Annotated in this window: 43 protein-coding genes (2 of these 43 running past the window's edge); 24 read left to right on the top strand and 19 right to left on the bottom strand. The window is 68.2% G+C overall.

Annotated elements, in window-relative coordinates:
• Nucleotides 1–2,855 carry the beginning of an HNH/endonuclease VII fold putative polymorphic toxin gene (locus IRY44_RS31190; RefSeq protein WP_305070336.1) on the bottom strand. The gene continues 3,595 nt to the left of window position 1, outside the view, so the window shows 2,855 of its 6,450 coding nt (coding positions 1–2,855); it begins with the start codon at nt 2,853–2,855; its stop codon lies off the left edge, out of view.
• Nucleotides 2,856–3,194: 339 nt separating this feature from the next.
• Between IRY44_RS31190 and IRY44_RS25225 the strand changes: the two genes are divergently transcribed.
• Nucleotides 3,195–7,625 carry an FG-GAP-like repeat-containing protein gene (locus IRY44_RS25225; protein ID WP_194802692.1) on the top strand — a complete coding sequence of 1,477 codons (4,431 nt, stop codon included), beginning with the start codon at nt 3,195–3,197 and terminating at the stop codon, nt 7,623–7,625.
• Nucleotides 7,626–8,068: 443 nt separating this feature from the next.
• Complete coding sequence (locus IRY44_RS25220) at nt 8,069–8,647, top strand: hypothetical protein (protein WP_194802691.1); 579 nt, start codon at nt 8,069–8,071, stop codon at nt 8,645–8,647.
• A gap of 172 nt (nt 8,648–8,819) precedes the next feature.
• On the opposite strand, the gene IRY44_RS25215 is transcribed toward IRY44_RS25220, so the two are convergent.
• The 3 genes from IRY44_RS25215 to IRY44_RS25205 form a co-directional block, all read right to left on the bottom strand.
• A complete protein-coding gene (locus tag IRY44_RS25215; protein ID WP_194802690.1) occupies nt 8,820–9,275 on the bottom strand; it encodes a hypothetical protein in 456 nt (151 codons plus the stop codon).
• A gap of 1,133 nt (nt 9,276–10,408) precedes the next feature.
• On the bottom strand, nt 10,409–10,966 hold the full coding sequence (locus tag IRY44_RS25210) for a hypothetical protein (protein ID WP_194802689.1): 558 nt from the start codon (nt 10,964–10,966) through the stop codon (nt 10,409–10,411).
• 479 nt (nt 10,967–11,445) lie between these two features.
• Entirely contained in the window at nt 11,446–11,955 is a 510-nt protein-coding gene (locus IRY44_RS25205) for a hypothetical protein (RefSeq protein WP_194802688.1), read from the bottom strand.
• Between the two features lie 278 nt (nt 11,956–12,233).
• Between IRY44_RS25205 and IRY44_RS25200 the strand changes: the two genes are divergently transcribed.
• The 3 genes from IRY44_RS25200 (at nt 12,234) to IRY44_RS25190 (ending at nt 14,794) form a co-directional block, all read left to right on the top strand.
• Nucleotides 12,234–12,896 (top strand): VWA domain-containing protein, encoded by a 663-nt coding sequence (locus IRY44_RS25200; RefSeq protein ID WP_194802686.1) that lies wholly within the window; start codon nt 12,234–12,236, stop codon nt 12,894–12,896.
• A 153-nt stretch (nt 12,897–13,049) separates the two neighbouring features.
• Nucleotides 13,050–13,949: a hypothetical protein gene (locus IRY44_RS25195; protein WP_194802685.1), complete on the top strand. Its 900-nt coding sequence runs from the start codon at nt 13,050–13,052 to the stop codon at nt 13,947–13,949.
• Nucleotides 13,946–14,794 (top strand): hypothetical protein, encoded by an 849-nt coding sequence (locus IRY44_RS25190; protein ID WP_194802684.1) that lies wholly within the window; start codon nt 13,946–13,948, stop codon nt 14,792–14,794. The genes IRY44_RS25195 and IRY44_RS25190 overlap by 4 nt, the downstream gene beginning before the upstream one ends.
• A 711-nt stretch (nt 14,795–15,505) precedes the next feature.
• On the opposite strand, the gene IRY44_RS25185 is transcribed toward IRY44_RS25190, so the two are convergent.
• The 3 genes from IRY44_RS25185 to IRY44_RS25175 all read right to left on the bottom strand — a co-directional run bounded on the left by IRY44_RS25185 (nt 15,506) and on the right by IRY44_RS25175 (nt 18,490).
• Nucleotides 15,506–15,931: a hypothetical protein gene (locus tag IRY44_RS25185; RefSeq protein ID WP_194802683.1), complete on the bottom strand. Its 426-nt coding sequence runs from the start codon at nt 15,929–15,931 to the stop codon at nt 15,506–15,508.
• A 166-nt stretch (nt 15,932–16,097) separates the two neighbouring features.
• Nucleotides 16,098–16,763 carry a hypothetical protein gene (locus tag IRY44_RS30860; RefSeq protein WP_370585007.1) on the bottom strand — a complete coding sequence of 222 codons (666 nt, stop codon included), beginning with the start codon at nt 16,761–16,763 and terminating at the stop codon, nt 16,098–16,100.
• Between the two features lie 722 nt (nt 16,764–17,485).
• Nucleotides 17,486–18,490, bottom strand: coding sequence for a DUF6236 family protein (locus IRY44_RS25175; RefSeq protein ID WP_194802682.1), 1,005 nt, complete (start codon nt 18,488–18,490; stop codon nt 17,486–17,488).
• A gap of 292 nt (nt 18,491–18,782) precedes the next feature.
• Between IRY44_RS25175 and IRY44_RS25170 the strand changes: the two genes are divergently transcribed.
• Complete coding sequence (locus IRY44_RS25170; protein ID WP_194802681.1) at nt 18,783–19,442, top strand: class I SAM-dependent methyltransferase; 660 nt, start codon at nt 18,783–18,785, stop codon at nt 19,440–19,442.
• 713 nt (nt 19,443–20,155) lie between these two features.
• Here the strand turns inward: IRY44_RS25170 and IRY44_RS25165 are convergent.
• Entirely contained in the window at nt 20,156–20,953 is a 798-nt protein-coding gene (locus IRY44_RS25165) for a DUF4145 domain-containing protein (protein ID WP_194802680.1), read from the bottom strand.
• A gap of 632 nt (nt 20,954–21,585) precedes the next feature.
• Here IRY44_RS25165 and IRY44_RS31370 point away from each other — a divergent pair.
• The 5 genes from IRY44_RS31370 (at nt 21,586) to IRY44_RS25140 (ending at nt 29,797) form a co-directional block, all read left to right on the top strand.
• Nucleotides 21,586–22,398: a hypothetical protein gene (locus tag IRY44_RS31370; RefSeq protein ID WP_194802679.1), complete on the top strand. Its 813-nt coding sequence runs from the start codon at nt 21,586–21,588 to the stop codon at nt 22,396–22,398.
• Nucleotides 22,395–24,461, top strand: a complete 2,067-nt coding sequence (locus IRY44_RS25155) for a caspase family protein (RefSeq protein ID WP_194802678.1) — start codon at nt 22,395–22,397, stop codon at nt 24,459–24,461. Before IRY44_RS31370 ends, IRY44_RS25155 begins: the two co-directional genes overlap by 4 nt.
• The gene (locus IRY44_RS25150) at nt 24,454–25,413 is read left to right on the top strand and encodes a MoxR family ATPase (protein ID WP_194802708.1); all 960 of its coding nucleotides are present in this window, start codon (nt 24,454–24,456) and stop codon (nt 25,411–25,413) included. Before IRY44_RS25155 ends, IRY44_RS25150 begins: the two co-directional genes overlap by 8 nt.
• Entirely contained in the window at nt 25,410–28,388 is a 2,979-nt protein-coding gene (locus IRY44_RS25145; RefSeq protein WP_194802677.1) for an SAV_2336 N-terminal domain-related protein, read from the top strand. Before IRY44_RS25150 ends, IRY44_RS25145 begins: the two co-directional genes overlap by 4 nt.
• An 803-nt stretch (nt 28,389–29,191) precedes the next feature.
• A complete protein-coding gene (locus IRY44_RS25140; protein WP_194802676.1) occupies nt 29,192–29,797 on the top strand; it encodes a hypothetical protein in 606 nt (201 codons plus the stop codon).
• On the opposite strand, the gene IRY44_RS25135 is transcribed toward IRY44_RS25140, so the two are convergent.
• Nucleotides 29,787–30,233, bottom strand: a complete 447-nt coding sequence (locus IRY44_RS25135; RefSeq protein WP_194802675.1) for a hypothetical protein — start codon at nt 30,231–30,233, stop codon at nt 29,787–29,789. The two genes, IRY44_RS25140 and IRY44_RS25135, sit on opposite strands and share 11 nt — an antisense overlap.
• Nucleotides 30,234–30,610: 377 nt before the next feature.
• On the opposite strand from IRY44_RS25135, the gene IRY44_RS30855 reads away from it, so the two are divergent.
• Together IRY44_RS30855 and IRY44_RS25125 are read left to right on the top strand one after the other, a co-directional pair.
• Nucleotides 30,611–30,859 (top strand): hypothetical protein, encoded by a 249-nt coding sequence (locus tag IRY44_RS30855; protein WP_228532751.1) that lies wholly within the window; start codon nt 30,611–30,613, stop codon nt 30,857–30,859.
• Entirely contained in the window at nt 30,856–31,830 is a 975-nt protein-coding gene (locus IRY44_RS25125) for a phosphotransferase (protein ID WP_194802674.1), read from the top strand. Before IRY44_RS30855 ends, IRY44_RS25125 begins: the two co-directional genes overlap by 4 nt.
• Before the next feature lie 126 nt (nt 31,831–31,956).
• Here IRY44_RS25125 and IRY44_RS25120 read toward each other — a convergent pair whose 3' ends face one another.
• The 3 genes from IRY44_RS25120 to IRY44_RS25110 are packed head-to-tail and all read right to left on the bottom strand — an operon-like array spanning nt 31,957 to nt 35,625.
• Nucleotides 31,957–32,361, bottom strand: coding sequence for a hypothetical protein (locus tag IRY44_RS25120; RefSeq protein WP_194802673.1), 405 nt, complete (start codon nt 32,359–32,361; stop codon nt 31,957–31,959).
• A 47-nt stretch (nt 32,362–32,408) separates the two neighbouring features.
• Nucleotides 32,409–35,291: a CHAT domain-containing protein gene (locus tag IRY44_RS31365; protein ID WP_194802672.1), complete on the bottom strand. Its 2,883-nt coding sequence runs from the start codon at nt 35,289–35,291 to the stop codon at nt 32,409–32,411.
• Nucleotides 35,284–35,625 (bottom strand): hypothetical protein, encoded by a 342-nt coding sequence (locus IRY44_RS25110; protein ID WP_194802671.1) that lies wholly within the window; start codon nt 35,623–35,625, stop codon nt 35,284–35,286. Before IRY44_RS25110 ends, IRY44_RS31365 begins: the two co-directional genes overlap by 8 nt.
• Nucleotides 35,626–35,891: 266 nt before the next feature.
• On the opposite strand from IRY44_RS25110, the gene IRY44_RS25105 reads away from it, so the two are divergent.
• Complete coding sequence (locus IRY44_RS25105; protein WP_228532781.1) at nt 35,892–37,100, top strand: IS701 family transposase; 1,209 nt, start codon at nt 35,892–35,894, stop codon at nt 37,098–37,100.
• A gap of 140 nt (nt 37,101–37,240) precedes the next feature.
• A complete protein-coding gene (locus IRY44_RS25100; RefSeq protein ID WP_194802670.1) occupies nt 37,241–37,387 on the top strand; it encodes a hypothetical protein in 147 nt (48 codons plus the stop codon).
• A 446-nt stretch (nt 37,388–37,833) separates the two neighbouring features.
• On the opposite strand, the gene IRY44_RS25095 is transcribed toward IRY44_RS25100, so the two are convergent.
• From IRY44_RS25095 to IRY44_RS25065, 7 genes are all read right to left on the bottom strand, one after another.
• A complete protein-coding gene (locus IRY44_RS25095) occupies nt 37,834–38,367 on the bottom strand; it encodes a hypothetical protein (RefSeq protein WP_194802669.1) in 534 nt (177 codons plus the stop codon).
• A gap of 381 nt (nt 38,368–38,748) precedes the next feature.
• The gene (locus IRY44_RS25090; protein WP_194802668.1) at nt 38,749–39,885 is read right to left on the bottom strand and encodes a site-specific integrase; all 1,137 of its coding nucleotides are present in this window, start codon (nt 39,883–39,885) and stop codon (nt 38,749–38,751) included.
• A gap of 63 nt (nt 39,886–39,948) precedes the next feature.
• The gene (locus IRY44_RS31360) at nt 39,949–40,251 is read right to left on the bottom strand and encodes a helix-turn-helix domain-containing protein (RefSeq protein WP_194802667.1); all 303 of its coding nucleotides are present in this window, start codon (nt 40,249–40,251) and stop codon (nt 39,949–39,951) included.
• Between the two features lie 80 nt (nt 40,252–40,331).
• Entirely contained in the window at nt 40,332–40,793 is a 462-nt protein-coding gene (locus IRY44_RS31355; RefSeq protein ID WP_194802666.1) for a hypothetical protein, read from the bottom strand.
• Complete coding sequence (locus IRY44_RS25075; RefSeq protein ID WP_194802665.1) at nt 40,790–41,509, bottom strand: DNA (cytosine-5-)-methyltransferase; 720 nt, start codon at nt 41,507–41,509, stop codon at nt 40,790–40,792. Before IRY44_RS25075 ends, IRY44_RS31355 begins: the two co-directional genes overlap by 4 nt.
• 108 nt (nt 41,510–41,617) lie before the next feature.
• The gene (locus tag IRY44_RS25070) at nt 41,618–42,619 is read right to left on the bottom strand and encodes a DNA methyltransferase (RefSeq protein ID WP_194802664.1); all 1,002 of its coding nucleotides are present in this window, start codon (nt 42,617–42,619) and stop codon (nt 41,618–41,620) included.
• On the bottom strand, nt 42,603–43,532 hold the full coding sequence (locus IRY44_RS25065) for a hypothetical protein (RefSeq protein ID WP_194802663.1): 930 nt from the start codon (nt 43,530–43,532) through the stop codon (nt 42,603–42,605). Before IRY44_RS25065 ends, IRY44_RS25070 begins: the two co-directional genes overlap by 17 nt.
• An 838-nt stretch (nt 43,533–44,370) precedes the next feature.
• Between IRY44_RS25065 and IRY44_RS25060 the strand changes: the two genes are divergently transcribed.
• The 9 genes from IRY44_RS25060 to IRY44_RS25020 all read left to right on the top strand — a co-directional run.
• Nucleotides 44,371–45,255: a hypothetical protein gene (locus tag IRY44_RS25060; RefSeq protein ID WP_194802662.1), complete on the top strand. Its 885-nt coding sequence runs from the start codon at nt 44,371–44,373 to the stop codon at nt 45,253–45,255.
• A 644-nt stretch (nt 45,256–45,899) separates the two neighbouring features.
• Nucleotides 45,900–46,292: a pilin gene (locus IRY44_RS25055; protein ID WP_013285002.1), complete on the top strand. Its 393-nt coding sequence runs from the start codon at nt 45,900–45,902 to the stop codon at nt 46,290–46,292.
• A 2-nt stretch (nt 46,293–46,294) separates the two neighbouring features.
• Nucleotides 46,295–47,209, top strand: a complete 915-nt coding sequence (locus IRY44_RS25050) for a conjugal transfer protein TrbL family protein (RefSeq protein WP_194802661.1) — start codon at nt 46,295–46,297, stop codon at nt 47,207–47,209.
• Nucleotides 47,206–48,168: a PrgI family protein gene (locus tag IRY44_RS25045; RefSeq protein ID WP_194802660.1), complete on the top strand. Its 963-nt coding sequence runs from the start codon at nt 47,206–47,208 to the stop codon at nt 48,166–48,168. Before IRY44_RS25050 ends, IRY44_RS25045 begins: the two co-directional genes overlap by 4 nt.
• On the top strand, nt 48,168–49,994 hold the full coding sequence (locus tag IRY44_RS25040) for a VirB4 family type IV secretion system protein (protein ID WP_370585009.1): 1,827 nt from the start codon (nt 48,168–48,170) through the stop codon (nt 49,992–49,994). The genes IRY44_RS25045 and IRY44_RS25040 overlap by 1 nt, the downstream gene beginning before the upstream one ends.
• Entirely contained in the window at nt 49,991–52,501 is a 2,511-nt protein-coding gene (locus IRY44_RS25035) for a helicase HerA domain-containing protein (protein WP_194802658.1), read from the top strand. The genes IRY44_RS25040 and IRY44_RS25035 overlap by 4 nt, the downstream gene beginning before the upstream one ends.
• 374 nt (nt 52,502–52,875) lie before the next feature.
• Nucleotides 52,876–53,712, top strand: coding sequence for a replication-relaxation family protein (locus IRY44_RS25030; RefSeq protein WP_228532749.1), 837 nt, complete (start codon nt 52,876–52,878; stop codon nt 53,710–53,712).
• 239 nt (nt 53,713–53,951) lie between these two features.
• On the top strand, nt 53,952–56,396 hold the full coding sequence (locus IRY44_RS25025) for a right-handed parallel beta-helix repeat-containing protein (protein WP_194802656.1): 2,445 nt from the start codon (nt 53,952–53,954) through the stop codon (nt 56,394–56,396).
• 479 nt (nt 56,397–56,875) lie between these two features.
• Nucleotides 56,876–57,671, top strand: partial view of a hypothetical protein gene (locus IRY44_RS25020; protein ID WP_194802655.1) — the 5' portion only. The gene runs 17 nt beyond the window's last position; only the first 796 of its 813 coding nucleotides appear in the window; it begins with the start codon at nt 56,876–56,878; its stop codon lies off the right edge, out of view.

Raw genomic sequence — 57,671 nt, 5'->3', positions numbered from 1 at the left:
TTGAGGCTGCCGGGCTCGGAGGCGGGTGTGCCGGCGGTGTAGCCGGCGCAGGCCACGGAGACGGTTTCGGTGTCGCTGAGCAGGCCGACGAGGTTCTTGGTCGTGTTGACCGGCGCGTAGCTGTTGGTGGTGCACTGGTCGTATGCGGTGTTGGCGGGGACGGTGTGGCTGTAGGTGGCCTTGACCAGGCCGAAGGTGGGTGAAGAGACGGTTGCGTCGTAGCTGGTGTCGGTCTGGTTCACCCGCCAGGTGGTCGATCCGCCCGAGGTAATGGCCTGCCTGGCCTGTTCGAGTACGGGAGCGACCCAGTTCGCGGTCAGGTCCGGCAGCCCGGCCCGTTCGCGGGTGGCTGAGGACGCGGATACCCAGTAGGCGGTGATGGTGGAGTTGTCAACCGCACCGCCTTCACCGATGTACTGGCTGCTTTCCAATGGTCGGCCGGCGAGTTGGTCGATGTCCTCGTGGGTGCCGCCCGTGGAATCGGTGAGGGTGACGACCGGGCCACCGTTGTTGCGGGACATGCCGCGGTGGTAGACCGTGGTGGACTTGGTGCGCCGGTCGTTGACCCCGTCGCCGGTGAAGGTCTGGACGGTGCCGTATCCGCGGAACTGCCCGTAGGTGCGGTGCTTCGCCTTGACCAGTTCGTTGTCGTCGTAGTGCCACGCCAGATCGCCGGGGTAGGCGTAGCTGGTGAACGTGCCTCCGGATCCGCCGGTCGGGTCGGTGGCGCTGACGCGGGTGACGGCGTACTTGTTGAACCAGTCGAGGATCGGTGCGGTGAGACCGTCCGGGGTCCACCGGACCGGGTAGCAGGACGTCGTGTTCGTCGCCGGGTCCAGGGTGACCGGCGTGGTGCAGGGTTTGGTCCGCTCGTAGGAGACGGTGATGACCGAGCCGGTCTCGGTGGTGATGCTCTCAAGGCGGTGCCGGTTGAACACCGGGAACCCGTCGGTGAGCGCGACACGGTTCTGCAGGCGGATACTGCCGAAGGACACCGACGGCAGGGATTTAGATTCCGTCGACCCGCCCGCGGCGAGGTCGTATCCGGTGCGGGTGATCGAGCCCAGCCACAGGGTCGGTGAGGTGCCGTCCTCGGTTGTCGGCATGGTGTGGGTCAGGACGTAGGAGTCGACAGGCACGTGCTGAGCGCTGCCGGTGTCGTACTGCTTGGTGGTAATCGAGACGAGCCGGACGGTGGAGAAAAACGACGGGCTCCGGGAGGAGCAGGTAGAGCCCGATTCACAGATCAGGTCGAAGGGCACATCGGGCCAGTTCGCCTTGGTCGAGGTGTTGAGCGGCTTACAGGTGCCTGATAGGCACCGGTCGTCGACGGTGAACACGACCTGGTTCGGGACCGTGCCGTAGGCGTTGCCGGCGGTGAAGCCGTAGTCGATGCGCTCGAGGTAGCTGTCCCGGACGTAGGAGTCCATGGTCGCGCCCTGGTTGCGGCCGTAGAAGTTGGTGGCCTGCTTGTAGTAGTAAGCCATGGCGTTGCCGTGGACGTCAGTGACGTAGTCCAGGTTCCACCGGCGTGCCATGGTGCACACCGACGAGGTGAACCCGGCGGACTTGTAGCAGGGTCCGGACGGGTGCGGCGAGTAGACCGGCACGGTGTCGACCGACTTCGTGGTGGGCTTGCCCGACGTCCAGCCCGGGAGTTGGTTACGGCCGAACTCGTAGACGGTGCCGTCGCGGGTGGTCAGGCGCCAGTAGTCGGTGTCGTGGGTGCCGGATCCGTTGTTGGAGTTCATCTCGTGGGTGATGACCTCGCCGTTGTCGGACGTCGGCTTCCACACCCTCTTGCCGGCGTCCCAGACGAGCGCGAACGTCGAACCGTTCAGCGACATGTTGAGGATCGGGCCGTCGTAGCAGAGGTCGTTGGTCTTCTTCGGGGAGGCGGTGCCTTCCGGGTCGTCAGCGCAGGAGATGAACGACTGCTCGACGTAGGACTGGGGCGTGGACCAGCCGTCACCCACCCATGAGGCTTGGGCCTGGGTGGAGGCGGTCTGCCCGTCGACGCTGCTGGAGTTGTACGACAGGGCCACATCCGGCACCAGGCCGGTGGCTGCCGGGGGCACGGTGACCGGATAGCTGTAGGTGAACGCGCCGGAGCTACCGCCGCCGCTCCACGACCCGGACGGCTTCAGGTCGCTGGCCGCGTAGGTGCCCGCACCGTTTGCGGTGGTGCCCGAGGCCGCGGCCACCGCCAACACCATCGGCGCCGCCGCGCCCGCCGTGCGATCGCTGGAGGAGGCACCTGTCAGGGTGACCTCCGCCGACACTGTGCGCGCTTGCGCATCGTTGGTCGACTCCAGCGGCGTGGCGGCCCGGCAGGAGGCCATCTCGGGTGTGGTCAGCGCACAGGCCGGCAGCCGCACCAGCCTCAGTCGGGAGCCGTAGTTGCCCCCGTATGCCTCGGCGAAGCCGGCGTAATCCACGCCGACACGGACATGTCCCGATCCCTGCCCCTGCGGATACACGGCCAGCAGCACGCCGGCGACACCCGCCCGCTGCGCCGCTGTCTGGTCCAGCACCCGCACGTCCGCCTTCGGCGGCCCCGCGTACCGACCTCGCGTGGTCGTCGGGCGCACCCACACCGGAGCACTCCCAGCGCGCGCGGCCGTCGAGGTGACCCCGCTCGACGCCGATAGCGTCACCGAAGCGGCGGAGGCTGCCGGCCACCGCGTCGCGGTGGGCGTGTAGCTGCTCCCGGCCGCGTTCCGTGGGGTGGTGAAGTGCGACGGGATCGGCTTGACACCCTTGACGGCGCGTCCCGGGAACGGCTTCGGCGGCGCGGTCGGCTGCTGCGCGGCGGCGTAGGCGGGCACCCACGACCCGGCGATGACGCAGGTCATCGTGACGCAGGCAGCAAGAACTCCGCGCAGTCGTCTGCGTGCCTGCCCGCGCTGAAGACTCGGCACAGTCATCGCCACCTCACTCGGTCAAGGGAAATCGCCGGACATCCATGGCTGAGACGTCCGCACGGACTCTCGCATGCAAGGTCAACTTCCCGACGACCCCCAAGATCACGGTAAGGTAACGATCAGGCTCTCCCGGTTTGACCAAAGGGACATCACCCATCGACAACGCCGCAATTTGCCTCGATCAACTGGTTCCCCCGCCGCCACGAGGACGCCTAAGGTCGGCCTCCGACAAGCACAGGATCCCGACGGGGAACAAAGGCGGTTGACTGAATGCTCACGACTCCTGGCAGCGCCGCGCGCAGACGCGCGATATCGGTGCTGGCCGCAGCAGGCCTGCTCATGACGGCGGCGGCCACACCGGCGGCGGCGGATGAGCCTCCCTTTCCGGCTCCACCACAGCCGGTGACGTCGGGGCGGTTGACGGTCGACCAAGCCGTGGCGCAAGCGCGTACATCGGGCAAGCCCGTCGAGGCCACAGGCGCCGCCTCCTCGACGGACATCGTGACCGCGAACCCGGACGGCACGGTCACCGTCAGCCGTTCGGCTCTGCCGCAGCGCAAGCGGGTAGGCGAGACGTGGCAACCGCTGGACGCGACGCTGGTGCGCAACAGCGACGGCACCTGGTCCTCGGCCGTCGGCTACGGCCAGGTGCGCCTGTCCGGGGGTGGCAGCGGCCCGCTGGCCACGATCGGCGACTCGGGCTTGTCGATGTCGTTGACGGCTCCGATGCCGTTGCCCGAGCCGACGGTGTCCGGTCCGACCGCCACCTACGTGAACGTGCTGCCCGATGTGGATCTTCAGGTCACCGCCGACGCCCGAGGCGCGTTCTCCGAGGTCTTCGTCGTTCACACACCCGAAGCAGCCGCCAACCCGGCGCTGGCCAACCTGTCCATGGGCACGAAGACCGCCGGCATCACCCTGTCCACGGACAACGCCGGCAACATCACCGGCACCGACCGCAGCCGGCAGGTCGTGCTGACCGCTCCGGCGCCGCTGATGTGGGACTCCACCACTGTGGCCCCGTCCGCGACCAGCAAGGCGGCCGCAGCCGGACAACGCGGTGGCAGCCATGCCACCTCGACCAGCGCCGGACCCGCACCGACGGCGCGGACCGCGCGGATCCGCACCGCCCTCACCCGCGGCAAGATCCGCCTGACCCCGGACAAGACACTGCTCACCGGACCGAAAACGGTATATCCGGTGTTCATTGACCCCACGTTCACCTGGTCGTCGTCCGGCTCGGACAATGACGGCTGGACCACGGTGGCCAAGCAGTACCCGAGCACGAACTACTGGAAGAAGACACCCGACCCGTACGGACGCATGCAGGTCGGCAACGCCGGGTCGATCCTGTCCCGCACGTTCATCAACTTCCCGATCTCCACCTCGGTGCTGGCCGGGGCCACTATCAACACCGCCACACTCAAGATCACCGAAACGTACGCCTACTCGTGCAACGCCCGCAGGGTCGACGTCTACGCCCCCGCCACGACACTGACGGCGTCGAACGCCACCTGGAACTACTGGAGCGGGCAGAGCCTCGGCTCCGTCGTCAGTCACCAGACCGTCGCCTACGGCTACAACTCCTCCTGCCCCGCCAACGGCGTCGCCTTCGACGTCAAGAGCACCATCCAGGCCAACGTGTCGGCAGGCAAGAAGCTCCAGACGTTCGCGCTACGTGCCAACGACGAAACCGACACCTTCAGCTGGAAAGAGTTCCTCGAGACCAGCCCCACCCTGGCTATCACCTACAACCACAAGCCGAACAAGCCCTCCGGCCTGACCACCTCCCCCGCCACCTCCTGCACCACCCTCATCACCATCGGCGACGGCAACGTGACGCTGTACGCGCCGGTGTCCGACCGCAACGGCGGGGTCCTCGGCGTCCGGTTCGAGCTGTGGAAGACCAGCGCACCCGGGACCATCCTCGTCACCTCCGACCCCAATCTGCTCACGTACGGCTCCGGGTCCACCGCCGTACGCAAGGTCGGCGTCGACACGCTGCGCGCCGCAGCGGGCGGAGCCATCACCCAGTTCTCCTGGCGCGCCCAAGCCACCGACTTCAACCAGACCAGCGACTGGTCGAGCACCTGCAGCTTCAAGTTCGACCCCACCCGCACCGGCGCCCCGGACCTGCCCACCCCCGCCGAAGGCAGCACCCAGATCGGCAAGTCCTTTCCCATCACCATCTCGCCGCCGACCACCGGAACTACGCCGAGTGGTTACCTGTACCAGCTCAACGCCGGCCCGCCCAGCAACCTGCCCGCCACCAACGGCAGCCTCACCATCAACATCACCCCGACCCGCTTCACCAATTCCCTGACCGTCACCAGCCTGTCCCCCGGCGGCAACATCGGCGACAACGCCGTGGTCACCTTCAACTCGGCACCAGCCGCCTTCGCCGCCGACGGTGACTTCACGGGAGACGGCAACGCCGACTTCGTCACTGCCGGTGCCAAGAACGGCCTCCCACCGGGCCTGTGGCTCGGCGCCGGGGCCGGAATCTCCGGCGTCAACAGGATCGGCACTAACATCGGCGCCAAGGGCAACGCCGTGTTCCAGACCGGACGCTCGACGGACTTCAACGGCGCGCAGATCCTACCCGGACGTTTCGGCGGCCAAGGTCTACAAGACGTCCTCGTTTACTACCCCACCGGCACCCACGCCGGCGAGGCGGTGATCCTGCGGGGCAACGGCGACGGCTCGACGTTCTCGGTCCGCGACGGAGCGTACGCCGGTATCAACTCCGGCACGTTCATCGACAACCAACTCCTCAACCCGCTGCAACTGGCCAGCGCCGGACACCGCAGTGGCCTCGCCTACCCCGACCTGATCGGCATCGCCGGCGACGCCAACGGCTACTACCTGAACTACTACCCCAACTTCGACGGTATCGGCGGCTACGGCCAGGTCGACACGCTCGCCGCGCAAGCCACCCCGACAGGCGGCTACGACTGGAACGCCTGGACCATCACCTCCGCCCAGACTCCCACCGGCACCGGCCTGTTCCTCTGGCAGGCCACCACCGGCAAGCTCTACCTCTGGAACAACCTGCGCTACGACAACGACGGCACCTACACCCTGCACTACACCCAGCACCTGCTCAACGGCAGCTGGAATGCGGGTAAGTCCCTGACCCTGCAGGGCGGTGACATCGACGGCGACGGCACCGGGGACCTTTGGAGCCTCGACGCGTCCGGCACGGTGACCCCATGGCTCGTCACCGGCCTCACCACCGACGTCGGAGTCATCACCGCCTCCACCAACCGAACGTTGATCACCGCGGATCACGCCTGGCCCTTCAACAACGCGGACGGCGGACCCGTCAGTGGCAGCAACGTCGCCACCGACGACGTCAGCACCCTGCCCGCCACCGGGGCGGGCAACGCCGCGTGGAACAGCGGCGACGTGTTCAGCCCCAACGTCACCCTCGACGGCACCAACAGCACCCTCACCACGGCCGGGCCGGCCGTTGCCACCAACGCCGACTACACCCTCAACGTCTGGGTCAAACCCACCGCCACCGGCGGCACCGTCATCTCCCAGGACGGCGTCAACACCGCAGGATTCAGGCTATGGGCCGAAGCCTCCGACGCCAGCTGGCGAGTCGGCATGCCCCGCACCGACGCCACCACCGCCACCTGGGACACCGCCGCAGCCGCGGCCGGCAGTGTGCAAATCGGCGTCTGGACCCGCCTCACCATCTCCTACCAGAGCACGTCCGGACGACTCGGCCTCTACGTCAACGACGTCAACGTAGCCACCGCAGTCCACCCCAACGGATGGAACGCCACCGGCCCACTCCGCATCGGCGCGCACAAGAACGGAACAGCCAGCTACACCGGCTACCTCCAGGGCCAGATCAGCGAAACCCTCGCCTGGAAGAGCAACGTCAGCCCTGCCCAACCCATCCCAGCCGGTCCTCAACGCGACTTCAACAGCGACGGCTACCCCGATGTCATGGCCCGTTACAGCCCGAACAAGAACATCTTCCTCTACAAGGGCAACGGGGCCATGTTCAACCCCAGCTACACCACCATCGGATCCGCCTGGTCAGGATTCGACATCATCTTCTCCCCCGGCGACTTTGACGGCGACGGCATCACCGACGTCATCGCCCGCTACACCCCCACCAAGGAGCTCTACCTCTACCGCGGAAGCGGAAGAGGAAACTTTAAGACCGGGTACACCGTCATCACCTCCAGCATGGCCGCCTTCGACACCATCTTCTCCCCCGGCGACTTCGACAGCGACGGAGACGCCGACATCATCGCCCGCCACAGCACCACCAAGGAGCTCTACCTCTACCAAGGCGTCGGCGACGGACGAGTCCAAAGCGGCTCCACCGTCATCAGCTCCAGCTTCGCCGCATTCGACAAAATCTTCTCCCCCGGCGACTTCGACGGCGACGGCCACCCCGACATCATCGCCCGCATCAACACCACCAAGGACCTCTACCTCTACCGCGGAAGCGGCAGCGGACGGATCGTCTCCGGCTACACCACCGTCGGCTTCAACTGGGGCAGCTTCAACCACATCTTCTCCGTCGGCGACTTCAACATGGACGGCAACACCGACGTCATCGGCCGCTACAGCCCCACCGGCGACCTTTACCTCTACCAAGGCAACGGCACCGGCCGATTCAAACCCAGCTACACCATCATCGGATCCGACTGGTCAGCATTCGACCTCATCTTCTAACTGAACTTCAAACCCGGCACGCCCGATGAGATCGGCCGGTCAGACGGTCGAGGGGTGGACCGCCGAACACGCGGCCACCCCTCGACCGATTCCCTGCCATTCACCAAACCCGCCCACGGACAACCCGAACGGGCAGATCCGAAACCACGGTTCGTCGGCCCGCCCCGTCCTCGCCGCAGCCCGCCGAACCCGCAAGCAACTCAAGGAGAAAGCCCGCACGAACCGACCCAACCGCCAGCCGCGAACAGGTGCCCCCAACCCGACCACTCCTGCCACCTGCGGTTCCCGGTCCCCGGGGGGGGTATCCTGTCGGGCCGGGCGACCGAGGAGTCCCCGGCTGGGGACGATCAAAAGGTAACGGGCTGCCCTGCGGCTTAGGGCCGCATCCGAGCGCCGGCGAGAGGCGTAGCGCTGATGCCGCGGCGGCGTTGAATAATCCGCAGGTGGATGTTGCCGAACTACTCGCCCGGGCTGCGGCCATGGTCCCGGCTGATGTCGTCAACGAGGCCGGCGTGACGAGGGTGGACGTCCGCGAGTACCTCGACCACGACGAGTGGGAGGTCACGCTCGACCTCCTTGCGGACCTTGACACGGGTTGGCGACCGCAGGTCGCTTGGTGGGATCTGCTGATCGACAGCGCCGATGTGATGGGGCTTTCTGATGCTGCGGCATGGTGCCGCTGGGGTCGGTGGGAGAGCATCCACGGAATCGTCCGCGCCGAGTTGCGGCTTCTGTCGCCCGCCGAAGGTGGCCGCCAAACGCCGGTCCCGGGCAAGGGCATCCTTCGACCGCTGTGGGATATCGGCAGGCGCACGGCCGCGGGCGACCCCGATTTGCTCGTGGCACGCATCTGGGTGGAGTCAGCGCCGGCGATGCCGCCGGCCGCCACCGGGTCGGTCCGCCTTGGCCCGCTGTCCCCACCCCTCTGGAGGCACCTGCAGCCGGGCATGACGATCACCATGCACGAGGGCCGGCCCACCGTAGGAACGGCCACCATCATCGAGACGTCGAATGTGCGCTAACTCGGCACGACCGAGAACACGCTCGACCTGATTGTGGCGGCACTACGTAGCGCGTCGTCTGAGACATGAGCGGACATGCGTCGCCGTCGTCGGCGCATCCGGCATCAGGGTTGCCGCCGAGTTATCCACCGGACCCATGGACGGCACTCTTACCGGTGCAGATGCGGCGATACTACAGAATAAGTTGCACGCTGGCGGCCTGCACCGTCGCGATCACGTAATCCTCGATCAGGTCCGGCTGCAGGCCAACCATCGCGTTCCTACCGACGTAGCGGACGACGAACGTAGTCTCGCGGAGCCACGTCTCGTCATAGTCGGCAAGACTCTCTGGCACTTCACCCACGAGTCGCACCTCGTCACCCGGCTTGACCACGGCATCTGCCGGAGCCTCATCGCGTTGGATGGCCGTGATCGCACCGATGAGAGTCTTCAGCGGTTCGGTGTCCGCGCCGTAGTGCACCAGATGGCCCGCCTGGCCGAAGATGACATCGGCCTGGGCTCTACTCAAGTCGGCGAACGCCTCGACCGCACCGGCCGCCAGCGCCGGACTCCCCGACGTCTCAAGCTGCGCCGCCAACGCTCGGAGCAGGCGATCGATGACAAGCTCCGCGGTCTCCTCGTCCGTCATCCGGCGAGGATATGACCCGGCCGACCGTACCGTCGTCGCCAGCACGTGCAGGGCCAACTCTGGTGTCATGCAAGACGGCCAGCCCGTCGGCATCCGCCCCGGCACGAGCGCAAACCGCCCTCCACAGACCCGAGCCGCGACGCTGATACTTCGGGCACGCCGAAGAGGTCATCGCCAAGGAAGCGCTGGCCAGCGCGTTGCTGGTGGGATTCGAGTCTCAACCCTCGGAATCAACTCGACGCGAGCACGGCACGAGCCAGAGCCATGCGTCGATACGGCAGGGCCCTCTCGACCGGCGTCACGGATCCCCGGCGGCAGCCGGCACCAGCAGGACTGGGAGCAGCGCGCTCTGACCACTTCGGTGTTCTCTGGGAGTTCACTGCCACTCGCTCCCCAGCATCGTCGCAGGTCACGGCCCCCTCTCCGCCCAAAGCCAGTGAGCACTTCGGACACGATGACCACTTCGCCACGCTGCACCCAATCTGCACCCACCTGCAAGGCATGAACACTCACAAGGCCCTTACCGCCTTGAGCTGCGAATACTCCCCTACCAGGCGACATAGAGTGCCGTTGACTGCTGTTCACTGCCGTTGAGTGCAGTTGTGTGAAGCAGGACGCCGCACCGACTCTGACCTGCGCAAATACGAAGCCGCAGGCAGGGGTGGGTGTAGTTGCGCGCCGTTGGATGCCGTTCAATGCAGTTGAGGGCCGTTCAGTGCACCCCGTTGCTCCCAACATGCTCCCCGGTCCAGGGCTTGCCGTAGGGGTGCTGCCGTCGAGCCGGTATGGCCGATCCTGCAGGTTGTCGGCAACCTGTCGTGGCTGCTGGCCAGAGCACCCTCGGGCTATGGCCGACGCCCGGTCAGCGACCGACAAGCTCCGGTGCTCCCGATGCGCTCCCACGACCCGGCTGCCACAGCAATACGTGCCCCTGCCGCCACTTACGCACTACGGGGCCAGTGGTCGCCACCATCGGCGTTTCCTTCATGAGCTCAAGGATCGCTCTCAGCCCTCGTCGTATTGGGCTACGGTCAGCCGATGTCCGCCGCCCACGCCGGGGATCAATGCCCTGATACCGATGGGGAATGCCCCAGCACCCGCAACTCGACGTTGAAGCGCGAATGCCCCTGCTGCTAGTCACCCGAGTCGCCGAGCATGGCGCCGCTCCCGCTGCCTCGCCGCCAACCGTAAGGTCGAATCGACGGCGATGGCTCGTCACCCGCCCTGCCTTCGCGGCGACGCAAACCGCCGCCACCGTAGCGGCGGGAGCCGATGCTGAGACGCGCCACATCTCTTGCGGCCGCCTCGAACTGCAGGATGGAAGCCCGGTAGTTGTCCCATGCCTCGGCCCAGCCGTCGTCTTCGTCGAAGTGGTCGTACAGATCGTGATAGGCGTAAGCAAGCCGACGACCTGCGTCGTGCAGCTCTGGCGGTGCCGGCGTCATGAAGAACTTAGTGGTTGCTTCGTGGCGCTCGGCACGGAGGGCCGAGCCAGGCCGAGGCAGTTGGCGAAGCCTGGCGTCGATTATTTCGCCAGATGTCCTGTTGATGACCATGGCGAAGTCGGCGCTCGCAGCGAGGAGCCTGTCTACCGCGCGGCCTCGTCGCTCTGATCGGCGACGGAGAATCTCCCCGATCAGGACCAGCAAGCCACCTGCGACCGCGCCAAACAGAGCCGTCAACGCTTCCACAAACACGATGATGACCCGCCGGAGCAAGGGGCGAGGGCGAGGGGCGAGGGGCGAGGGGCGAGGGTCCAACTTGGACCAGCGGCACCTAATACCACGGGCGGACGGTCAGAAGTTGAAGCGGAACCTAGACGGAGGGTTGTGTGACCTGCGGGAGCAGGGCCGATGGGCCGCCACGCCATGCCCGTCTTGCCGCTGGGGCTGCCACCACTTGGTGCAACCTAATGTTGGAAACACTCGGAGATCCCGAAGCTCCTTGGCGCGCATGAGGACCTTCGTCGGGACGGCCACCCTCAGCTTGGGAAGCGTCTTGATCTGCGCAGACGGTAGTTCCATGACGGAATGTCGCTACTGGGCGCTACTTCCAGCCCATGCCACGGGCTCGTGATGGCCGGTATTAACCCTTGCATCGGGCACGGATCGGGCACGAGGCAAGGAAGCACCTGCGAGCCTCCCGAACGCAAGTCGTCGTAAAGCTGATATCAGTTTCCGAGATGACGGTAAGCATGTACGTCGGGGTCGGGATCTCCCGCAATTCCGAGATCCTTACGCATCGACTCACGAAGGGCCGCATTAGCGGCCCACAGCTTGTTTCGCGCCTTGATGTACCGATCGCTCGAAACATCGGCGTCCAAACTCAAAGCTTCGCACACACCTTCCAACTTCCGAGCAGCTACAACTACTTCATGCATGAGTTGCCGCGAGCCAATCAGAGAAACACTTTGACGCAGCCGCCAAATTCCTGATGCATCAATGGCCTCAAGTAGTGCGTTACGCCTTTCAGTATCAGAAAGCTCGCCACGAAACGCGACCGACCGCATTTCGGAGTGGGCTTTACTTAGAGCGGCGAGAAAATCAACGTAAACCTGTTGACGCGCTTGCAGCAACTGACTTTTGTCTTCACGCCGCCAACGAAGGTGATCGGCCAAGAAAACTGAAATAAGCCCGACAATCGCACCTACGATTGTGCCCAGGATAGTCGACCATTCCATCCGCTCACGATACGCGTCGAGTGCAAGTAGGCACTGTCGCGCTGAGAGAGCTCTGACAATGGGCAGTGCCCCGGCGGTTGTCGGTGGCTCACCGCCCCGGCGCTGTAGGCGCCCGGAGCGGGCTTGGTGCCCGCCGGCCTTGCCGCCCCGGAAACTTGAGGCGGAAGTCCGACACTCGTGACAGACCGCTGATCTCGACCTAACGCTTCCGTCCGGTTAGCTTCATTGGTCGGTGGCCCGTAGCCACCGTAGCCATCCAGCGAAGGAGGCTCGACCCGATGCAGCGTGTACTGCCGCTCTACCTGGCGGTGGACGTCTCGGGCTCGATGGCGCACGGAGCTCGCTTGGACGCCGTGCAGCAGGCGCTGATTCTACTTTTTGACGAGCTACTGTCCAGCCCAGCCCTCGGGGACCAGGTACGGGTGGGCGTTATGACGTTCGCCGACAAGACAGAACTCGTCCTGCCGCTGGGCGACATGACCGAGCTGCGGTCGATGCCTCGCCTGTCTCCCCGGGGCGCAACCGCCTTCGGCCCGCTGTTCCGTGCGCTCGGACGGACCATCGAACGCGACATGCGGGTACTCCGCTCCCGGGACACGCTCACCTATCGCCCATTCATCTTCCTCATCACCGACAGCACGCCATCCGACCATGAGCGAGACTGGGGGAATGCCTTCGACGAGTTCGACCGCCGCACGAAAGCCCGGCTCGTTGTCATCACCATGACGCCAGATCGGGACGATGTCTGGCGGCGACTGCGTCCCGTGGCTGTGTACCAATGGAACGAGACCCACGACGAGGTCCTCGCCGACCGCATCTACGGGGCCGTGTATAACTACGCCCGGACCCTTACCACGTCGACCATGCTGGGAGGGCACCGGGACGGCCAACCCCTTCTACCGCCGCCGTACCCGCATCTTGGGGAACCGGACATCCGGTAGCTGGCTTCCTGGAGCGACATGTCCCCTCAATCGCCAATGGTCAACTGGCCTCTCCTCCCGGCGCGCATACCCGAGCGGAACCTACGCATCTACGGGCCCGGCGTGCGCGGTGGCTCGTCTGTGGTATTCGACGTATTCGGACACAACGACCAGGTGCTCTACAAGCGGTACGAGATCACCCGGGCCGAAATGGACCTCGACCGCCTCGTCAACCTATACCGCGGCCTCGACGAAACTGACGCAGCAGCCGTCCGAGGGCGGTTCGCATGGCCGCTAGCGATCGTCACTGGCGGAGACGGCACAGTGGCCGGGGTGCTTGTCCCGCGGGCGGGAATGACCTACCAGGCGCACTTGTCGACCAAGAAGGTCAGGCCCAGAGACCTCAACTACCTGCTTTACGAGGCGCGCGCGGCTCGTGTGGGTGTCGAGCCGGCCAGCCTGCGGGAGAAGCTGACCCTGGTCCGCGCCTTGGTGGACGCACTGCTGTGGTTAGCGGAGCGGGACTTAGTATACGAAGACCTCGCCGCGCACAACCTACTCTGGGCCCTGCACCCGGAGCCATCGGTCCTGTTACTTGACTGCGATTCGATCCGGCCGGTTGACAGCATGACCGACGATCCGCTTCTGACCAGCACGGATTGGACTGATCCGCGGGTGCTTACCGGCGACATACCCCGGCCGGACCATGCCTCAACGGTGTATGCGGTCGGCCTCATCGCCGCCCGGGTGCTCATTGCACCGGCGTGGCGTCCGTCCGACATCAACGACACCCTCGGCGGCCAGGTGCCCACCGGGCTGGAGGCCGTGCTACGCGAGTCGGTACGCGCGACGACGCCCCGCCCCCGCCTGGGGGCATGGCGGACGGCGGTCGACGAGGCGATCGCCGCTATGACCGGCGACGGACCGGAGTTGGTGGCCACCGAAACCGCGACATCGGGTGAGAGCATCCCGCAAACCTATTGGACGTACGCGGTAAAGGGCCGCCTCGCTGTGGCAGCCGGCTTCATCCTCGGCGCTCTCGCCGCCGTCATGCTCCTGACAGGACTGCTGTGATCACCGCCCCACCGACTGAAGGCGCGCCAGCGACGCTCACCGCCCAGATGTCGCACTGGTTCGGGCAGGCGGCGCAGATCGTCACCGGCGTCTCCGGCATCTCGTATGCCTTTGGCTGGCTCGCCACCGCACGGTTTTACGGCACCTTTGGCGTAGACCCGGAGGAGGCCGGAATCACCTTCGGCTGGCTTGCGATTCGCGCCTTTCTCATCGGCCTCACTGGCCTGGTCGTGTTCGTCATTTCCCGGCGCCTGCTGCAGGTAGCTGAGCGCAGCGCACCCGTCGTTCATATCGTAGAGAGCCGCGGCGCGATAGCCGTCTTGTCGTTCGTCTGCTGCATGGGTACCGCCGGGCTGGTAGCGCTCTGCTACGTGGGATGGGCCACCACACGCAGCGGCAACGCCGACACAGTGGCGGTAACCTTCATCCTCCTAGCCGGCGCCGTCAGCACCGCACTCGTCCTGCGGTGGCGGCCGCCCGAGGTCCAGATGGGCTGGAACACCAGCTTGTGGTTGCGCGGCCTCGCCGGTGCCCTGCTGGGCTTCCTCGGCGTGAGTCTGCTACTGCTGCCGTATCAGCTCAGCGACCACTTGGCCGCCGACGTGCGTGCCGGCCGCGAGGTACGACTGCCCGTGGCGCCGGGCGTCCCGGCGCTCCAGGTCACCCAAGTACGGCTCGCAGCGGTAGACAGCCAGTCACCCCCATCACACTTGCCGTCTTTCACTACCTGCGTATCCCGGCTCGGCGGAGCGTCCGGCACGTCGCTCTACTACATCGACGGCAGGGTGCTCCGAATCGCGGACCAAAACGTCATCGCGCTGGGCCCGTGCCGGAGTGGGTCTTAAGCGTCTGCGGGCCCGAGCCGCGCCGTGCCCGCCCGACGAGGTGGCACATAGCACGTCACACAGCGGATTGGGTCGTCTACGACCTGCCCGGCATCAGCGCCCGACCAGTTTTGCCCGAATCTCCGACAGCGGGGCAGTGGGTAGAGCTACTACAAAGTCGAAGCTCCCGGGGTGTTGGCCCACGCTCAAGGTGAGTTGGCCGCCGCTCATGCTCCAACACGGGGCGTCTCGCAGATATCCGAGGCTTACGTCCATGCGCCGCGCGTGGTCTGCACCGGCAACGTACGGGAGGTTACTGGCCCACTCGCCTGGGCTCTCGATGCGCGAATACAGCGGCGAACCTCGCAGGGTCTCCCAATCGCTCAGGTTGACCGAGGTCGCTGCGATCTTGACGAGCACCTGTCGGCCAGTTGGAGACGGCTTGGAGACGTCCTCGATCCGTAACACATCCGGCGGCCCGTACCGGTCGTACAAGATCGCTCTCATCCACGCACTCCTAACCCTTCGCCACCGGCCGCAGTACGCCGGGGCCTGCAGGCAACGGCTTCTTGGTAGCACACATAGACGAGGGACCGAACGCCTCCAACCGCAGAGCCGACACTGCCGCCGCTGCGACGACGTACTCGACTCGACACGGCCAGACATCAACAACGCCACCGACGTCACCCTCGTGACGTGCGATTCAGCGGTACAAGAGTGTTCCTGGTCGAGTCAGAAACCTTGGAAGACACCATCCAGGCCCGCTGAAGTCGCAAACTCGATGTAGTCCATGTTCGCGAGCGAAAGGTTGTTCTGGATCGCCTGCACCTGAGTCGGCAGCGCCCGGAACGGTCGCGCGTCGACACCGGCGTTGAGGTTGATGACCAGCACGGGGTGGCCGGGCGTGGATATGGCGATAGCGTCGATCACGAACAGCACCGGGTGCCGGTACTCGTGCGGGTAGCTCGGTGGGTAGCTGGCTACGATCGATGCCTCATCCAGGCCGTCCCACGCGCGGTCCTCAACGAAATCCACGTCCGCGCCGAAGCCCTCCTCGGTCGGCTCCGCGATCCGCATCCTGATCTGATTCCAGACGGCGTCATCGGTGAAGTCTGCTCGTACCACCGGGACGCTCCATGTCCCCGGCAACTCTGCCACCGCCGCAGCTTAACCATCGAAAGAGGCCCTGGCCTACCGGCGCCCAGATCGACGCGGTGTCTGGCCACGCGTAACCGCCGACCGATCGGCGGCGGAAGCGGGTGCTGGCATGTGTCGATGTTGATGTCAGCACTGCGCAAGTCGAAACCGGCCCGTGGACGGTCCACTAACCCTCCGGCGAATCCCGTGGTGCGGTGATCGTGAAGCTATGGTCGATCGCCCTCACCAAGGCGGTCCCTTGCCGGCCCAGGTCGGCCCGATCAGCCCATCTGGCCAAGGCGTCCAGGAAGCCGACGAGGTCACGCTGCACGCCCTTTAGCAGCTGCGGCAGCGCATGACGCGGGAGGTCGACATGGAGCCCGGCCCAGCGGCCGCGATGACGGTCCGGGCCGCGGCCTTGCCACACCCGCAGGTCATCGCCAACCGCCTCGATCTCAGGGCCCGGGTCGTGGCCCAGCCATGGCGAGTCGCCAGCAAGGGCCTGCGCCCAGTCCCGCCAGTCCTCCAGTCCGGCGCAACAGCCCGGCACCACGACCCTTCCGGTGCTGGGGTCACCCACCTGCAGGCCGCCGGCGATGATTAATGGTTCCTCGGCGAGCAGGGCGTCTACGACCTCATCGCGGTCGCTAGGAGGCGCCACCTCGATCCGAGCAGCCAGAGCGGCCACGAACAGTCCGATTTCCTCATCGGTGCAGGCGGCGTTGAGTGGCAGCCATGACCAAGGTGCGGTCTGGGCCACCGGCCATGGCGGCGCCGGGTCGTTGGTGAGCGCGGGGACTTCGATGACCGCCTGCATCGTGATCACGGCGCTATTGAACTCGATGTCACCCACCTGAACATGGGGATATCTCGCTCGTCCGTCCACAGCTGCCGTAACACGTGCCGACTCCACGAGGTGAGTGACTACACCGCCGCGCGATCTCGGCTCGGTCGTGCACTCGACGGCGCCGTACCTACCGGTGCCCGCACATGATCGGTGACGGACCGGCCGACGCCGACGTGCATGCTCAGCGGCAGTTGAGGGTGCGCCGATGATTCGGTGCGGCTCAGTCCCACCAGAGGGCAACCGCCAGCCGCCGATGCGCCGCATGTGCGTAGAAGTCGCGCAGCGCGGCGAGAAGAAGGCGGCAGTCGTCCGGGGACTCAAACAGGTGCATGACTGCGTAGTCCCCTCTGAACGAGAACGTCAACAGAGGGTAGTCCGCCTCGACGCGGCGAACCTCCGTGTATCCCTCTCCGGCGCCGAGAAGGTGCTGGAGCCGCGACATGAAGCCGTCGGAGGTCAGACCGGGACTCCGTGGAGGCCAGGTCGCCACTTCCGGGATCGGTCGCGATCCATGCCATGTCCATGTGTTTCCCCATCAGGCGAGTCGAGGCGTCGCACGCAGCCTCTCTCACGAGCGTGCAGGGTGCCCTGTCTTCGGCATGTCCGGCTGCCAGCCAGCCCGACCCGTCGTGAGGCCGGCGGCAAGCGGGTCGCGGCGCATTAGGACATCAGATCCGCTGAGCGGAATGGCAGCAATAGCCCTCGGCCGTCCAGCTTGCGCCTCAATGTCAGCCAAACTGACGCCGGGCCTTTAGCAGATAGCTATATGAATCGGCATCAGCAGAGCCTCTGACCAAGCGAGAACTCAAGGCTACAATAGCTGTCGTCCCAAATCCATCGAATACCCAATGAAGCATTTCGTCGGACATTAAATTGGAAACAAGAGCACCAAGGCACAAGATGGAACAACCGGCCGCAATAAGGCCAACCTTCCTAGACTTGGCACATCTCGTAAGCTCATTAATGGAATGCTCGATTTCGGTTCGAACCGCCCCAATTTCATCCAGCGGATCTTCGCTTTCTTGCACCGTCCGAAGAAATTTCTGAAGCTGGACTCGGAATTTCAACAGGTCGTCTCCGTTGTGCTTTCGGAAGAGGACTACGTCCTCGATCGAGGTTCGATCGTCTGGCACCGGAACGAGGCCATCGAGCATCAACTCGAGACAGCGGTGACGAGACCCGAATCCGCGAAGAGGGTCGTTGGCTACTGCTTGGTACATAGGTAGATCCGTAGAGGGAATCATACGGCTATCAGGGGCGCGATGGGTTGCTGCCACGAACTTCGCCGTGACGGCCAGAATAATTGCGGCCACCTCGTGGTGGACGATCAGCGTTCCACCGTACCGGCCAAGCTTGGCTAGACCGAGGTCCAGCAATGAATTTTCTATCTCGGCTGAGAGCTTCCCAACATACAACCGCTCGGTCTCGCGGGCTGGCGGCATATCGTTGCGACGGAACTGGTAGCCAGGGCGGTCCGCGAACCGCAGCATCACGGCCTCGATTTCCTCCTTGTATCCCTCTACATATCCCGAGGAAACTGTCGTCGGAGCCCAAAGCCCTTCATCCATGAGCCACTCAAGTTCGGCTCCAAACTTCGCTGGCGATGGATGGACGATCGAGCTGACCTGTTCGAACAGCAGCAAAGAATGCTTGATCCATGGCATAGGGGGAGACATGTATGGACAATAAAGCGCTGTCTGCAAGACATCGCCACCAACTTGATGAACAGCCATTCGGGCGCCTCCACTCAGTCGATGGCCTCGCTATTGAATCGAGCGACACTGCGAACGGTTCGCAAATTTCCACGGCGATGCTACGTGTGCATCGTAGCGCGTCTGCGCCGGTTACTATGACCTCCCGGAGGGCAAACCATGACAGATCGAAAATTGGGCAGGGTAGTCAACTCGGCAAATCCGTGCTCATGATCATGAGCTTGGGAAACGTGACTACGAGCTCAGGCACCAGATCGATCATGGCGTCGGCCAGACCGATGCCGTTGGCCGCGTCGGCGCTATCGTGCACCGCATGCGCGTTCCCGGTTGGCTCGACGACACCCGGACCTCCTACGACATTGTGGCGGTCAGCTACGCCGACCTGCTCCGCGACGCCCTCGCCCACGAACCGTTCCAGCGGGGCATCCTCGCGCTCTTCGCCGAACTGGTCCGCGCCCAAGGGAACGGGCCGGTCGCCGACGTCGGCTGCGGCCCCGGCCGAATCACAGCCCACCTGCACAGCATCGGCCTGGACGCGTTCGGCATCGACCTGTCACCCGCGATGATCGACGTGGCCCGGCGGGACCATCCCGGCCTACGCTTCGAGGTCGGCTCCATGACGCGCCTCGAACTGGCCGACGACTGCTTGACCGGCCTGCTCGCCTGGTTCTCCCTGATCCACGTCCCCGACGACGAGGTCCCAACGGTCGTCGCCGAGTTCCACCGGGTGCTGCGGCCCGGCGGCGTCCTGCTGCTCGGCTTCCACGCCGGTAATGGCAGCCGGCTCAAGACCGAGGGCTACGGCGGACACCCGATGAACGTCTACGTGCACCGCCGCCCACCGCACCGGGTCGCGGCCTGGCTGGACGCCGCCGGCTTCACCGTCGAAGCGGAGATGATGCACCGTCCTGCCCCGAACGTCGAGGGCGGGTTCGTCTTCGCCCACCGGCGAGATGGGCGGAAGCATTTGTAGTCACGGCCCGGGACGCCCATCCATCGGCATGGAAACTCAGCTTCTGTGGTGAGCTCTGTGAGCCAGTCCAGTCGCTCGTTGGTGGGGTTCCGCGGTGTCACCAGGGTCCACGACCGCACGGGAAGCCGGGGCAGGGTTTCCCGCACGAACGTCGACCATGACTTCCCGATCTCCGCTGCCTGCCGGGCGTCGAGCCGGCCCGCGTACCTCTTGACCTGGTAGATGTCGAAACCCTCGGGATGCTCGACCCGGATGTCGACGCCGCGATCGCCGCGCGACGGAGTGATGAGGTTGCCGTGAGGATGCTCCAACAGCAGAGCCGCGACGAACTCCTCCACCCGCTCTCCGGGCTCACGCTCCCAATTCACGGTCGTCACCGGTCCAGCAAAACACGGACACCGCGGCACCAGCCTCATCCATGCAGCGAAGGACATCGGCCGAGTTCGCGGCCGGCCTCCTACCGAGATCAGCGGATCGTCAGTGAAGGCCGGTGACGGCCCGTTGCTCGGCGATGAGACGTTGCTTGGGCACGATGCCGGTCGTCGCCAAGAAACTGGAGGCGGGAGGGCAGCCGGCAGTCCAGTACGAGATCGGTCACGGTGGCTGTCTCGACCACACTGGTGCACGTGGAGTTGCACGACGTTTGGCTTCTTGCCCTCGCCGGCCCCGAGTGCGTTGCCTGTTCTCGCATTTACGCTTGGACGATCGGCCGATCACGGGACTGTGGTCCGCCGGCGGGTCCGCCGCGGTGCTGGCCCACGCCGTTTGATCACCGCTTCGACCCGGCGCATCAGGTTCGGATGGCTGGGGTCGTACAGCAACTGCAACGCGAGTCCGAGCATCTCCGCGCCTTCCAATGCGTCCTCAAGTCCTAGCGCGTTTTCGTGGCTCCCGGCATTGCCGATCCACTTGACCGCTTCGAGAACCATGCCGGCCTGTTCCTTGCCCTTTCGCGTTCCGAATTCGACGATCCGCTCGTGGGTCGTTCGACGAACCCGCTTGGCAGGTTTGCCGGGCTTACGGGTGATCCGGGCCTGGCTGACCTTCTGTGCGGTCAGCAATTCCTCGACCGCCAGCCGCAATCGACCTGCCGCGCCCGCCGGATCTACCCACACGATCCGGGCTGCCGCCCGGCACGCCTGGACCACCGACTCTGGTGTCCCTGCTGGGCAGTCCACAAGGATCAGCGCAGGCTGAGCATAGGAAAGCCGGAACGAATCTGGGTACTCTTCCTCCTCGTAGGTTGCTGGGTGCCCGACGCGCCAGCCGCCGGCTACAGCCACGTGCTCACCACAGGTTGGGCGTCCGCACGTCAAAAAGCCGGTAAACACGCCATCGATCATGTCTGGCTCGAAGACGTCGGGCCGCACCCGTTTCACCTGTTCCGAAGCAGCGTCTCCCCGTAGAACGAAAGGCTCTTGCCGGATCAGATGCCCGGATTTGCAGGTCGGGCAGCGAAGGTCTGGAACTTCCTCGAACTCTTCCGCCAGCGGCAGCAATGGGTGCACCATGCCGGCACCGTACCGCCGGCGCCTTCTCGACCGCAGACCCGTATCCGGCATTGGAAGATCGGGCGGTTCTGGCACACCAGGCTGAACACCGCGCGGCTTCGCCTGCCAAGCCCCTCGCGGTCTCGGCGGCGTTCGTCGGGGTCTGGGCGGCGGCCCGTCACCTCCGCTGCCAGGCAGGCGTGACGGACCAGCGGCTATGAGGACGAACTGATCGGAGGACTTGTCTCGATCATGGCGCGCCCGGTAGGCATGTCCTACAACGTCCTCGGGAGGCCTCGCTGTCCACAACGCTGCTCTTCGTTCACGGCACGGGCGTCCGTAAGAAGAAGTACGCCGAGACCTACGAGGAAATCCGGAAGGCGGTCACGCGTCGTCGGCTGCCGGTCGAGCTCCACGGCTGCTTCTGGGGCGACACCCACGGCGCCAAGCTCAATGCCGGCGGTGCCTCCGTCCCCAGCTACCCGGAGACCAGGGGTGGGGTCGGTGTCACCGAGGAGGACGAGGCGATCGCGCTGTGGGCGGTTCTTTACACCGACCCGTGGTACGAGCTGCGACTGTTGCGCAATTATCCGCACGAGCGGGTCGCGGTTCGGCTCGGTGCCACAACCCCTGCGGAACAGTTGCGATCCGCGGTGGACACCTTCGAGCCGTCGGACCAGTTGCTCGACGCTCTTGACGATGCGGGGCTGGTCCGGCAGTTCCGCACCGCGCTGTCCGAGCTGCGCAGAGCGCCGGAGTTGCAGCAGGCGCTGGTGACCGCCGGGCCGGACCCGATGGAGCACCGGCAGGCGATCGGCCGGGCGCTGATCGCACACGCGCTGGTGGCGGCGCGCGAGGAGGACCGGCCGGCGCTGGCCGGTGAGCGCCGCGACGAGCTCACCGAGCGCCTGATCAACGAGTTGCAGGGGTACGGACTGGGTCTCAAGGACTTCACCCGGCGCCAGGTCTTCGGCCTGGTGGCCGGTCACGTACAACGCAAACGCGGCTCGCTGACCGACGCCGCCTTCCCGTTCGCCGGTGACGTGCTGCGGTTTCTGGCACACGGAGACGGCGTTCGTGGTTTCGTCCGCTCGTCGATCGGGGACGCGCCCGGCGACGTATGGCTGCTGGCGCACTCCCTCGGTGGGATGATCTGCGCCGATCTGCTCCTCCGCGAGTCCATTCCTCAGGTGCGTGGCCTGATCACCGTGGGTTCGCAGATGCCGTTCCTCTACGAGATCGGCGCCTTTCCCAGTCTGTCTCATCCCGAGCCGCTGCCCGCCGGATTCCCGCCCTGGCTCAACGTCTACGACCTGCGGGACCCGCTGTCGTACGTCGCAGGTGGTGTGCTCGGCTCGGCTGTACAGGACGTCGCCGTCAACAACAGGCAGCCATTTCCCGACTCGCACAGCGCCTATTGGACCAACGAGGCGATGTGGGCTGCGGTCGCGGCCTTCGTGCGGTGAGCACCGTGGACCCGGCTCAGGTACAGGTCCTGGCCGTCGGTATCGAACGTTACGGCTTCGGTGAGCACCTGTCCGGTGCCGCTTCCGACGCGATGCGGTTCGCCAGGTGGGCTGTCGCGCACGGTGTGCCGCCGGCCAACGTCACCGTGGCCTGTTCCTGGCAGGGCGCCGCCGAGGACCTGCCGCAGGGGGCCCGGTTTGCCGAGCCGAGTACGAGCGGGCTGCAGGATGTCTTCCGTCATCTGGCCGACGCCTCCGGCGAACTGCTCCTGGTGTTCTGGTGCGGGCACGGCGTGGTTCACCCCACCCGTGAGCGGGTCCTGTTCACCGCCGACGCCGAGGAGTCGATGCTGCGCAACTTCGCCGTCAACGACATCCTGCGGTTTCTAGCGTCGTGGCGGATGCACGGCCTCGCCCGGCAGGTTGTCGTCGTCGACGCCTGCGCCAACTTCATCGACCCGTACACGTTCGACGGCGCGGCGGTGACGAGTCCGCTCCCGGACAATCCGCGGCGTGAGGTCGAGCAGTTCGTGCTCTTCGCGTCCCAGCACGGGCGGACGGCCGCGTTCGATCGCATCGCCCGGCACGGAGCACTATCCGATCTTGTGCTGACCTGGCTCGAGCAGCAGCCGGCGTTCCCGCCCGACACGGTCCGGCTCGATCAGCACGTCCGGCACGAGTTCGAGCGCACCGCCTCCGGGCAGCGACCGGTCACGCTATGGCACCGATCGTTTCGTGGCGACGAAGGCTCAACGCTGTATGCCGGTCCCGGCACCGTCCTGAGCGTGGCGCAGGCCCGCCGTGTTGCTCTTGCGGTCCACGACGTCACACCCGTCCGGCCCGTGGACGAACTGACCGCACACATCGCGGAACACGGCGCTGAGGACATCCTGACAACCCTCGACCAGGAATGCGTGACCGACGCCGCCCGGCTCGCCGTGCACAAGGCGCGCCTGTGCTGGCAGCGGCAACGCTGGATCCGCCCGCTACCGGGCGTGCTCGGTGCACTGCCGGCAGGGCGGATCCGCGCCGCCTACTACCGGGCGCTGCCTGTCGGCGACAATCGGGAGGCGCCGCTCACCATGGATGACGCCCTGGACCGGGCGGCCAACTACGGCCGACGTGGCTCGCCGGACGCACCCCTCTACCGGCTGGTGACCTATCTGGAGCACATGACCGGCCGGCGCGTCGATGACCGGTGGTTCGAGTTGGACGACGGGGAGCTGACCGGGCTACGGGCCGATGCAACCGCAGAACCGGACTCGATCGGGCGCCGGTTCGTCATCGACCTGCGCAACCCCGACACCGTGACGGGAGAGTTCCACTGGCCCACCCGGATCGCCGGTCACCTGTACCTGCCCGGCCACGGCTGGCGCCGTTCACCCGAGCAACCCGCGGAACCGTCGGCCGAGGGGTCCCGCGCAGCGGTCGGTGAGCTCCTGCAATGGGTCTTCGACCTCGGCGTGGCCACCTTTAGCCTCGGCCTGATCACCCCGCGCGCCGCTTTTGACGTCCTGCCCGAAGCGTGGGAGTACACCGACGCGCTGACCGGGCCGACCCCGCTCTGGCAGGATCGGCCGACCGTGCTGCACAGCGCCGAGCGCCTGGACAACCGGCAGGCCCGTACCCGCTGGCGGGAGAGAGCCGCCATGATCCGTGCCGAACTCGACCAGCGCCTACCCGATGTGGCCTGGATCGACGAGAAACATCGGGACACACCCGTGCAGATCCGCAGCCAGGTTCTGCAGCGCGGCGCCGACTGCTACGGCCTCGGCTTCCGGCCGCCTGAGCTGCGCGGACCGCTGCACGGCGATCCGCTGATCGCCGCGATCGCGGCCGGCGCCCCCTACGTGGTGTGGCCTGGCGACGAACCGGGCACGCGCGACCTTGTCGCCCGGTTGGCACGGCAGGGCGTGTTCACCGACCTGCCCGCCCGCCTGCACCGGTTACGAGCGGAGGATCGCGACGCCTGCCGCGGGCTGCGATTGATCTGGGACGAGCCGGACTTTCTGCCGCAGGGGCAGTTCACCGGACTGACCGCGGAAGGTGCTGACGATGCCTGAATGGACCCTGTACGACGCCGGGAGGCAGCCGGCGGACCTTCGACTGCCGCCCGCACCTCCCTGGCGCACCTTCGCCGGCACGGTCACCGAACCCGCACCACCGATCACCGAAGACCCGGACGAGGGCGTCACCTTCCGGCCCGATCCCGGCGCCGTCAACGCGGTCAACGCGGCCCTGCAACTGCGCCGTCCGCTGCTGCTCACCGGTCGCCCCGGCTCCGGCAAGTCGTCACTGATCGCCTCCGTCGCCCGGCAGCTCCGACTCGGACCGGTGTTGCGCTGGCACATCACCTCCCGCAGCACGCTCACCGACGCGCTGTACCGCTACGACGCCATCGGCCGTCTGCACGAACACACCCTCGCCGGCCAACCACCGTCGATCACCAAGTATCTGCGGCTCGGCCCGCTCGGCACCGCCCTGCTACCCAGCACCCGGCCCCGGGCGCTGCTGATCGACGAGATCGACAAAAGCGATGTAGACCTGCCCAGCGACCTGCTCGATGTCTTCGAGAGGGGCGAGTTCGAGATCCCGGAACTGGCCCGCCTCGACGAACCCACGGTGCTGATCCGGGAACACGACGACGACCGCGTCCACCCTGTCGAACGCGGAAAGATCACCTGCCACGAGTTCCCGTTCGTGGTGCTGACCAGCAACGGCGAACGCGAGTTCCCAGCCGCCTTCCTGCGCCGCTGTATCCGGTACCGCATCCCCGATCCGGATGTCACCGTCCTCACCGAGATCGTCACCGCTCATCTCGGTGCGGACGTCGCCGGCCGATGTGCTGTGCTCATCGCCGATTTCGCCGACCGCGCCAGCGGGAGCGGCGCCCACGCCACCGACCAACTGCTCAATGCGGTCTACGTCGTCACCGGCAAGGCTGCACCCGGCAGCAGCCAGCGTGACCAGGTAGTCGATCTGCTCCTCAAAGAACTGACCGCGGATCTGGCATGATCGAACACCTGGTGGCAGCGCTGCGCGGCGCCGGTACCGACCCAGACTGGCGTGACATCGCCGACGCCCTCTGGCTCGCCGACCTGCGGCACACCGACGCTCCCACCGGGCCGGCTCCGCAGCGCCTCGTGCAACAGGGCCACATTCCGGTACACCCGTCGGCTTCCGTTCCCATCCGGACGGACGACGGTCCAACCGCTCCCGATGACGACCAACTGCCGCAAGGCCACCCACGCCTGGAGTACAGCGACGCCGCCGACGGCACACCGCTGCGCGCCGCAGCCGACCCGCGTCGTGCTCTGCCCGCCCAACTGGGGATCGGTCGAGCGTTTCGCAGGCTGGCCCGCACCCGCCTGTCCCTCGTGGCGACCGTCCTCAACGTGGAGGCGACCGTCGCGCGATATTGCGACACCGGCGTCCTGGTGCCGGTCACCGTCCCTGCCCGCGAAGGCTGGTTCCACGAGGTGATCCTCATCGTTGACGCGGGCCCGACCATGGCCGTCTGGCAGCCGACCGTGTCTGCATTGGCGTCGGTGCTCGCCCATCACCGGGCGTTCCGTGCCGTCCACCGCTGGGCCCTCACTGGAGACCGCTCGTCCGTGCAGGTCCGCTCCGGCGCCGGTCTCACCTTCGACCCGGCCGAGATTGCCGACCCGCAACGCCGGCAGTTGATCCTGGTCGTCACCGACTGTGTCGGCGACCTGTGGCGAGGCTCAGCCGTCTGGCAGGCCCTCGAGAAGTGGGGCGAGCGCCTGCCCGTCACGCTCGTCCAGGTCCTGCCCCGTCGCCTCTGGCCGGCCACCGCGATGGGCGACGCCGATACGCTGGTCTCCGGCGTCACCCGCGGCACCCCCAACGGCCGCCTTTCGATCCAGCAGCCGTGGTGGTGGGACGACCCGCGGCCGCCTCGGCGCGCCCTGCCGGTCACCACTCTGGAACCATCCCGCCTGGACCAGTGGGCGCGGATGCTGATGTCCGCCGACCACACACCGTCCGCAGGTCTTCTCCTCTCCCGCAGCGTCGAGGAGAGCCGGCCGGCGTCCGCAGAGCAGCGGGTCAACTTCTTCCGCACGACGGCATCAGATCATGCGGTACGCCTGGCCACGCTGCTGTCCGCGGTCGAGGTGACCTTGCCGGTGCTCCACCTGGTCGCCCAACGCCTTGTCCCCGGCGCTACCGTCGCTCACCTGGCGGAAGTCTTGATAAGCGGCCTGCTGCAGACCGACGGTGAGGACACCCGCTACGAGTTCCGCCCCGGCGTCCGAGTGATCCTTCGCGAAGCGCTGACCACGGACGACACCCTCGACGTGTGGCGCACGGTAGCGCCGTTCCTGGAAGCGGCCACCGGGCGACAGGCACCATTCATGAACCTGCTGTCGAACCAGCCGCCTGATCCGGCACTCCCCGGCGAACTCACCGAACTGGCCCAAGACCTGATCAGCAGGCTGGGTCTGACACTGCCCCCTCCCGCACCGCCTGATCCGACCCGGTTCCGCTGGTCCTTCGTGGCCGGGGCCGATTCCATGAGGGAGTTGCGTAGGAGACTTCGCGCATGGTTCACCGCGCTGGATCTTGATAAGGAGTCCGCCACCAATATGCTCACAGCGGCGAGCGAGGCGGCCGCCAACGCGGTGGAGCACGCCTACCGGGACCGCCCAGCAGGCGACGTGGAGGTCACGGGAACAGTCACCTTGACCGACGTCGAGTTGACCGTCCGCGATCACGGCAGCTGGACCAGTCATGAACCTGGCCCGTCTCGGAACCGCGGCTTCTTCCTGATCAGGGAGATCACGGACGAGATGGTGATCGAACGCGAGAACGGCACCACGGTCTACATGAGGCTGGCACGCCCGCAGCCGTCGGTCGAGGAACTCCTGGCCGAGGCCACCGTTGCCGTCATCACGACGCTAACGGTGGAACGCCATGCCATCAACCAGATATTCGGAGGCATGACAGCAGTCAAGGCCGGACGGTCCGGGAACCACTATCAGATCGGGCGCTTTCCCAGCCGCGATCCGAACCGTCCGCATGTCATCGTGGCCGCACAACCGCCTACGGTCGGCACTTTCGCGGTGACGGCGACCGTCCGCGGCCTCACGCGCGACTTTCCACTCGTCAAGCTGATCGTCAGTTGCGGGCTCGCTTCAGGCGCATCGGACGTCAACCCGGGCGACATCGTGGTCGCGACCAATCTGGTCCAGGAATACCACCGCAGAGAAGGCGAACCGGGACTGTCGCGAAGCAAGCCGAGTCTGCCGATGTTCGCGGCCGAAAGCGCGCTGCGGCGCCGGAACGCCGACGATACGGTCATGAAGGCCTTGGCCAGGCGGATGCGGGACAAGTGGCAGATGCCGTACCCCACCGACAATGGAGCCGGCACGCAGGACCATCCACGCCTTCATCGCGGCCCCATCGTCGACACTGGCGTCCTGTTCCGGGACCTCTCCCACTTCGACGAGGTGATGACGCGTCACGGTGCGAAGGCAGCGGCGATGGAAGGCTCTGGGATCGTGGCAGCAACGGAGACTGCCGGGCTTGAGTGGTTCGCGATCAAGGGCATCGCCGATCAACCCACCGGCTCGAAGGACGACAGTTGGCAGGCGTACGCCGCTCTCGCTGCCGCCTCCTATCTGCGCATGGTGCTGGTCGCCTGCACGCCGTATCCCATCGAGCGATCCTCGACGCCGAGTCGGCCCTCGACCGCCGACCTGGGTGAAATGCTGGACGCGCTGCTGCAGATCTCTGAGCTGAGTTCCCCGGTTGCCCGTCAGCAGTTGATCGGCCTGCTTCGCCCGGCGCTGGCCACGACGATCGCGGAGTCCGCGACCCCTCGCCTGGCGATGCTGGCCATTCTCCGTGCCTGTGTGGACTTCCCCGGTGGCCTGGCGGAACTCGCCGACACTCTGTCCCAGGTCGTGGAGCCGAGCCCGGCGACTCGGCATGCGGTCACGTTGCTTCGCGAGAGGGAGCGCTGACCCACGAGGCGGAGCACAAACGATCTTGAAGTTTGCATGGCAATCGCGCCGCCTGCCGTTGCGTCCTGGGGACCGACTACGCAGGCCGGCGCTCCCGGAGCAACGGGCTGGGAGGCGATCGCCCATGTGAGTGTTGCGGCGATGGCGATCAACCGACTACCCGGCCCACCAGACCATCCGGCACTGGTGCACCGCAGGGCGTCCGTCAGTTCGAACAAGGCGTCGGCTCGCCTGGTCATGCATCGGTAGGGCCGTTTCCGGAACCTCGTCAGTACCTCGATCGCTTCCGCCACCAGCGACTCCAAACGATCAGCGCTAACAGCCTGCCGCGCCGTCGACGTCACACCCCATGCCGCAAAAAGCACGGTCGCGGACAGCGGGATGGCCAGCAGCAGCGCCAGCCTCCGAGCAACACGCACAGCAAAACCTTTCAGATCGCACGGTCAACGACCCATGACACGGCCGGACGCGGAAAGCCGTGACACATCCGGCCCGACAGGCGGCCGGCTGGCTGGATCGCGTGCCAACGAGACGACTTAAGGCGAGATCGATAGATGTCGGCCAGATCTGTCGACCGCTTCCGACATTCCGGCGACAATCCCAGCCCGGGGATTGGCAGGACGACGTTCACGGTGAATGTCGGCAAATTGTTGGAGGTCAACAGCACCTCTTATCGACAACGGGAGCCGGAGCTTCTGATGGCTTTGTCGCCACCCGCATCGTTCGGCGGGCGGTGAGGGACCCCAGCCGCAGCGCGGCACGAGGTCTCCCTGTGTCCACTGCCCCTTGGGAGGGGATGCACCATGACCAGTCCGTCAATGCCGGAGGTCGGAGAGGTCGGTCGTCGGGCCGCCGAGATCCTCGACCGGATGCGCGTACACCCGGCCTACAACCGGTTGCACAGCTCATCGATGAAGTACTCCACCTGTTGGGCCACGTTCACCGGATACCCGGCGATCAGCCGCTGGGCTCTGGAACGCGACGCGGCTCCGCTGCTGACCGAGGCGCTGCGGGTGCTAGCGCTCAAGGCGGCGGTGTTCGAGCTGTCCAGCGGCGACGAGCAGGCCGCCGAGTTGCTGGTGCCGGCGCCGGTGGACGAGATGATCCACGCCGTGCTGGCCCAGTTCACGCTGATGACGCGGATGCAGTCCGACCTGGGCGTCGTCTTCCCTCACGCGACGGAACTGGAGGAGTTCACCTACACCCGTGGGTGTATCACCGACGCCTACTACGCCGCAGCTGGGTGGGGTGAGCAGCCGCTGCGGTACTGGCTGGACTCGGCCGAGGTGACGCGACGGCTCGATCTGCTCAACGACCGTTACCAAGCGGCTGGCCTCGGCCGTGACGGGCGTAGCCACGACTTCGACTTCGACCAGCCTGAGCCGGTCACTGCCGGGGTCAGCGGTTAGCCAGCTCCACCGACAGCACCCGCCGAAGGGCCTTCACCGTCTGCTTCGCGCCGAAGCGTTCTGCGGCCAGCCGCTCGGCGCGGGCTACCGCGGTGAAGATCTGCTCGGCGGGTGCGTCCCGGAGCACGGCGACGAGCCAGCCTTCGAGGTCCATCACGTCGACGGGCAACTCCAGCGCCGCCGATGTCGGCGCAGGCCGGGGCGCGTGATCGGGGACGGGCTCCCCGGCCGAGGCGTACCGGCCGGCAGGCAATCCCACCCGGAACGGGTGCACACACACGGCGACACCGGCGTCGGTGGCCCGCCAGCCGACATCGGGCCGGTAGGCGAACTCGGGACCCGGCCGGTCAACCACATCGAACTGGCCCGGCCCCATCTGCTGAGCGGGACACACGACGCATGTCTGCTCACGCCAGTGCGGAAGCGGCGCGGACATGGCGCCGATCGTACGGCAATCAGGAGGTATCAGGGTATGACGGTCTTATCCCCTCTCCACGTCCTGCCGTCATCGACCGCGCCCTGCGCGACGCCAGGGCGTGGTGCGCGGGGCACACGATCGATGACCGGCCGGCTCTGGTCCACGCGATCCGGGTCGCGGTGACCATCGGTGACCACGTGCCCGCGCCGCCGCATGAGGTAATCGCGGCGGCGCTGCTGCACGACGCACCGGACCTCGCCCCGCCAGCGTTGGACGTGTAACAGGTTCTCACCGCCGGCTACGGGCCTGAGGTTGCGCGGATCGTCGCCACGCTCCAGGCCGAACATCGGGCCCTCGATGAACCCGCGCCGCCCGTCTGTGTCAATGACCAGCCGGTGCTGCTCGCCTCCACCGCCGACAAGATCGTCGCGCTGACATCGCTGCTGCGGCGGGCTCGGGCCACCGGAGACGTGACCGGGTTCTTCGCCCGGCGGCTGGTGCTGTGCGGGCTGCTGCCGCACTTCCGGGCCTTCCAGCAGGCGGCCCACCCGCGGGTGCCGGCCAGCATGTCGGCGCATCTCGATGCCGTCCTCGCCCGGCTCGAACAAGTCACCGCCGCCATCCCTGCAGCGAGTGCGCGGTGAACACCCCCAGGCTCGACGAGCACCTCGTCGCACAGTTGCGGTGTGACCTGCTCGCTGCGGCGCGGCGAGTGCCGACCCGGCGGCAGGGCATCCAGCAGTGGGAGCTGTCCGCCGTTGAACGGCTGTTCTTCGCTGACGGCAGCAGCGTGGTCTGCAAAGTCGCCGCCGCGCCGTTCACCGGCGAGGCCACCGTGCTGCGCGCGCTCAACGCGAACGGAGCCGCAGTTCCGGCGCTCTACGGTTACGCCAGACGCCCCCAGACACTGGGCATGCTGATGGACGACCTCGGCGATCCCGTTCGGGCAGCGACCACAGCGGAAGCCGCCACCGCTGCCCGCTGGGTCCACGCCGCTGCCGACATCACCGGGCTGCCAACATTCGACCAGGCGGGCCTGGCGCGGCTACCCGGACAGGCACTCGACGCGCTCCACGCGCTGCGCCGGCAGGAACGCTTCCCCGACGCCCGCCCGATCGAGGAGTCGCTGCAGCGGCTGGCCGCTGTCGCACAGCGCAAGGCCGACGGCGCCGAACGGCCACCCTTCGGGCTGTGCCACGGCGAGTTCCACCGCAGCTCGCTGCACGTCAGCCGCGCCGGCTGCCGCCTCATCGACTGGGCGAAAGCGTTCACCGGGCCAGGGCTGCTCGACCTGGCGACCTGGTTCGGCACCCGCACGCCGCCCGAACCCCGTCTGCTCGCCCGACTCATCCGCGCCTACGTCGTCGCGGGCGGGCACCCGGACGCGGAAGCCGACCGGGGCGGCCTTCCCGCCGCCCGGTGGGCGCTGGGTTGGCATCGGGTCTGGGCGGCCTGGTGGTTTCTGACCACCGCCGCCGGCCACCACCGGCCCGACACCGACCGGCGTCACGCCCAGGTCGTGCTCCGGCAGCTCCACGGGGCCGCGCAGCTGCTCGCAGCATCACCACCTGCCAACGCCGCCCCTCTACCACTGGAAGCGGGAAGCCCATCGTGAAACGGCTCATCGTCGACACCCACGCCTCGTCCTGCTACTTCCGCACCTCATAGGCGGGGACGCGCAACGCGTTAGTGCAGATCACCGAGCGGCGGTACAAGGCCATACCCCGGCAATGCATCAACGTCAGCCATGCAGGCGAATATGGACCTTGCCCGGATTCTTCATGCCGGCGTTGTCGATCTGGACCTCGACCTCGCGGCTGGCTGTGGAGCCGTCTCCGTGGAGGGGTACCACGATCTGTATCCGTTGGTCGCCTTCCTCAATGCTGATCGTGGCCTCGTCCCCGGCGCTTTCGGTCAGTTGTCGTTCGCGGTGTCGACGCAGTGCCATCCAGAACTGCATGACCACGACGGACACGGCCCCGGCGGTCGCTCCGTTTACGACGCCGCCGATGAGAAGATCGGCTGCCAGGCCCCGGTTCCCGTTCGGGGCGTCGACCGCGGTCACCGGCCCGGGCAGGAAACCGTCCAAGTCGGCTGGGTCGAGTTGGCTGTTCTCAATCTCGAACTGCAGATAGTCGTCGGACATGCCTTCGCTTTCTCGGTGGTGATGGTCCGGTTGACCCGGCGTGTCGGCTACGCGTGCATGATCCACGGGCCGGGTCCTTCACCGGCAGGTGTGCGGGCGTTGAGTGCCCGTGCGAGTGCGGCGTAGGTTCGTTCGGTCTTGGCCACCTCACGGAGGGCGTCGACCACGAGTGGTCCCCAGGTCCGGTCGTTGATGGGGCGTATCGCCGAAAGGACGAGGCTCGCGCCAGCGTCGAGCAGGCTGACCGCCAGGGGCGGTTCGGTCATGTTCCGTTCCGTGGGCCGCTGCTGTTTGCCGCACACGGCGAGTACCACGACGAGACTCGGGTCGACCTGCAGCGTGGCGAGCTCGGACGGCAGGATCCAGCGTTCGTGCATCAGCAGGGCGGACATGCGGCCCAGGTCGGCGATCGGCTCGCCGTGCGTGGAGATCCACAGGAGGTCGGCGAACCGTGCCCCGGCTGCCAGCCGCCCCCAGGCGCAGTCGGCGCCGATATGGGCTTCGCCGCCGAGCAGGCCGGCCACTTCCCGGGCCTCGTCTGCAGCGCCGGGCAGTCCCAGTCTCGTATCCCCGCTGCGGGGGTCGGCGAAGACCTGTACCCGCTCACCAAATGTCGCGGTCGCGGCGCCGAAACCCGGCCGTCGGCGGTGCCGCCGGACCACCACGGCACGCTGCGCCAGCGTCTGTCCGGTGGGACCGGAAATGTTCTCGATCGGCATCGCCTCCCAGGGTGCCCGGAGCCGCAGCGCGATCTGTGTGGCGTCACCGGCGGTGTCGGCCAGCGCCGCCGCGAACTGGTCGGCCGTTGCCGTGCCGGCGGATCCGGGAGCGGACTCCGCCTCTTTCCGGGAGATGTCGACCCGGGTCATCTCGACCGCCACGATGCCTGTGCGGTGGACGGTGATCAAATGTGCGGCCTCCGCGCCCTGCACGACGTCGATGATTTGCTGACGGTCGTGGTCGAACCAGTCGGCGGCTTCAGTTCGCAGCTTGTTCGTGTGTGTGACCAGGATGTCGGCGGCCTGTGGCCGCAGCGCGTACACCCGCCGGAGCGCGTCGGCCTCGGCGGTGGAGAGCCGGGACAACTGGTTGTCGAGGAATCGGCGCACGTCCGGGATCCCGGTGGCGGCGGCCTGGTTCCGCTCCTGGGCGAAGGACGCCATGGCCATCCGCAAATGGAACGGCAGTCGTCTCACGGCGGCAAGATGCTCCTGTTGCCGGCGCTGGAACTCCTCACGTTGGGGCCGCAACGGCTGGGCCCGCACCGCGAACGGGAGGCGTCGGCCGTGTTCGGCTAGCGTCCGCACCGCCCAGCGGCGCAGTTCCCGTTCGGCTGCCTGATCGCCGAGATCGGCGTCCGGACGCGAGGCCGCGAAACGCAACGCCAGCATGTGATCGGTCTTCGCGACCAGTTCGCGGAGCATTTTGCCGATGACCGTTGCGCCGTCCGGAGCGGGATCGATGATCAGTTCCCGGTGCTCCCCGCGTCGGTCGCCGACCGCTAGATCGAGGGCGAACTCCACCCGGGCCCGGGACGGGTTGTCGGAGGAAAGAACCCATGCGGTGAGTGCCCATTCCGGGATGCCCCTGTTGCGGGAAATGTAGCCGAGGAAGCCGTCGCGAGCGAGCATTCCGTACAGCATGCCCTTGAGCTGGTCGAACCCTGCTCCATCCGCGGGCGAACGGGGAGCCACGCCGAGCAGGGCCTCCAACGCCGGAGCCTGCTCGGGCAACGGGCCTACCGAGTAGAGAAGCAGATCGCCCCAGCGATCCACTTCCGCCGGGTCGCTGCGAAGCAGGTGCGCCGTGGCCCGCCATCCTGCGGCGGAGGACCTCTCTCGAAGCGACCTGGTGTCGGCCCGCTCGTCCCGCTTCAGAGCGGAACCGTCCTGTTCGCCGATCAACTGGAAAATGGTATCCCGTTGGGCCTGCACCAGCTCGGATGCCGATGCCGCAAGGCTTGCGTCATACAGTTTGCAGGCGAGGTTCACCGCTCCATCACGGAAAAGGACATAGCCGATATTGGCCTTGATGTCGGCGTCGAACAGCGGCATCGATACCGCGTCGCGCCCCCATCGGGCCAGGTTGCGGGCGGCGAGGTACAGACCGCACTCCGACAGGCGCTTGGCGTAGACGGTGAGGCGGACACCGAGTTCCCGGACGCTGCCGGTCAGCAGGTCCGCACACAGAGCCAGATAGGTGTGCCACAGCACCAGTTCCGCCCGGCCCCCGAGACTGTGGGCCAGATCGGCGGCTTCGCCGTGCAGTGGGGCAAGGGTCCAGAAGTCGTACGTCGGGACGGTCTCCGCCAACCTGCCGAGAATGTCGCGGGCCTCCGCTGGATCATTCCGCGCCCGCGCTTCCTGCACCGACGTCAGAAGAACCGACAGCACCTCCCGGGAATGCCCGCCCGTTTCCGTCTCGACAGAGCCGACCCCCGACGCGGAGACCGGCTCCGGTAATCCGGCACCGATCCGCAGGTCCACGCCCTCGGCCCCCACCATCGAGCCATCCCCCCCGAGCCCGGCGAACACGGAAACGTCCTCGGAGTCGGGCCGATGCCCGGATTTCCCGCTGTATCCGAACAACCGGAGCTGCCGCACGACCAGATCAAGACGCAGCCGGAGAAAAGCCGGATCCGGTGTGGGATTCTCGCGCAACACCCGATCCACCACCGCAGCCGCCGCCCGGTAGTGCTCGTCGCTACGGTCGAAGTCGGCCAGTTCGAGATACGTGTTGCCGATCGCGGCATGGCATGCCGCATTGATCAGATCCGGCAACGTCGGCGCCGACTCGCTCAATGTGTGCAGCAGCGCAAGTGCCTCCCGAAGGTCCCCGACCTCACGCGCGACCGATGACGCATGGTAAAGACCGGTGGCCCTTTCGACCGGACCGTCGATGTAATCAAGTACAGCCCGATAGTCACTCACAGGTCCGGGGCGCAAGGTGCCACAACTCCAGCGGAACAACAACGGCGAGAAGCAGCGCCAGCGCCTGCCCGAGCTCGCGCCTGTCGCTGTCCGGGCAGTCACCGAACGGCACGGACCCACACACAACGACAGCGGCCTCCCCGACGGAAGCCGGATCGAAATCACCAAAGCCCATGCCAGGCCTGACGGACAGACTCAGGTCGGGCGGTAATTCCGCCTCGCCAAGGTCGACTGCCGCGATCAGATCAGCGAGGCTTCCGTACTCCTGATTACTTCCGGCCGCCACGGCAAGAGCAGCCGAACCCACACGTTCTACCCAACCGGGAGACGTCATACACCGAGACTAGGTTCGGCGGCCGCCAAAGGCGAGCACCCGATCAGGCCGACAATCTCGGCCATGGCGTAGCCAATGCCCTAGTACTCCAACGTCACTTGGCTTCGGCGTTGGGCGTGGCGCGGGCATGAAGACGGCCACCGCGTTGATCATCGATGGTTTGTGAAGACAACCGAAGATCGTGCGGTGGCCGCGTGCCACGCGTAAACCCCGCCGGGTGGCGGGTCATCGTCGGCGAGGCGGTGACGCGTGTCGCTGACCGGTTCATGCGGGCAGAGCCCCGTCGGACCGCCGGGCAGTTCGTGGAAGGGCTGCTGTCGGGCGTGGAACGCAAGACCTGCTGGTCCATCGCGGAACGGGCTGGCCACGACGATCCACAGGCGATGCAGCGGCTGCTGCGCACGGCAGTATGGGACGCCGATGGCGTCCGCGACGACGTTCGGGCCTGGCTGATCGAGGAACTCGGGCACCCCGACGCGGTGCTGGTCTGCGACGAGACCGGGTTCCTGAAGAAGGGCCTGTGCTCGGTCGGGGTGCAGCGGCAGTACACCGGCACCGCCGGCCGGGTCGAGAACAGCCAGGTCGGGGTGTTCCTGGCCTACGTGTCGCCCGAGGGGCGGGCGATGATCGACCGTCGGCTCTACCTACCCGAGACGACGTGGTGCGACCGGCCTGAGCGTCTCACCGCCGCCGGAGTCCCCGACCAGGTCGGGTTCGCCACGAAGCCTGCCCTCGCCCGGCAGATGATCGCCGCCGCCCTGAATGCCGCAGTCCCGTTCGCATGGGTGACCGGCGACGAGGTCTACGGCGCCGACCCCGGCCTACGCGCTGACCTGGAACACCACGGGATCGGCTACGTCCTGACCGTCGGCTGCGACCGACGCGTGCACGTCAACGACGGACGCACCCTGATCCGCGTCGACGACCTCGCCGAGCGGATACCCAGGCGTGAGTGGCAACAGCACAGCTGCGGACCCGGGGCGAAAGGACCCCGCGCCTACCTGTGGGCCTGGATCACCACCGCCACCCAGCCCGGTGAGCATCGATGGCTGCTGATCCGCCGCAACCGCACCACCGGCGAACTGGCCTTCTACCTGTGCTGGTCACCTCGGCCGGTGCCGCTGCACACCCTCGTGACCGTCGCCGGCTCCCGTTGGAGCATCGAGGAGCTGTTCCAGACCGGCAAAGGTCAGGTCGGCCTGGACCATTACCAGGTCCGCAGTTGGACCGGCTGGCACCGCCACGTCACCCTGGCCATGCTCGCCCTGGCCGTCCTGACCCTCCTCGCCGCGCAGCAGCCCGACGCCGCCCCGGAGATCATCGCGTTGACCGTCGCCGAGATCCGCCGACTCCTCAACGCCCTCGTCCTCACCGCGGCGCTACCGCCGGAGCACATCCTGCACTGGTCGATCTGGCGACGAACATCCCAAGCCCGAGCCCGACGAGCCCACTACCAGCGCAGACAAGCGAAGTGACGTTGGAGTACTAAGGGCATAGGTCTGCCAGACCAACGAGCTGGCTGCGTGCACCCACCGGCCAGTCAGGCCGCGTGACTACACCTGTCACCTGCCGGTGCAGCAGACCCCCCGCGATAAGTGCCGCCGGCAAGGAGTTGGTGCTCGCCGTGAAGGAGGCTGGCGACCTGGACGTGGGCAGCGAGGGCAAAGCGGACATGTCACAGGCCGAGGCCCGGGTCACCGAAGCTCAACAGAAGCTGAAGACAGCGTGCCGCGACCTGCTAGGCGAGGAACCCTGGTCCTGACCACGCGGCCGTGCCGTGTCCCGCACCGCGGAGCCTTCACGCCGCCCTGGGCTTAATCGATGGCAGCCTCGGCTCGAACGCGCAACCTGCGCCACGGAGTGACGTCGGCTCAATAGTGGGCGTGGACCTACGTCACCGGATGCCCTAGGACGTCACCGGCGGCGGCCAGTTCGTCGCTGACGAGTACACTCGTCGATCATCGACACGGTTGTCTACTTCTGGACGGTCAAGTGGTCGATCAGCGGATAGTTCAGATCATCAGCGTCGCCGACGTACAGCACGAGCGGCTCGTACTTCGAGTTCCGCAGCGCCTCAAGCACGCCACGAAGTTGCCCTTGACTGCGGCGATGTATTGATCAACGACCAGGGCGACGACGGCAACGGCGAGAAGATTCTGGTGGACGACGAAGCCCTTACCCGCCTGGATGAGGGCTTCGCTTGTGCGGTTACTCGGTGTTCAGGGTGACGATGACGCCCTGGTTCGCGCACGCTGTCTGCAGGCCCGACATGTGCGTCGTCATTGGGCCCAGGAACGCCAGCGCGCCCATCTCCTGTCCATTCGGGATCTGCGACATCTGCCAGGCGAGGTCCATCAGCGCGGTGCCGTGCTCGCGGATGTCGTCGTGGCGGGAGTCCTCGAACACCCTGCGGGCCTGTCGGTACTCGGCTTCGGTGAGCTTGTCATCGCCGCTGCCCTTAGCGCTGCCGTCGGCCTTCTTTCCCTCGCGCATGGCCTTGCAGGCGGCGACGCCGGTGTCCTCGCGGATGAACCGGTCGTACAGGCCGTAGCCGCCGACGGCGAGCAAGAGCACAGCGAGGGCCGCGGCGGCGGCGACGATCAGCGGCTTGCGGCTGGGCGCGGCCGGCGGTGCCGGCGGCGTCATCCCAGCGGCGGTCGGCGGCCACTCGGCCGGCTGGTGCTGGACGGGCGGCTGGCCGTAGACGTCGTGCGGCTGCTGCGCCTGGTACGGGTTGGTCAAGACTGTCTCCCCACGTGACGTGTCGTGTCGATGATGGTTGGGATGCGGCTGCCGCCCTGCCCGTTGTCGGGTAGGTGACCGTGGGTGTGGCCGGTCAGCTGGTGCGGGTCGGTCGGAACGTGCCGACGGAGGCGGCCACATCGCCGGGCTTGTGGCGCCGCTTGTCGAACACGTACGGCTCGAGGAGGGTCCAGCCGTCGGCGCTGAGCTGCGCGAACCAGGCTTGACGGCGGAGTCTCAGGTGCTCTCCGCAGCGGTGCTAGTGTCCGCGAATGCGCGGCACAACACCCCCGCTCAACCAGTGCTCGCCCACGTCCAGTGCTGGGGCGAGATGGCGTGGCCCCTATCGGCTGGGCACCTATGCGCACCTCAGCAGCCTGATCAAGCGACCGGTCGCAGATGCCGCAGCGTGCTGTTGGGGCGGTCGGGTTGGGTTGTCTCCCAGCGTCGCTGCAGCGCGTCAACAAGGTTGGTGATCATGGGTTCGGTGACGTGGCTGTAGATGCCTCGGACTCCGGCGAGGCGGTGGCCGAGCCGTCGGGCCTGGGCGATCTCGGGGATGCCGTCTTCGATGAGCCAGGTCTTGTGGGTGTGGCGTAGGTCGTGGAAGTGCATGCCGGGCAGGATCGGCGGGATGTCTCGCTGGGGGTCGCCGGTGAGGGCGGGAGTCCAGGCGCGGCGGTTGAAGTTGGAGCGGCGTTGGTGGTAGCCGCGGGCGCCGGGGAAGACGGTGTGGTGAGGGTGTTCGGCGAGGTGGGTGGCGAGGAGGTTGGTGAGGAAGCGGGGTAGGCGGATGTGGCGGACGGAGTCGTTGGTTTTGGGTGGGCCGAGGTACAGCTTGCCTTCGACTTCGTGCAGGGCGCCGGTGTCGGGGTGGACGTAGATGCTGCCGAGGGTGAGGTCGAGGTTGTCTCGGTGCAGGCCGGCGAGTTCGCCCCAGCGCATGCCGGTGTAGGCGGCGGTGAGGATCATGAGGCCGTCGGAGGGTCGACTTTGGCGGGCGACGATGGCGGCGACTTGTTCGGCGGTGGCGTGGGGTCGTTCGGCGCGGATGCCTTTGGGGATGCGGATTCCTCGGCAGGGGTTGAAGGGAATCCGGCGGTCCTCTACGGCTTCTTGCAGAACCATCGACAAGACCATGATCACGTCGGCGACGGATCGGGGTGCGAGACGTTTGCCGAGGGCGACGGCAAGGGTCTTGATGTGTTGGCGGCGGATGTCGACCAGGGGTAGCGGGCCGAGGGTGGGCAGGATGTGCAGCCGCAGGTGGCTGCGGTAGGCGGCCCAGGTTGCGGGGGCTGCCTGGTGGGTGGACTCCCAGATGGGCACCCATTCGGCGAGGGGGATGCGTCCGCCGCGGGGGTCGATGAAGGTGTCGCGGGCGACTTCGACGTCGATTTCTTTGGCGCGGATGACGGCGTCGGCGCGCCGGTCATGGGTGGAGTCGGTGGTGACGGTGCCGTCGGTCATGCGGAGGCGGACGCGGAACTTCATGCCGCGTTGTTCCACCCAGGCCATGGGTTACTCCATTCGGTGCGGGTGCGGTGCGTCGGTGATGGACGCGTGACTTCGCGGGTTGGGTCAAGTCGGCGCTGGCGGGTGGCGGCGCCGGTGGGTGCGGCGGCCGGTGGCTGGTTCTGCTGCTGCGGTGATGAGGGCGGCGAGGTCGGCGGCGGAGAAGCGCAGGTGTTTGCCGAGGAAGGTGCAGGGGATTTGGCGGCGCCCGGCGCGGCGGCGTAGCCAGGATTCCGGGATGCGCAGCAGCGCTGCGGCTTCGGCTGGTGTGTAGAGGCGGGGTTCCTGCTCGTCGTGGTGTCCTGTCGCGTGGGCGGGTGTGGGTGGCGGCGGTGGGCGCCGTAGTGGGCGGGGCGGGTTGTCGCGCACGGTGGGCTCCTCGCAGGCGCGGGTGGGGCGGGCTCTTCGCGGGTGGATGCCTGGTCGGCTTGCGAAGAGCCCGCGGGTGGTCAGTGGTGGCGGCACAGCAGAAGGCGCAGGGCGGTGGCCGCTTGGGCGGGGACGACGCCGTTGCCAAGGACGCGCAACGCGCCGGTGCGTGGGAGATCGAGGGTGGGGTCGGTGACCCAGTGGGCGGGTAGGCCCATGAGCCATTCCACGAACGGCGGTGCGAGCACGGGCTTGCCGTGCTGGCCGGGCTGGGCGGGCGCGGGAACGGGGCGGCCGATCAGAAGCTCCCAGCGTGCGATCGCCGGGGCGTAGATCTGCCACGTGGTCTCGTCGGGTCTTCCGAGCGCGCCGCTGCTGAGCTGGGCGAGGGCGGCGCGTAGGTCGGGGTCTTTGTCGCCATGGTGGCCGGCGCTTCCCGTGTAGGAGGTTCGGGGCTTCGATAGGCCAGGCACCAGAGATGGCAGGGGGACGTCCTCGTGGGAGCCGCTCTTTCCGGGGCAATCCTTCTGCCTGTCCGTCACGCGCGGCGTGGGGAGGAGCACCTGTGACAGCGGCGGTCGGAAACCGTCACCTGCGCGGCGGCCGGGGGTGCCGGTGTCGCTCGCGCGTGGGGTCGGCAACAGCTGGTGGCGGATGCCGCTCGAGGCGACGACGTCGGGCAGACCGCGCTGGTGCCCGGGTCCTTTGCCGTCACGGGGCACAGGGTGTCGGCAGCGTTCGTATCTCTTCTCCCCTCTCCGGTGGTGGCGAGCAGGAACAGCCGGTCCCGTCGATGCGGGGCGCCGATGTCGGATGCGCGTAGGCATAGCCAGCTCGTGTCGTACCCGAGCGCGGCCAGGTCGGCGTGGACGACGTCGAGTCCGCGTGTGCGGAGGGCGGCGACGTTTTCCACAAAGACGACGGGCGGTCGAAGAGCGCGAACAGCGTGAGCGACGCTTGTCCACAGGTTGCTGTGGACACCGGTGATGCCGGCGCGTTTGCCGGCGTTGGAGATGTCCTGGCAGGGGAAGCCTGCGGTGAGGATGTCGACGGGCGGCACGTCGGTCCAGTCGATGGTGCGGATGTCCCCGAGGTTCGGCACCCCGGGCCAGTGGTGGGCGCAGACGGTGGCGGCATGCCGGTCGGTTTCGGCGTACCAGGTGAGCTGGCCGCCGAGCACCAGCTCGACGGCCATGTCGAGGCCGCCGTATCCGGTGCACAGCGATCCGATGCGCGGTGCGGGTCGGTGGTCAATCACGCACCTCCGCCGCGTCGAACTGCGAGGGCTCACCGCGCGCGGCCAACAGCAGACGGCAGCAGCTGTACCGTCCCGCCGCGCGACTCGGGTGGCGGTGGGTAGGCCTACTCACGCGACCATCCCTCCCCCGAGGGTGTCCTTCAGACTTCCTGAACCCGAATCGGTCTGGCTCTTGCTGAACACGAGGACGTCTTCGTGTGCGATCAGGTGCATGGGGGTGCCGGCCGCCCGGGCCTTGCGGACGGCCTGGAGTTGGAAGAACGACGGCCGGGCGACGAGCCCGCCGTCGCGGACGGCGGCGAGCAGTGCCACGCACCGGTCGACGGGGGTGAGTCCGGCCCGGATGCCGGCGCCGATGACGGCCGAGGGGAGGTCGACCAGTTCGCCGTGCTTGCGCCACGGTCGGGCGGTCACGACGACGACCCCGCCGGGGCGCAGGAGGGTGTGGCAGCCGGTGAGGATCTGGGCGAACCCGTCGGCGAGTCCGGTGAGGTCGCGGTAGGCGAGGTTTCCGCGGTCGGTGCCGTCGTTGTAGGCGTTGTCGAACTTGGCCACGCCGTCGGCGCCGGGCCGGACGAGGCCGTGCACGGTCGGTCCGTACGGCGGCGACGTCACCACGAGGGCGACCTGCCCGGCCAGGGCCCCGGGTACGAGCGACAGGATGCTGGTGGCGTCGCCGCGGATGACGCCGGCACGGCCGGTCGCACCCTGGGTGTGGGCGTGTTTGATGTTGGCGTCGGCGATGTCGGACCAGCGTGACTCGTACTCCACGCCGATCGCGTCGCGGTCGGCGTGGATGGCCTCGACCAGGGTGGTGCCGATCCCACACATCGGGTCGAGCACCAGGTCCCCCGGTCGGGTGTAGGCGGCGACGGCGTGCGCGGCGATCGCGGGGAGCATCCGTGCCGGGTGCTGCACGGACTCGCGCACGTAGCGGCCTCGGCGCTGGACCGGGCCGGTGGCCTGGGCGGTCGCCCACACTGACAGGGCCTCCGGGCCGGCAGCAGACTGATGACCTCCGGTCGGGCCGGTGCTCGTCGAGGCAGCCGGCGTGCTCTGCTCGTTGGGGTCGCCGGCGGTGTCTGCGCGGTGCCTAGCCACGGCGACCACCGCCCTCGCGCCCGGCCCGCCAGCGCGGGGCGTGACGCTGGCCCTGGGCCTGGCTGAAGACCATCAGGTCCGCGTGGACTCGCAGGTGCGCCATCTGCCACCGCTGGTCGGTGGTGGTGAGGGTGAGCAGTTCCTCGTCGGTGACGTGGTAGACGAACGCGTCGCCGTCGGTGTCGGCGGTGACGGCGACGAGGTGCTGCAGGTAGCCCAGTCCGACGCCGGCCGCGGCCTGGACCACGCCGGAGAAGTCCTCCGGGCCGGCGGTGATGCCGGCCGGGACGGTGACGACGAGGATCAGGCAGCCGCCCGGTTGCAGCAGCGCGGCGCAGGCGGTCAGCAGCCACGCCAGCCGGACCCGGTTGGCGGCGGCGTGCTCGTGCAGGGGCCAGCAGGCGACCACGAGACTGGTCGCCTGCTGCAGGGAGCCGCCGGGTGGTGGGTCGGCCGCCGTGCCGGTCGGCGGGTGCAGTTGCGGGTCGGTGAGATCGTCACCGAACCAGGCGCCCATCTCGGGCAGGTCGTCCTCCTCCCCCGGTTCCGCGCCGCCGCCGGTGGTGCCGGCGGGCGGGGCCGCGGTGGCCGGGCCGATGATCAGGCTGCACGCGTCGGTGAACCACGCCGGGTGGTGACGGCGCGCTCCGGCCGCGCAGGCCTGGGTGAGGGCGTGGTCGCCGGTAACGTCGACGACCGCCTCGCCGGGGCGGCTGTAGGCGGCGATGAGGCGGCCGGCCAGTCGGGCGCCGATGCTGCGTCCGGCGTCGCCCGGGATACGGGCGGTGCGCCAGACGGTGAGCGGTACCGGCGGGTCACCGGCGACCAGGTCGATCGTGGTGGGGTCGACCGCGGCCAGCGGGCCGGTGTCGACGGTGGGATCGGGATGCGGGTTGTGGTGCTGCGGCGTGTGCTCGCTCATGTGGTGTCGGCTCCGCGCCGCGCCGTGGTGCGCTGACACCCTCAAACCGGTGTTTGTCAGCCGTGGCGAACACCTGCCAATCTCACGGTGATCTCACGAATCTCTGACAGCCGGTTCCCGTCCGCTTAGCTGTCCATGGGCTCCCGGATGTTCACGCGGGCGCCGACTCCATGGGTCGGATCAATATCGGGAGGCTGCCAGAGCCGACGATCGACCCAGTTCTGTCAGCCGCCCAGTGTCACGGCCACCTCGGCCATGCCAGCGGCGTACGCCAATGACACGGGGTGCTGGCCGGCATTGTCAGACCGCTGTCCGACTTCGCCGGACAGCAACGGCGTCACCGGGGGCACCGGCTCCGAAGCTGTCATTCGGACGGCGGCTCGTCAGACCGTCACGGCCCGGCGGACGGACGCTGTCAGCCGGGGCATGCCGGCGCACCCCACGCCCCGTGGCCGCCGACAGGCGGCGGGGCGTCCAGCCGATCGCGGTCTGTCACTGTTCGCTGTCCAGCGCTGTGAAACGGGCTGGGATGCGTCGTCGGACCCGCGCCGCGATGGCGCGTCCTCTCATCCGGCCGCAGCTGCGGAGCGTGTCCGTCCGTCTCTGGTCGTGTCAGAGCGCAGGTCAGCGTGGCGTATCAGAGCGCTGGACGTCGACGTCGGTCGTCGGTGAGCGGTGGTGTCGCCAGAGGCGACTGATGGCGTCGACCCGGTGTCCATGTCGGCCAGCCTGCGTTGTCAGGGGTCCGTGAGGCCGGGGTGGCGCAATGGCGGTCAGGCGTGCCGGCTGCCGCTTCGGCCCGTCATCGACATTCGTCTCTGACATGGGAGTTCCGGACATGACCTCCTCCGCCACCGGCTGGCCCGACTCGCCTCTGGACGCCGTGGACACCGCCTTCGCCGACCTGACCTGCGACCCCGACCCGTTGTCCCTGGACCTCGATTCGCTTGTCGGGCAGCTCGGTGATGACACCGGTCTACCCAGGGGTGTCATCGCGCTGCCGGCGTTGCGGCAGTGGCTGCTGGAGCATCCCCGCGCCTACACGGTGCGCGACGTGGTGTGGCGGGAGCTGATCCGCCGCGCCCGCCTCGACGGGCCGGCCTGGGTCATCGCCGCGGTCGCCCTGGCGATGCCGGCGCTGCGCCGCTACGCCGGCCGACTGCATACCGGCTGGGCCGGCGACGCCCACGACCTGGACGCCGAGATCCTCACCGGTTTCCTGACCGCCCTGCGCGACCGGGTCGACCTGGCCCGCCCGGCGCCCTACGCGGCGTTGTGCATGGCCGCGTGGCGGGCCGGCCATGAACTGCGGCAGCGTGCTGGCGCCGAGGCCGTGCCGGTGGACGACCTCGATCACGTCACCGGCCCGCGTACTCCGAGGCGGCCCTACGGGCATCCAAACCTCCTCGTACGCCGCGCCGTCGAGGTGGGCATCATCGACGAGTGCGATGAGCAGCCCTACATCGACCTGCGGCTGGGCCGGCGGGCCATCGAACCCATGGCCGCCCGGCTCGGCATGGAGGTCGACACGCTGCGGCGGCGCGTCGAGCGCATCGACGTGCGCATCGCCGAAGCGCTCGCCGCCGGGCTTCTCACCGAGGTGATCTCATCGCGGGTGCAGGAGGACCTCGCCGCGGCAGCCGAGCGACGACAACACATTCGGGCCTCCCGCGGCGCCGGTCCGCGACCGGCCGCCGCGCGGGTGAAGCTAGCAGCTGCCTGAGGGGCCATCCCCCGTTGAGCGCCCCGACGCGGGCCCGGCCATCTGGTCGGGCCCGCGACCGTGTGCGGCGACCCTGCCATGCCGCATCGGCAACCGGTTCCCACCTCCCGGGTACGGCGGCGAACCGCCGTACCCGGGAGGTGGGCCGGGCTGTCGGGACTCTCACCACGGCATCCAGGGAATGTCGGGGAGGCGGCTGTGAGGTTCCGGCGCCGATGCTGAGAGGCGGTTCCGTCACCAGCGGCATGCTCGCACGAAAGGGCGTGCAGGCCAGGGTCGTTAGAGGTTTGTGAGGTGGTGTCGGAGCGCTGTGGGACAGGCAGGTGTTCGCCAGGGCTCACAAACGCCGGTTTGAGGGTGCGGAACTCCTCCGGCGCCACCACGGCGTCATGCGGAGGTTTGGTTTCGCCCGCCGTCGGGCCGGGACATAGGGCTGACACGGGACCGGGTGCCTCGGGTGCCGCGCCACGTTGATGCGCTGACACCTCATCGATGACCGCTGACCCGAACGGGAGGACGAGCTCCTCCCGAGGTTCACCGCGCTCCCCTGTCCGGCATGTGTCTCCCGAGCCCGGCGGCGGCACCCCGACCGCCGTTTCGACGATCGCGCCGGCCGTGAGCCGGTGCGGGAGGTGCAGCCACCCATGTTCCCCACGTTGTGGGCACGTTCTCGTGCTCTGACCATCGCGCTGTCCACGCTTCGCCGCGTCGCCCGGGTCGCCGCGCCCGCCGCGGCTGCCCTCGGGATGCTGGCCGTGCCCGCCGTCGCCTACGGCGACGCCGGTGAGCCGGTCATCCTGGCCGTCAACGACCTGCCCACCGTCATCGCCAACCTGCAGGCCTGGGTGATGGGCATCCTGGCCGCCGTCGCCACCCTGTTCCTGGTCCTGGCCGGTGTGTACTGGGCCACCGCCGGCGGCGACCCCGTCCAGGTCGACAAGGCCAAGGGCGCGCTGAAGAACGCCCTGATCGGCTACGGCCTGGCCGTGCTCGCGCCCGTCCTGCTGAGGGTCGTTCAGGGAATCGTCGGAGGCTGACGATGGCCTGGGCGCTCAACCAAATCCTCGACTGGTTCGCCGGTCTGCTGCTGGACTGCCTGAACGGGCTCATCACCGCGATCACCCGCGCACTGCTGATCACCCCGGACGTCACCAGCCTGCCGCAGGTGCAGGCCCTGACCGGACGGTCAGTCTGGGTCGTCGACACCGTCTTCGTCCTGGCGTTCGTCACCGCTGGTGTTCTCACCATGGTCGCCGGCGGCGACGAACGCGCCCGCTACACCGCGAAGGATCTCCTGCCGCGGTGCGTCGTCGGGTTCGTCACCGCCCACTTCTCGCAGCTGATCGCCGGCACGCTGATCGAGGTCGCGAACGCGTTCACCACCGCCCTGACCGCGCAGGACTTCAACGGTGACGGGGCCCTCGACGCCGTCAAGACCCACCTGATGGCCGCGCGGGACCAGAGCGCCGGTCTGCTGTTCGTCGTCTGCCTGGCGATCATCGTGGTCCTGCTCGCCGCCACGGCCTGCAGTGTGATCGTCCGCTTCGCGGTCGCGCTGGTGCTCACCGCGGTCGCTCCGATCGCCCTCGCGTGCCACGCCCTGCCGCAAACCGAGGGTGTGGCCCGCCTGTGGTGGCGGTCGTACGTCGCCATGCTGGCGATCCCGGTGGTGCAGGCGTTCGTGCTGTTCGCCGGCCAGTGGATGCTGCTGGACACCAGCGCCATGATGCCGCTGCTGGGCCTGCCGGTCGAACCGGGCGGGACGCTCAACCTGTTCGTCGTGATGGTCCTGCTGTGGACCACGGTCAAGGTGCCTGCGCTGATGCGCCGCTACGCCACCAGCGGCGCAGGCGGGCACGGCGGCAACCCGGTCGGCGCGGTCGTGCGGGTCGTCGTGGTGCAGCAACTCACCCGCGGGCTGCGCCTCCCCGGCCTTGGGGCGGTGCGACGATGAACCGCGACCACCGCGACGAACAGGCCGTCGCCGCCCGGATGCCCGCCGACGTGGACGCGCCGGACAAGGTGCTCTACGGGCTGACGTTCCGGCAACTCGCGATCCTCGCCGTCGCCGCCGTCATCTTCTACGGCGCTTGGCGCGCCCTCCACGCGATCGTGCCCGCACCGGTGCTACTCGGCGCCGCTGTCGTCCTCGGCGGCCTGGTGTTCGGCCTCGCGGCCGGCCGCCGCGACGGACTGCCCATGGACGTGTGGCTGACCGCCGCGGTCCGCCACTCCCGGGCACCACGTGCTCTGTCCACTACCGACACCACCGCGAGGACGCCCGAATGGGTGGAGATCCCGGCGTCGAGGGTGATGCTGCCGGCTCCGTTGAAGTTGCCTGCCGACGCCATCGACGATCACGGGGAGATCAGCCTCGGCGGTGTGAAGGCGGCGATGGTCGCGGCGACCAGCGTCAACCTCGCGTTGCGCACCGCCGACGAGCAGGCCGCCCTCATCGACACCTTCGGCCGGTGGCTCAACAGCCTGTCCACGCCGACGCAGATCGTGGTGTCGGCACAGCCGGTCGACCTGCACTCCGCCGCCCGCACCCTCGCCCAGGCGGCAGAGGCCACACCGCACCCAGCTCTCGCCGACGCGGCAGCCGACCACGCACGGTTCCTCGACGACCTCGCCGAACGGCGCGACCCGCTACGCCGGCAGGTCCTCATCGTCACCCGCACCACCAGCGGCGAACGGGGAGAGCACGCCGCCCGGCGCCGCGCCGACCAGACGGTCCGGTCCCTGTCCGGGCTGGGCGTCACCACCCGCGCCCTGGACGGCCACGCCACCACCGCCGCCCTGGCCGCCGCGGCCGACCCCTACCGGCCGCCCCGCCCCGGCAGCCTCGCCGCACCCGACACCACCATCACCGCGCCTCCGGCGAGGAGGCCACGCACCAGGAGGACACCGTGATCACCGTCAAGCGCCGACGCACCCGGAACGACGACAGCACCAGCCCGCCGTCCGCGGGACTCGCGGCGACGGTAGCTCCTGCCTCGGTGGAGGTGACGCCGCGGTTCCTGCGAGTCGGGGACGGCTACGCGGCCACCCTGGTGGTGACCGGGTATCCGGCCGAGGTCGGGCCGGCGTGGCTGGAGCCACTGCTGTCCTGGCCCGGCCGCCTCGACCTCGCGTTGCACATCGACCCGATCCCCGCCCCGGTGGCGGCGTCCCGGCTGCGCAACCAGCGCGCCCGGTTCGAATCGTCCCGGCGGGCCGATGCCGAGAAAGGGAAGTTGGCCGACCCGTCCGTGGAGGCCGCCGCCGACGACGCCGCCGACCTCGCCGAACGCCTCGCCCGCGGGGCGGCGAAGCTGTTCCGCGTCGGCCTGTACCTGACCGTGCACGCCCGCACCGAAGCCGAACTCCTCGACGCGTGCGCGCAGGTGAAGGCCGCGGCCGCGTCGACCCTGATCGAGGTGCAGCCCGCGACGTGGCGGCACCTGCCCGGCTGGACCACCACCCTCCCGTTGGCCACCGACAGTCTGCAGATGCGCCGCACCATGGACACCCAAGCCCTGGCTGCCGCGTTCCCTCTCGCCAGCGCGGATCTGCCCGCGCCGCTGCCCGGCGACCCGGCCACCACCGGCGGGGTGCTGTACGGGGTCAACCCGGACTCCCAGGGCATCGTCTGGTGGGACCGGTGGGCGCAGGAGAACCACAACAGCGTGATCCTGGCCCGCTCCGGCGCCGGCAAGTCCTACTTCGTGAAACTCGATATCCTCCGCCAGCTCTACCAGGGGGTGCAGGTCGCCGTCGTCGATCCCGAGGACGAATACCTCCGCCTTGCCGACGCGGTCGGCGGGACCATCGTGCGGCTCGGCGCACCCGGCGTGAAGATCAACCCCCTGGACCTGCCAATCGGGGATAACCGACCGGACGTGCTCACCCGCCGCGGCCTGTTCCTCCACACGTTGATCAGCGTCCTATTGGGGCAGGTGCCGCCACCCGCAGAGCGCGCCGCCCTGGACCGGGCGATCCTGCAGGTGTACCGGCAGGCGGGCATCACCGCTGACCCGGCCACCCACCACCGGCCCGCTCCCCTGCTGAAGGATCTGGCCGCGACACTGCGGGCCGACGACAACCCGGCCGCCCACGAGCTGGCCGCCCGGCTGGCGCCGTGGGTGGCCGGCTCGTTCTCCGACCTGTTCGACTCACCGACCACGACCCGCCCGGACGGGCACCTCGTGGTCTGGAGCCTGCGGCACCTGCCGGACGAACTGCGCACCGTCGGCACCCTGCTCGCGCTGGACGAGATCTGGCGGCAGGTCGACCTCCCACCTCAATATCGGCGGCGGTCCCCCGAAGGATCCCGCCCGCAAGGCCGGCGGCTGGTGGTGGTGGATGAGGCGTGGCTGCTGATGCGCGACGGCGAGGGCGCCCGGTTCCTGTTCAAGATGAGCAAGGCCGGCCGCAAGCGCAACGCCGGCCTGTCGGTCATCACCCAGGACGTCGCCGACGTGCTCGGCACCGACCTCGGCCACGCTGTCGTGTCGAATGCGGCCACGCAGGTGCTGCTCAAGCAGGCCCCGCAGGCCATCGACCAGGTCGCCGACGCGTTCGGCCTGACCGCCGGGGAACGGCGGATGCTGCTGTCGGCCCGGGTGGGGCACGGTCTGCTGATTTCCGGCACCAACCGGACCGCGTTCGAGTCGATCTCCTCGCAAGCCGAGCATCTTCTCGCGACCACGACGCCGTCCGACCTCGCCGACCTCGACGACGGGGAGGAGGACCTGTGACACCGTCCCTTGTCGCATCGCCGGTACCGGCGCCCAGTCCGTCCGGGCCGGGCGCCGGTGTCATTGCCCCGCCGAGCGCGCCCACGCGCTGGGTTCTGCACGCCGCCGATTGGGCGGTGGACCGGCCATGGCTGCTCGGCGTCGCCGCCGCCCTGCTGGTCACATACGTCGCCGGGCGCAACCTGCTCGACGGGTGGCGGCACCGCCGCCACGCCGACCGGGCCCGCCTCGTCACGGTCGCCCCACCACCGGAGGTCGACCCGCACAGCGCCGCCGCGCTGTGGGCGAACCTGCACGGCACGCTCACCCCGTCGCGCCGACGGCGGCTGCTGTACGGCAGCCCGCACGTGGTGTGGCAGTACACCTGGACCGGCCGGCAGCTCCTCATCTCGATCTGGGTGCCTGGCACAGTGCCGGCCGGGGCGGTCGAGGCCGCCGTGCGGGCCGCCTGGCCCGGCGCCGCCTGCACCACCGACGACCAGGCCCCGTGGCCGATCCCACTCGACATGCCGGCCGCCGTCGGCGGCCACCTGCTCCCGACCGCCGCGGAGTGGCTACCGATCAACACCGACCACGACAACGACCCGCTGCGGGCGCTGATGTCCGCCGGGTCGCAGCTCAAATCGGACGAGTACGCCTGCGTGCAGATCCTCGCCCGCCCCGCCGCCCCCCGCCGCGCCGCACGCGCCCGCCGCGCCGCCGGCCGGCTCCGCGACGGCAAAACGGCCGTACCGGCCATCGATCCCGCCGCGCCGCTGCTGTGGCTGATCGAGGCGTTTCTTCCCGGCCGCACCACCACCCGCAGCGGCGGCCAGCCGGCCGGCCGCCGGGATCCCGGTGTGGAGCGGGACGTGCGGGCGATCCTCGACAAGACCGCCCAGCCGCTGTGGACGATCGGTATCCGCTACGCCGTCGCGAAGAACAACCACCGTGGTGGCTCCCGGCCGCAGGCCAGGCTACGCGGTATCGCGGACGCGGTCGCCTCGTCGTTCGCCGTGTACGCCGGCCGCAACCGCCTCGCGCACCGGGCGCGGATGGCGCAGCCGGTGGCCGTGCTGGCCACACGGCGGCTCGGATCAGGGTTCCTGGCCTCCACCCCCGAGCTGGCCGTCCTGGCCGCGCTGCCGCGGGATCTGGCCGTGCCGGGGCTGGATCGGGCGCGGGCGAAGTCCATGCCCGCCCCGGTGGCGGTACCGACCGGCGGCCGAGGCACGAAGGTACTGGGTGACGCCGAAGTCGGTGGCCACGCGGTGGCCCTGTCCGTGGCGGATGCGAGGTATCACCTGCATGTGGTCGGATCGACGGGCTCCGGGAAGACCACCCTGCTGGTCAACATGTCCGTCGAGGACATCACCGCAGGCCGGGGCACCGTGGTCATCGACCCGCACGGCGACATGGTCCTCGACATCCTCGACCGGCTCCCCGCCAGCGTCGCCGGGCGGGTGGTGCTGTTCGACCCCGACCAGCCCAACCCGCCCACCCTCAACCCGCTGTCCGGCGACGACCCCGACCTGGTCGTCGACAACCTCGTGTCGATCTTCGGGAACATCTTCGCCAAGGCGTGGGGGCCGCGGATGGACGACGTCATGCGGGTGGCCTGCCTGACCCTGCTGCGGCACGCCAACGTCACCCTCCAGCACATCCCGCCCCTGCTCAACTCCGCGCAGTTCAGAAGCGCGATGACCGTCGGCCTGGACGACCCGGCCGGCCTGTCCGGGTTCTGGCAGTGGTACGACCAGCTCAACCCGGCCCTACGCTCCCAGGTCATCGGTCCCGTCCTCGCGAGGTTGCGGGCGTTCCTGCTGCGCGACTTCGTCAAGCGCACCATGCGCTACCCCCGGTCCAGCTTCGACATGGGCAAGGTCCTCGACGGGGGTGCCCTCCTCGTCAGAATCCCGAAAGGCCAGCTCGGCGAGGACACCAGCAAGCTCCTCGGCTCCCTCGTGCTGGCCCAGGTGTGGCAGGCCGCCACCGCCCGCGCCAGCGTGCCCGCCGACAGACGCCGGGACGCCACGCTGATCATCGACGAGTGTCAGAACTTCCTGACCCTCGCCAACAGTCTCGACTCGATGTTGGCGGAAGCGCGGAAGTACCGGCTGTCGATGGTCCTCGCGCACCAGGACCTGGCCCAGTTCCCGAAGGACCTACTGGCAGCGGCGTCGGCGAACGCCCGCAACAAGCTGTACTTCTCCGTCGCGCCGGAGGACGCCCGTGTGCTCGCCCGGCACACGCTGCCCGAGCTCGACGAGCACGACCTGACGCACCTGGACGCCTATACCGCTGTCGGGCGCCTCGTCGTCGGTGGGCGGCAGACGCCGGCGTTCACCCTCAAGACCCGGCCGCCGAAGCCGGTCGTGGGCGAGGCGACGGCGATCCGTCAGGCCGCAGCGGAAGCGGTTCCGGCGCAGGACACCAGCGCGATCGACGACCTCGTCGACCGGTTCTCGGCCCGACCCGACGACAACCGCCGGTCCCGTGGCAAGAGCGCTCCGAAGGCGAACACCTGAACGCCGCAGGACGGTTGAAGCAAGATCGACAGATCGGTCGACCGAGGTCGACCGAGTCCCGGTCGCCCCTTCCGTGCGGGCTTCACCAGCCCTTCACCACCGATCATCACACCGCACTGACAGATCCGGCCGTCCGGGTCTGTCAGTGCCGCTCACCGGCCGTGTCCAGCCTCCGGTGACCACCTCACCGAACTCAGACACCCTCCCTCGGAGGGACTCCTCTTCCGCTTGGAGCATCCACCGTGTCCACCAACAACTCCGTCTCCCGCTCGGCTTCTGCCTCTTCCTCCGCCTCTTCGCCTGGTTCCCGGTCGTCGTCTCGTCGTGCTCGTCTTGCCCGGCTTCGTCGGTTGACCGCCCGTGATCATCAGCTGTTGCGGTGGCTCGCCGAGCACTACGTGCTGTCCACCGACCAGATCACTACGGCGCTGTTCCCATCGCGTCGCTCGGCCCGGCTCCGACTCGCCCAGTTGCACCAGATGGAGGCGGTCAGCCGGTTCGTCGACGTCACCACCGGCAGCGGCCAGTACCTCTACACCCTCGGACCGCTCGGCACCGTGGTCCACCCCACCCAGTTCAACGACCCGAACCACGCCGGCGTCCGCGCTCCCCGGACCAGCATCGACCGCACCGAACGCATCATCGGCAGCCGCCGCCTGCCCCACCTGCTCGGCACCAACCAGCTGTTCATCGACCTGCTCGGCTACGCCCGCACCGACGGAAACGCCCGGCTGGCGCGGTGGTGGTCCGAACAGCACACCACCGCCGCCTTCGCCGCCGCCTCCTACGCCGCCGGCAGCGGCACCGGTGTCCAGCCCGACGGACACGGCATCTGGCACGCCGGAGGGCGCACCGTCGGGTTCTTCCTCGAACACGACAATGGCACCGAACCCCTCGGTACCGTGCTGCGGAAGCTGCGCGCCTACGAGCAGCTCGCCCGCTACGGGCCCCGGTACCCGGTGCTGCTGCGCGTCCCCGGCCGCCGCCGCGAGCAGCACCTCCTCGACGCCCTCGCCGGGGTGCCCACCGCCATGCCCGTGGCCACCGGCCTTCACGGCGAGCACCCCGCCGGGCCTGCCTGGACGTTGACCACCGACCCCGGGCCGCGCCGCTGGCTGCACGAACTGCCCTGCGACCACGGCCCGGACAACCCGGCCACCAACCCGCACCGCTTCCCCGACACCGCGGATGACTTCAGCGGCCTCGACTGATTCATAGGTGGCATCTGAACGGAGATCAGGGTCTGCGGGCAAGCCGGTCGCCAAGCCGACCATCACGTGTCCGCCCGGGTCTCTACCGGCTGCGGGGCATCGGCCCCCAGCGAACAGGACGTCGCCCAGCGAGGCGGCCGGTGTCATGAGAGATCTATGCTTCCGGCGTGTCTACCGCCCTACATGGCGGTGGCTAGACGCGGGGGAAGACGATGGTGATGGGGGTACCGACACTTGTCGTGTCGCTGACCCGGCCGAACGCGTACCGCGGAATCGCCCTGGCGGTAGCGGCTGCCCCCCACGGCGCACTGATCGTGGTGGAGCCGGGCCGTTACGACGGGCAGGTCGCAGTGCACGCGAAGGACGTCACTATTCGTGCGGCTGCGCCCGGCGCAGTCACAGTAGAGAACCGGGACGCCGCACCTGCGTTCTACTGCGAGGGTGCGAGAGTCACGCTGCAGGGTCTCGTTCTGCGGACATGGAACTCCGATGCGCCAGCGACTGTCTCGGTGGTCGCTGGAACTCTGACCTTGGATTCGTGCACCGTCACCGGGCAGGCGGTCAACGCTGTGATCAGCGAGCGGGGTGCGGCGCACCTGCGCAACTGCCATTTCCATGGGATGCGCCGCGGCGTGGCCCTCATCGACTCCGGCGGACTCGTCGAACACTGCCGGTTGTGGGACTTCGACGAGTACGCCGTGCTGTCCAAACGCGATAGCCAACCGGTCGTGCGGCACTGCCATGTCCAGAATGTCGCTCAGGGCTTCGAGGCGTTCGAGGGCGGACGCGGCACGGTAGAAGACAGCCACTTCATCGGCGTACGGCAAACAGCCGTGGTGGCGAGTGGCCGTTCCCGCCCGACGGTACGCCGGTGCCGGATCTCGGGCGGCCGGGGCAGCGGGCTGCAGTTCAGCGGCTCGGCTGGTGGAGTGGTCGAGGACTGCGAGCTGACGGACCTGGAAGGTTGCGGCGTCGAGGTTTCCGGCGGCGCCGAGCCAGACGTCCGCCGTTGTCGCATTGAACGGGTTGACCGCAATGGGATCTACGTCAACGGCGCGCAGGGCACGTTCTCCGATTGCAGCGTCACCTCCAGCCGTCTACCCGCTGTCGCCGCGGTCAACGGAGCAACACCAGAGATCAACGGTGCAGTGCTGCGGGATGCACGGGACGACGCACTGCTGATCCAGGCCGCGTCCGGCCGGTACACAAACGTCCAGATTGAGAACCCGGCCCGGTACGGCGTGCGGGTGCAGGGCGGTGGGCCGACCTTCACCGACCTGACGGTCAGCGGTGGTGAGGGTGGGATCGTGCTCGATGGCGCCGCTGATGCGGACGTCCGCATCGAGGGCGCCACTGTTCGGGGTGCGTCACAAAGCGGGATAGCCGCTGGGGGCTCCGGCCGGCTCACCGGGACGACGGTGCGGGTAGAGGGCGCGCCAGCGGGCGTGGTCGGGGCCGAGAAGATCTCGATCAGCCTCACCGACGCGACGGTTTCCGGCGGCGTGGTCGGTGTGGTCGGGGCGGGGCAGGCCAGCGTGCGGCTCGACCGCTGCACGGTCACCGGCACGACTGGTTCAGCGGTGGTGCTGCGGGATCAGTCCCGGCTGGACATGCGGGCAGGAGTGGTGCGCGACTGCGGCGGGGACGGCGTCCAGGTGGATTCCGACGCTCCGGTACTGATCGACGGGTGCGAGTTCGTCAGCATCGCCGGCGAACTGGTGCGGGGCGCTGACCGACCGCTCGTGTCGGTACGCGCTTCCCACCCGCACGAGAAGTCGCACGAGCCGCCTGGTTCGGCGGCCGACATCGGCCGTGACGGGGATCCGGATCACGCTGACGGCGGTCGCTCGGCCGATGCTGACGCCGCTACCAGCGTCAATGCGGCGCTGGCGGAACTGGACGCCATGATCGGACTGGCCGCGGTCAAGCGCGAGGTACGAATGCTGGTCAACCTGATCCGGGTCAATGAGCAGCGGCGGCGTGCCGACCTGCCGGTACCGCCACTGAGTCGGCATCTCGTCTTCACCGGTCCGCCGGGTACCGGGAAGACGACCGTCGCGCGCATCTACGGGCGGCTGCTCGCCCAGCTCGGCATACTGTCGAAAGGGCAGGTCGTCGAGGTGGCCCGGGTCGACCTGGTGGGTGAATACCTGGGCAGCACCGCCCTGAAAACCTCCGCGGTGTTCGAGCGTGCGCTCGGCGGCGTGCTCTTCGTGGACGAGGCCTACACGCTGGCCCGCCAGTTCGGCACCGGCTCAGACCTCGGCTTGGAGGCAATCGACACCCTGGTCAAACTGATCGAGGACTACCGGGACCAGGTCGTGGTGATCGTCGCCGGGTACGCCGCCGAGATGGACGGGTTCCTGGCCACCAACCCCGGCCTTGCTTCACGATTTACCAAGACCATCGAGTTCGTCGACTACACCCCCGACGAACTGGTCGCCATCGTCTGCGGGCTGGCCGGCCAGCACGGGTACGACCTGGCGGAGGCGACCAGCGCAGCCCTGCTGGAGCGGCTCACCGAGGCCGTCCACGAACCGGACTTCGGCAATGGGCGCGGCGCACGGAAGCTGTTCGGCGCCATGATCGAACGGCAAGCTGAGCGGCTCGCCGACATACCGGCACCGACATCCGAGCAACTCCGGCTGCTGTTGCCAGGAGACATCCCGCCTGCGGGCAGTTGAGAGCTCCGCACCCGACGGGAGTCGTGAAGCGTGCAGCTTCGGCTGACCACGCGCGCAGGGCGGTGGTAAGGCCGGCGAAGTCTCACAATCTCGCCGGCAACCGGTCGCAGAATCGGGCAAGCGTCTGACGGTCCAGGTCAACCGCACTGCCGACGATCATGGCGGTGGCCGGCGCTGACAGACTCGGCCGCTACCGTCATCGACACCACCTTCACCCACACATCGCTGCACCCGGTCCGGTCCCACCTCGGGAACCACCGCCGCACCCACGGTGCGCTCCGCCCACCCGCCTTCACGGCCGGTCGGCGCCCGCGCCACGCGGCGACCCCGAAGTCGCACCGCACCACTCGCACCCCCGCTCCACCAGCAGCCACTCCGCTGCACCCAACCCCTGTTCGTCCCGAACCGACCCATGTACCCGGTGGGCCGGCCGCTTCCGCGCGCCCAACAGCCCATCCCAACCGGAGGAGGAACCCCGGATGACCGCAACCAACGGTGCCGCGACTCCGCTGAGCCGCTACGGCACCCGCGTGCCGTCGGTGACGCCCCGCCCGGGCCGCAAGCCCGCTTCCGCAGCCAACACCGCCAGCACGACGGCGCCCACCCGCCCGGTGGTCACGCCGACCCCGACGATCAAGACCATGATCGTCTGCCTGCCCGACGGCCTGCCGTCGCAGGCGCTGACCGTCACCCAGCTCGCCCGGCACTTCGGCGTGTCCGGCACCCTGCAGCCCCGATTCTGGGCCATCCCGGGCATGTGGCTGTGGCAGCGGCGTGACCTGGTCGCATCGCGGAAGGGACGTCCGGTGTACTGCGCTGGCGGGCCGGTCAAGCTGCTCGACCTCGCCGCCATGCGGCACGCCGCCGGCGTCGGCGCTGGCATTCGACACGAGGTTTGGCAGCGGGTCGTGCATGGCACCCGGCCGGCCACCCCGTGGCCGACCCTGCTGGCCCGCCATCTGGCGGATCCCGCCCGTTACCCGCGCGAGCGGGCCGAGGCGGACTTCCACCACCAGGCCCGCGTCAACGCGATGCGGATGCACAACGCGGCCAGCTACGGCGCCGGCCACCTCTCCCTGGGGGAGCTGGAGATGTTCCAGGCAGGCCCGATGGCCTACCAGCACTACAGCGCCACCACCGCCGTGTGCGGCGACGCTCTGCTCACGGCGGACGGGCACAAACTCGCACCCGCAAGCGATGCCCTCACCCACCGGGTGACCTACCTCGAGCAGGCGATGCGGTACCTCGACACCGTCGAGACCGACCAGCGGCTGC

It is taken from the genome of Micromonospora sp. ANENR4 (assembly GCF_015354395.1).
Classification (GTDB): Bacteria; Actinomycetota; Actinomycetes; order Mycobacteriales; family Micromonosporaceae; genus Micromonospora; species Micromonospora aurantiaca.
This window is presented reverse-complemented; position numbering and strand designations above follow the sequence as displayed.

Coding starts and splice junctions, on each gene's coding strand:
- IRY44_RS25215 (WP_194802690.1), bottom strand. CDS start 9,275: ATGACGGACGAGGAGACCGCGGAGCTTGTCATCGATCGCCTGCTCCGA.
- IRY44_RS25110 (WP_194802671.1), bottom strand. CDS start 35,625: ATGACGTCTCCCGGTTGGGTAGAACGTGTGGGTTCGGCTGCTCTTGCC.
- IRY44_RS25150 (WP_194802708.1), top strand. CDS start 24,454: ATGCCTGAATGGACCCTGTACGACGCCGGGAGGCAGCCGGCGGACCTT.
- IRY44_RS25135 (WP_194802675.1), bottom strand. CDS start 30,233: ATGTCCGCGCCGCTTCCGCACTGGCGTGAGCAGACATGCGTCGTGTGT.
- IRY44_RS25090 (WP_194802668.1), bottom strand. CDS start 39,885: ATGGCCTGGGTGGAACAACGCGGCATGAAGTTCCGCGTCCGCCTCCGC.
- IRY44_RS25105 (WP_228532781.1), top strand. CDS start 35,892: ATGCGGGCAGAGCCCCGTCGGACCGCCGGGCAGTTCGTGGAAGGGCTG.
- IRY44_RS25175 (WP_194802682.1), bottom strand. CDS start 18,490: ATGGCTGTTCATCAAGTTGGTGGCGATGTCTTGCAGACAGCGCTTTAT.
- IRY44_RS25050 (WP_194802661.1), top strand. CDS start 46,295: ATGGCCTGGGCGCTCAACCAAATCCTCGACTGGTTCGCCGGTCTGCTG.
- IRY44_RS25165 (WP_194802680.1), bottom strand. CDS start 20,953: ATGGTGCACCCATTGCTGCCGCTGGCGGAAGAGTTCGAGGAAGTTCCA.
- IRY44_RS25205 (WP_194802688.1), bottom strand. CDS start 11,955: ATGGAATGGTCGACTATCCTGGGCACAATCGTAGGTGCGATTGTCGGG.
- IRY44_RS25200 (WP_194802686.1), top strand. CDS start 12,234: ATGCAGCGTGTACTGCCGCTCTACCTGGCGGTGGACGTCTCGGGCTCG.
- IRY44_RS25140 (WP_194802676.1), top strand. CDS start 29,192: ATGACCAGTCCGTCAATGCCGGAGGTCGGAGAGGTCGGTCGTCGGGCC.
- IRY44_RS25225 (WP_194802692.1), top strand. CDS start 3,195: ATGCTCACGACTCCTGGCAGCGCCGCGCGCAGACGCGCGATATCGGTG.
- IRY44_RS25120 (WP_194802673.1), bottom strand. CDS start 32,361: ATGTCCGACGACTATCTGCAGTTCGAGATTGAGAACAGCCAACTCGAC.
- IRY44_RS25170 (WP_194802681.1), top strand. CDS start 18,783: ATGCGCGTTCCCGGTTGGCTCGACGACACCCGGACCTCCTACGACATT.
- IRY44_RS25060 (WP_194802662.1), top strand. CDS start 44,371: ATGACCTCCTCCGCCACCGGCTGGCCCGACTCGCCTCTGGACGCCGTG.
- IRY44_RS25145 (WP_194802677.1), top strand. CDS start 25,410: ATGATCGAACACCTGGTGGCAGCGCTGCGCGGCGCCGGTACCGACCCA.
- IRY44_RS25055 (WP_013285002.1), top strand. CDS start 45,900: ATGTTCCCCACGTTGTGGGCACGTTCTCGTGCTCTGACCATCGCGCTG.
- IRY44_RS25065 (WP_194802663.1), bottom strand. CDS start 43,532: ATGAGCGAGCACACGCCGCAGCACCACAACCCGCATCCCGATCCCACC.
- IRY44_RS25045 (WP_194802660.1), top strand. CDS start 47,206: ATGAACCGCGACCACCGCGACGAACAGGCCGTCGCCGCCCGGATGCCC.